We start from the raw sequence: 56,511 nt of genomic DNA, 5'->3' as shown, positions 1-56,511 counted from the left end.
CCGTGACGATAGGAGAATCCAGCGTTGCGGTCGCCAGCACGAGTCCATCGAGATAGCCGTCGACAAGCGGGCGCAGCCTTTGAAGGCAGTTCGACTCGCTCATTGAATCGATGATGAGAATCATGTGGTAGCCGGCTTCGTCGAACGCATCATGCAGATGAGCGATCAAGGATGTGATGAAAGGGTTGTGCAACGCTTCCACCACAACACCTATGACTTTCGTCGCGGCCTTGCGCAGTTTTCTGCCCTGCATGGGCAGGCGATATCCCAGGTGCGCGGCGGCCTCCTGAACGGCATCGCGGGTAGCGGCGCTGATTGCAGGGTGGCCGGATAGCGCCCGCGAGACGGTGGACACTGCGACGCCCGCTCGATCCGCGACGTCCTTCAACTTCTTCTTCTGGGGAGCCGATTCGTCGTCTTGCATGGCGGACCTTTTGTTGAGGGTTTTTACCAACTATTTGCACGGCATTTGCACGGAAAATTGCACCATAATTTGTGCAAATGTGGAATGCAAAATATAGCAATATTTGCATTCGATGCGCAATCGTGAATATGTTGGATAGCCAATTTTTCATCAACTTGGAGCAAGCGATGGTTCGGTTTCTGAAGCAAGGACGCACGGAAGAGCAATCGGAGTCCGATGCGGCGCAGGTGCAAAGCACGGTCAGCGGCATTCTTGCCGATATCGGGAAGCGAGGGGACGAGGCACTCCTCGAGTACTCCCGGAAGTTCGACCAATGGGGGCCCGAATCTTTCAGGCTCACGGATGTTCAGATCCAAGACTGCATGGCGCAGTTGAGCGCGGGGCAGCTCGACGACATCCGCTTTGCGCAAGCGCAGATACGCAATTTCGCCCAATTGCAGAAGGAATCCTTGCGCGATGTCGAAGTCGAGACCATCCCGGGAGTCATTCTCGGGCATAAGAACCTTCCGGTGGAAAGCGTGGCCTGCTATGTGCCGGGCGGAAAGTTCCCGCTGGTTGCGTCGGCGCATATGGGCGTCGTGACAGCAAAGGTTGCGGGCGTGCCCCGCGTGGTCGCTTCGTCGCCCGTGGTGAACGGCAAGCCATCGGCGGCCGTGGTCGCGGCAATGCATTTGGCCGGGGCGGACGAGATCTATACGCTGGGCGGCGTGCAGGCCATCGGCGCCTTCGCCGTCGGCACGGCAAGCATTCGTCCGACGACCATGGTCATCGGACCCGGCAACGCTTACGTGGCCGAGGCAAAACGACAGCTATTCGGCCGGATCGGGATCGATCTGCTGGCGGGACCGACGGAGACCCTGGTCATCGCTGATGATTCGGTCGATGCCGAGCTGTGCGCTACGGACCTGCTCGGGCAGGCTGAACACGGCTACAACACGCCCGCGATCCTGATCACCAACTCGGAAACGCTGGCTCGCGACACCATGCAGGAAATCGAGCGCTTGCTGAAGATCTTGCCCACCGCGAATACGGCTGGCGTGTCCTGGCGCGACTACGGCCAGGTAATCGTTTGCGACAGCTACGAAGAGATGGTGGAGCAGGCCGACCTCATCGCCAGCGAGCATGTCCAGGTCATGACGCGAGATCCCGATTACTTCTTGAACAATATGCGGAACTACGGCGCTCTTTTCCTTGGCGCGCGTACCAACGTCGCCTACGGCGACAAGGTCATAGGCACGAATCACACCTTGCCCACGGGCAAGGCTGCCCGTTACACCGGGGGCTTGTGGGTGGGGAAGTTCATCAAGACCTGCACCTATCAGAAGGTCTTGACGGATGAGGCTTCGGCCCTGGTCGGCCGCTATTGCTCCAGGCTGTGCGGCATCGAAGGCATGGTAGGCCACGGCGAACAGGCGAACATCCGCATCCGCCGTTATGGCAACACCGATGTGCCTTATGCCGGGGTTGCCGCCTGAACGGATGGCCGGTTCCCGCTGGCTTGAGTTCGCGCCGCGCGGACCTTTGCGGCTGGAAGGTGCCGGCCGCTTTTAATTGAATGTGATCGAGACGACTCGACGACTTAGCAAGGGATGGCAATGGAAAAATCCGAAGATGAATTCAAAGGCGAAATAGGCCGCACGTATCGAGACTCGACGCCATCGTGGCCGGAGCAGGTTCGCGTTCCGAAGGACGCCCCCAACATCGTATTTGTCGTGCTTGATGATGTGGGCTTTGCTGATTTGGGATGCTATGGGTCCGAGATTGCGACGCCGCGCATGGACCGTCTGGCGGCGAAGGGTGCCCACTATTCGAACTTTCACGTGACTTCCATGTGCTCGCCGACACGGGCCTGCCTGTTGACGGGCCGCAACTCGCATGCGGCAGGGGTGGGCATCATTGCGGAATGGTCGAGCGGCTATCCCGGGTACACGGGCCAGGTCGGAAAAAATGCCGCCACCGTTCCCGAAGTTCTGGGCTTGCATGGCTATTCCAGCTACGCCGTCGGGAAATGGCATTTGACCAATATCGCCGACTACGGCGCGGCCGGCCCGCACGACAACTGGCCCATAGGCAAAGGTTTCAACCGCTGGTACGGATTTCACGGCGCGCTGACGGATCAATGGAATCCTGAGCTATGCCAGGACAACCGTCCTATCCAGCTCGAGAAGACGGACGACTATCACCTGAGCACGGATCTGGTCGACCACGCAATCACCGACATCAAGGACCACATCAGTTCCGCCCAGGGGCGGCCGTTCTTCCTGTACTTGGCGTTTGGCGCCTGCCACTGGCCTCATCACGTCCCCCAGGAGTACATCGAGCGCCACAAGGGCAAGTACGACTGCGGCTGGGACGTCATTCGCGCCCAGCGGCACAAGAAGCAGCTGGAATTGGGCGTCGTGCCCCCCGGCACGGCGCTTGCGCCGCTCAATCCTGGGGTCCGTCCATGGGCGGAGTTTCCAGAGGACGAGCGCACGCTATTGGCGCGCCTTCAAGAAACCTATGCGGGTTTCCTGGAGCACACGGACGATCAGGTAGGCAGGCTCGTCGATCACCTGGAAGCCATCGGCCAACTGGACAATACGCTGATCGTATTGCTTTCCGACAACGGCGCAAGCCCCGAGGGCGGCCCCACGGGGGCGATCAACTTGCGCAAGCATATGGTCTACGAGACGGAATCGCCGCAGGTCGGCATTGCGCATCTGGACAAGATCGGCAGTGAGCTGGCGTACAACCATTACCCCACCGGCTGGGCGCAAGTCTCAAATACTCCCTTGAAGTGGTACAAAAAAAACGTGCACGGAGGCGGGGTCCGCGCACCGTTGATCATCCATTGGCCGGGACATATTGCCGATCCGGGGGTACTGAGGCATCAATATCACCACGTCATCGACATTGCGCCGACGCTATACGAAATCATGAACATCGAGGTGCCCGGGCAATACAAGGGCGTGTCGCAATTGCCGGTGCATGGCGTCGGCATGAATTACACGTTCGCCGATGTCCAGGCGCCGACGAAGAAGGACTCCCAGATTTTCGAGCTGCTGGGAGATCGCGCCATCTGGCATCAAGGTTGGAAGGCGGTTTCACGGCACCCGAAGGGGCGCGATTTCGACCTGGACCAATGGGAGCTTTACCACCTGTCCGAAGACTTCTCCGAGGCTTGCGATCTGGCCAAACAGCATCCGCAGAAGCTTGAAGAGCTCGTGGCCCTCTGGTGGGAGCAGGCGGGCCGGTATGGCGTCCTGCCGTTGGATGACAGGGATTGGGAGCGGGCGGCCGAGCGGCTCAAGATGAACCAGACCCTGTGCTATGAATTCCATAGCAATATGGCCCGGGTAGACAGAATGCAATCCCCCGACATCACGGATCGCAGCTATGCCGTTGAAGCGCGATTCACCGTCGGCGACGAGCCGCCGCGAGGCGTGCTGTTGGCCTGGGGTAGCCATTTCGGCGGCTTCGTGATCTACCTGAAGGACGGGCGGCTTTGTTATGAGTACGTGTACTCCGAGTCGCTGACGCATCGTATTGAGGGTCCCTACCAGCCCCCGCCCGGTGATGCCAAGGTCGAGCTGCATTTCATCCGGACGGGAAAGAACGCCGGGCGAGCGGTATTGCTGGCGGATGGCAATGAAATCGGCGAAGTCGAGATCCCCAAGACCTGGCCTACGCACGGCACGACCGCAGGGCTGAACTGCGGACAGGATGCCGGCGCTCCCGTGAGTTTTTCGTATCAGAAGCCGTTCCGGTTCAACGCCGGCGGATTGAAAGTGACGGTGAATCTTGCGACGGACAGTGAAAGCGAGGCGGGGGCGGCGTACGCCGCCGCCCTGAAAGAACAGTAAGGCGTCTGGCGTATGCCGTCGCAGGCCGTACGTCGGGTCAGTCCTTTTAAAAGAACAGGAAACGTTATGTGGAAAGCACTTTTACGCTCGTTCGGGCTTGCGTGCAGCTTTGCCGCTGTGCTGCAGTCTGCGCATGCCGAGGCCGTCTACCCGGCCAAACCCATCCGTTTGGTGGTGGCGTTTTCGCCGGGCGGTTCAGCGGATATCCTGGCTCGCCTGCTGGCAGAGAGAATGGCGGAGAACCTGGGAAAGCCAGTCATCGTCGAGAACAAGGCTGGGGCCAGCGGCAACATTGGCGGCGATTTTGTCGCACGTTCCGCGCCGGACGGGTACACGTTGTTGCTGGCTTCGGCCGGGCCGACGGTCATCAATCCCAGCCTGTATTCCAACATGCCCTACAAGCCGGCGACGGATCTCGCGCCCGTTTCGCTATTGGTCAAGGATTACAACCTGATGGTGATCAATGCTTCGATCCCGGCAAGAAACCTGAAGGAGTTCATTGCCTATGCGAAGTCCCATCCTGGAAAACTGAGTTTTGGCTCGCCAGGAACGGGTACGCCAGCGCATCTGGCAGGTGAACTCCTCAATCAGCGGGCGGGAACGGAAATGCTGCATGTGCCCTACAAGGGTACCGGCCCGGCCGTCACAGACTTGCTGGCGGGGCACATCACCATGATGATCGACAACATGCCGCCGTTGTTGCCGTATGTGCAATCGGGAAAACTGCGGGCCTTGGCTGTGGCTAGCGAAGCGCGAGCGGAGTCCATGCCGGATGTGCCCACCGCCAAGGAAGCCGGGCTGGATAACTATGTGGTAACCGCATGGAAGGGCTTGATGGTGCCCGCCGGCACGCCCGGACCCGTGATCGAGCGGCTGCATGTAGCGGTCACGCAGGCGTTGGCGAGTCCGGAAATGAAAAAGCGTCTGGTGGAACTGGGCGCGGAACCCGTCGGAGGCAGTCCTGCTCAATTCGCCGAGCAGATTCGCAACGATACGGCGTGGTGGGCGGCGCTGATCAAGTCGACGGGCACAAAGCTGGATTAGGGACCGGGCTCGCCAAGTCCGCAATCGCGGCGAGTGGACGGTGTTTGGGGATGGGCCGTACTTCCGGCCCATCCAGTCATTTTCCGGGTTTTCCCCAATTATTCTCAAAAAGTGGGAATAAAAACCTGGATAAGAACCAAAAATTGATAATCTGCGCTCCGTTAGCTTGGAGCCACATGTTGAAAGCGGATCTATCAGTCGGGGCAGGCGCGGATCGCGTGCTGTATGTGCTGGCCACCTTGGCCAGGCACGACGGCCCCCTTAGCATCGCCGCGTTGGCCGAGCAGACCGGCCTGGCGCAAAGCACCCTGTACCGCCAGGTGGCGCTGCTCAAGCGCTGGGGTTTTGTCGCCGAGCACGACGGCGAATACGGCCCCGGCCCGCTATGCGTGCAGCTGGCCTGGGGCTTTGACCAGTCCTCGTTCCTGATCCATGAAGCGCAGCCCGACATGGCCGCGCTGGCCGCCGCCTCCGGCGAGACCATAGGCCTGCTGGTGGCGGTCAAGGACCAGGCGGTCTGCCTGGACATGATCGAAAGCCAGCATCCGCTGCGCTGTTCCTTCACCAAGGGGCGCGGCCTGCCGCTGGCGCGCGGCGCCTCGGCCAAGTCGCTGCTGGCCTTCATGCCGCTGGCCCGGCAGCAGGCCGCGCTGGCTTATCTGGCGGCCGAGGCCGACGTGGACGCCGGCCGGTTGGGCCACGAGCTGGAAGCCATCCGCGCCCAGGGTTATGCCGTCACCGACAGCGAAGTCGATGCCGGCGTCTGGGGTGTCAGCGTCCCTATTTTTCAACGCGCCAATCAGGCCGTGGCCTCGATCACGCTGATGGCGCCATCGACCCGGGCCGCCCAGCGGCCCGAGGCATTGACCGAAATGACCGTGGCCGCGGCCCGGCGCATCTCGGCGAAGTTGCAGGTTCATTGAAACAGCCTTCTTCCATTCCACGCCGTACCCATACCCACCCGACCGCCGTATCCCCATTCCATAGAGGACCCACCATGACCACTCGCCGCACACTGCTGACCGCCGCCCTGACGCTGGGCCTCGCCTGGAGCGCCGGTCCGGCGTTCGCCCAGGAAACCATCCGCGCCGTCACCGACGCGACCTTCCCGCCGATGGAGTTCGTCAAGGACGGCAAGCGCACCGGGTTCGACATCGAACTGGTGGAAGCGCTGGCCGGCGCCATGGGCAAGAAGGTCGAGTGGATCGACATCGACTTCAAGGGCCTGATTCCCGCGCTGCAGGCCGGCCGCGCCGATATCGCCGTGTCCGCCATCTACATCACGCCCGAGCGCGCCAAGGTGGTGGACTTCACCGATCCCTACTACGCGGGCGGCCTGGTCGTGATGACCAAGAAGGACGGCCCGGTCAAGACGCTGAAGGACCTGGACGGCCGCAAGGTCTCGGTGCAGGTCGGCACCAAGTCGGTCAACTATCTGAAGGAACACTACCCGGCGGTGCAGCGCGTGGAAGTCGAGAAGAACCAGGAAATGTTCAACCTGGTGCAGATCGGCCGCGCCGAAGCCGCCGTGACCGGCAAGCCCGCCGCCAAGCTGTTCGCCCAGAGCACGCCGGACCTGACGGTGCTGAACGACCAGATCACCACCGAGGACTACGGCATCGCCGTACCCAAGAACAAGCCCGAGCTGACCCGTGAACTGAACGCCGCGCTGCAGAAGCTCAAGGCCGACGGCAGCTACCAGGCCATCGTCAACAAGTGGTTCGAGGCCCCCGCGAAATGAACCTGGATTTTTCTCCCGTCTTTGCCGACTTCGGCGCGCTGATCAATGGCGCCGTGGTCACCGTCGAGGTGACCGCGGGCGCCTTGCTGCTGGCCTGCGTCATCGGCCTGCTGGTGGGCGTGGGGCGCCTGAACCCCAAGCGCTACGTCATCTACAACCTGTGCAGCGTCTACCTGCTGCTGTTCCGCGGCACGCCGCTGCTGGTGCAGCTGTTCATCTGGTTCTTCGGCTTGCCGCATTTCGGCATCACCCTGCCGGCGTTCGCCTGCGGCGTGCTGGGGCTGGGCATGTATTCCGGCGCCTACGTGTCCGAAATCGTGCGCGGCGCGATCCAGTCGGTGGACCGCGGCCAGACCGAAGCGGCGCGCTCGCTGGGCATGTCGTCCGGCCAGGCCATGCGCATCATCGTGCTGCCGCAGGCGGTGGTGCGCATGATCCCGCCGCTGGGCAATGAATTCATCGCGCTGATCAAGAACTCGGCCCTGGTGTCGCTCTTGACGATCCACGACCTGATGCATGAAGGCCAGAAGATCATCAGCGTGTCCTATCGCTCGCTGGAAACCTATCTGGTGGTGGCGCTGATTTATCTGATCCTGACCACGGCCACCATGCTGGTGCTGCGCAAGGTTGAACACCGCCTGCGCGCGGGAGGGATGGTGCAATGAACTCCGCAATGAACTCCGCAATGAACTCCGCTACGACCCGGGCCGCGGACCCGCAAGAAATGATCCGCATCCGCGGCCTGCGCAAGTCCTACGGCGACCACGAAGTCCTGCGCGGCATCGACTTCGACGTGCTGCCGTCCCAGGTGGTGGTGGTGATCGGGCCCAGCGGTTCGGGCAAGAGCACCTTGCTGCGCTGCTGCAACGGGCTGGAAGTGGCGCAGACCGGCACCATCGACATCTGCGGCCAGACCTTGCTGGACCACGGCAAGCTGTTGCCCGAGGCCGAGCTCAACCAGCTGCGCATGCAGGTGGGCATGGTGTTCCAGGGCTTCAACCTGTTCCCGCACCTGTCGGTGCTGGACAACGTGACGGTCGGTCCGCGCAAGCTGCGCGGCATGGGCCGCGAAGAAGCCCACGCGCTGGCGGCGGACCTGCTGGACAAGGTCGGCCTGGGCCAGAAGATGTCGGCCATGCCGGCCAGCCTGTCCGGCGGGCAGAAGCAGCGCGTCGCCATCGCGCGCGCGCTGGCCATGCAGCCCAAGGTCATGCTGTTCGACGAGCCGACCTCGGCGCTGGACCCGGAGTTGGTGGGTGAAGTGCTGCAGGTCATGAAGCTGCTGGCCAAGGAAGGCATGACCATGATGGTGGTCACGCACGAAATGGGTTTCGCCCGCGACGTGGCCGACGTGGTGGCGGTGATGGACGGCGGCGTGATCCTGGAGTCCGGCTCGCCCGACGTGATCTTCACCCAACCGCGCGAACCGCGCACCCGCGAGTTCCTGCAGGCGGTGCTGAACGCGGGGCAGGGGGCGGCATGAGCGTGGCGCAATTCGACCGAAGCTTGTGGAAGGCCCGCGACGACAGCGCCGAACAAGGCGACACGCGCCGCCTGGCGCATATCGTCGAAGCGGCCGCCGGCCAAGCCCGCAAAGGCGAGGCGGTGCTGCTGGGCTTTGCCTGCGACGCCGGCGTGGCCCGCAACCAGGGCCGCATCGGCGCGGCCGAAGGGCCGTCGGCCATCCGCAAGTTCCTGGCGGGCCTGCCGGCTCACGGCCTCACGCGCCTGCTGGACGCGGGCGACGTGGCCTGCGAAGGCGACCGGCTCGAAGACGCCCAGGAACAGTTGGGCCTGCGCGTGGCGGAGCTGATGGAGCAGGGCGCCCGCCCGCTGGTGCTGGGCGGCGGCCACGAGATCGCCTGGGGCAGCTTCCAGGGGCTGGCGCGCTGGCTGGACGCCCGCGGTGACACGGAACCCGTGCTGGTGCTGAACCTGGACGCGCACTTCGACCTGCGCACCGGACGGCCCGGCAGCTCCGGCACGCCGTTCGACCAGATTTCGCGCTATTGCGAGGAACGCGGGCGGGCCCTGCAATATGCCTGCCTGGGCGTATCGCGGCTGGCCAACACGCCGGCGCTGTATGCGCGCGCCGCTGAAGTCGGCGCCGTCTGGGTCGAGGACCGCGACATGCAGGAGCGCCACCTGGCGGCGCGCCTGGCCAACGTCGACGCCTTGCTGGCCCGGGCGCGCCACGTCTACCTGACCATCGACCTGGACGTGCTGCCCGCGGCGGTCATGCCCGGGGTGTCGGCGCCGGCGCCCTATGGGGTGCCGCTGCCGGTGATCGAGGAAATCGTGCTGCGGGTCAAGGCCAGCGGCAAGCTGCGCCTGGCCGACATGGCGGAGTTCAACCCGCGTTTCGACCAGGACGGCCATGGCGCGCGGGCGGCCGCCCGCCTGGCCTGGCAGTTGTTGAACGATTGAGCGGACCGGCGCCTCATCCTTCGGATGGGAGCAGGATCGGGCGGGGCGGTTTCCTGGGAGGAAACCGCCCCGTTTTTCATCCCCCTTATGGCGGGCGGAAGGGCTTGCGGCTTATGGCTGGCAGGCTGGACGCTGCCGATTTGGCGGCTTAGGATAAGGGCAGCATCAGGCTTGGGTTTGCGGCCCGTTCAACCGCCGCAACAGTTATATGTCCCTAATTAAAATATTTTCGTTTTAAATGGGGACGCTATAACTTTCGTGGATAAAATGGCGCAACTTTGTCAGGAGAGCCAGCTCATGTCTCAAACTCCCACCCACGCATTGCCGTCTTATCTGAACGCCGAGGACCTCGGTCCCTGGGGCAACTACCTGCAACAAGTCGACCGGGTCACCCCGTATCTTGGTTCGCTGGCGCGTTGGGTCGAGACCCTGAAGCGCCCGAAGCGTTCCCTGATCGTCGACGTGCCGATCGAACTCGACAACGGCAGCATCGCCCACTTCGAGGGCTACCGCGTCCAGCACAACACCTCGCGCGGCCCCGGCAAGGGCGGCGTGCGTTTCCACCAGGACGTCACGCTCTCCGAAGTGATGGCGCTGGCGGCCTGGATGTCGATCAAGAACGCCGCGGTGAACCTGCCCTACGGCGGCGCCAAGGGCGGCGTGCGCGTCGATCCGCGCAAGCTGTCGGCCTCCGAACTCGAGCGCATGACGCGCCGCTACACCTCGGAAATCGGCGTCATCATCGGACCGTCCAAGGACATCCCGGCGCCCGACGTGAACACCAACGCCCAGACCATGGCCTGGATGATGGACACGTACTCCATGAACGAAGGCGCCACCGCCACGGGCGTGGTCACCGGCAAGCCGATCGCGCTGGGCGGCAGCCTGGGCCGCGTCGAGGCCACCGGCCGCGGCGTGTTCGTGGTGGGCTGCGAAGCCGCGCGCGACCTCAACATCGACGTGTCCAAGGCGCGCGTGGTGGTGCAGGGCTTCGGCAACGTGGGCGGCACCGCCGCCCGTCTGTTCCATGAAGCCGGCGCCAAGGTCATCGCCGCGCAGGACCACACCGGCACCGTCCACAATCCGGCGGGCCTGGACGTGCACAAGCTGCTGTCCTACGTGTCGCAGCATGGCGGCGTGGGCGGCTTCTCCGGCGGCCAGGCCATGGACAAGGCTGAATTCTGGACGCTGGAAACCGAATTCCTGATCCCGGCCGCCCTGGAAAGCCAGATCACCGCCGACAACGCCGCCAAGGTGCGCGCGAAGATCGTGGTGGAAGGCGCCAACGGCCCGACCACGCCGGAAGCGGACGACATCCTGGCCGAACACGGCGTGTACGTGGTGCCGGACGTGCTGGCCAACGCTGGCGGCGTGACGGTCAGCTACTTCGAATGGGTGCAGGACTTCTCCAGCTTCTTCTGGAGCGAGGACGAGATCAACCAGCGCCTGGAGCGCCTGATGCGCGAAGCCTACGCGTCGGTGTCGCAAGTGGCCAAGGAACACAAGGTCACGCTGCGCACGGCGGCGTTCATCGTCGCTTGCACGCGCATCCTGCAAGCGCGCCAGGTGCGCGGCCTGTACCCCTGATACCGGATACGGCGGGGCGTCCCCGGACGCCGCGCCGAGGAGGGCAGGGAGACAAAAACGGAAATCGCCCCGCAAGGGGCGATTTCCATTTGCGCGTCCGCAAGCGCAACGCGCACGAATAGCACACCGGTATTGCAGGCTTGCGGGCGCCGCGCGATGGCATGCGGGCTGTCGGCGGTGCGCCACATCCCGGGCGCTTTTTTGCAGCCTAGGGATTTTCCCAGCTTGCGTAACCAGAACTGACACATTGCGTCCCTAGAATTCGTTCCTGCCATGCGCCGAGCGCGCCGCACGCGATGCGTGCCAGCCCGGATGCGCATGTCTGTTCAATCAATGGGAATTTGCAATGAAAAAGACTTTGTTCGTCACCGCGATGCTGGCTGCCTTCGGCGCAACGGCGCAAGCGGAAACCTCGGTGACGCTCTACGGCCTGATCGATACGGGTATCGGCTACCAGCGCATCAAGGGCGACGGTTACCATGAGTCCAAGGTTGGCATGGTCAATGGCGTGTCCAGCGGTTCGCGCTGGGGCCTGCGCGGCGCCGAGGACCTGGGCGATGGCCTGAGCGCCGTGTTCACGCTGGAAAGCGGTTTCAACTCGGCCAACGGCACGTCGGGCCAAAACAGCCGCCTGTTCGGCCGCCAAGCCACCATCGGCCTGAAGAGCACCTCGTGGGGCCTTCTGGAACTGGGTCGTCAGACCAACATCGCCTCGAAGTACTTCGCCGCGATCGATCCGTTCGGCGGCAGCTACGGCCAGGCCAACGTCGGCGTGGCCTTCAGCGCCGCCAACACGGTCCGCTACGACAACATGGTGCAGTACTCGACGCCGTCGTTCAGCGGCCTGCAGTTCGGCATCGGCTATTCGTTCAATGCTTCCGACACGACCACCGCGCAGACCGGCTTCAAGACCGCCGACAACACCCGCGCCATCACCACCGGCCTGCGCTATGTCAGCGGCCCGGTGAACGTGGCGCTGACGTATGACCAGCTGAACCCGGCGAACCAGTTGAACGCCGACGCCACGCCCAAGTCGTGGATGATCGGCGGTTCGTACGATTTCGAAGTGCTGAAGCTGGCGCTGGCCTACGGCCAGACGCGTGACGGCTGGTTCACCGGCCAGGGCGCCAATGCCTTCGGCAGCGGCAGCCCCACGGCCAAGGGTTTTGGCACCAACGTCGCGGTGTCGGGCTTCAAGGCCAATTCCTACCTGGTGGGCCTGAGCGTGCCGATCGGCGGCGCCAGCAACCTCCTGGCGTCGTGGCAGCGCGCCGACACGGACAGCACCAAGCTGACCGGCGACGACGCCACCATGAACATCTACAGCCTGGGCTACACCTACAACCTGTCCAAGCGCACCAACCTGTACGCCTTGGGTTCGTATGCCACCAACTTCGCGTTCACCGACGGCGTGAAGAGCACGGTGGCCATGGTGGGCGTGCGTCACCGCTTCTAAGACGAGAGGCGCGCAAGGGCGGCGCGTGGGCGCCGTCCTGCCGCCGCGGTTGCACTGAGCGGACTGGGCGTCTTACCCGGCCACAGACGCGAAAAAAGCGGCCACCTCCCTAGCTCCATCCTCAGTCCGCTCAACCGAACCCCGGTTCGCTGCCGCAGGGAGCGCCCGCGCAGGCCGCGGGCGCTTCCGGGGGCGGCCTACGAAGCCGGCAGCAGTTCCGGCTTCAGGATCCCGCGCAGTTCCGCATAGGGAATGCTCAGCTCGGGTTCGCCGTGCGAATACGGCGCGATGGAATAGGCGTCGTACTTGACCACGATGCCGTCGCGCGTCAACGCGTAGTTGTCGCTTTCCTGGAACGGCCACATCTTGTTGTAGGCCGCCGGATCGCGGCGCGCGTCCGGATTGCCGGCCAGCCACTTGGCGTGCGCCTGGCGCAGCGCCGCCACGTATTGCGGATGGCGCCCCGGTATCAAGGCTTCTTCCAGGCTCATCACGCGGCCGCGGCTGCGTTCCCAGTTCAGGTACTGGGTGGCCGGAATGCCGTGCGCGGCGCCGGTGATGAATTGTTCGGTGTGCAGTTCCACGGCCACGACGTCACCCACCGTGTCCTTCACGCTGGCCTTGAAATAGGTGGCGTCGCGCGGACGCGCGACCGACCAGAAATACTGCGTGTATTCGGACAGCGTGTCGTAAGGGCCGCGGCGGTTGGCGTCGGTGCCGGTCATGTAGGCCAGCACGTGGTCCACCAGCGCGGTCAGCTTGGGTATGCCTGGAAACGCGACGCTGTCGATTTCGATGCGGGGGCAATCGCCCTCGCAGCCCGGTTTGCTGGATGCCCACTTGATGCGCTCGGTGGACAGGTCGCCGACTTTTTCCGGCGTGGACGCCGAGGCCGGCGCCTGCGCGGCCAGGGTGATGTCGGCGGGCGGCGTGCTGCCGCAGCCCGCCAGCGCCAGCAGGGCCGCGCCCAGGATGAGACCGCTTATCGCGCCTTGCGGCGTGAATGTGCGACGCATTGAAACTACCTCCAGAAAATCGGGGCGCGGCCGTTCAGGGCACCACGCCGGTCCATTCGGGCGTGGAGAACTTCTCGGCCGCCTGCGCTTGCGCGCGCGCCAGCGTGTCGCTGCCTATCTGCCCGGGGGTGAGACGGTGCAGGCCGGCAAAAGTTTCCACCATGCGGTCAATGATCACTTCCCGCGCCAGCCCGGTCTGGGTGCGCAAGGGATCGACGCGCTTCTTGGCGCTGGTGGTGCCTTTGTCGGACAGTTTTTCGCGGCCGATGCGCAGGACCTCGACCATTTTATCCGCGTCGATGTCGTAGGACATGGTGACGTGGTGCAGCACCGCGCCGCCGCGGCGGGCCTGCGCCGCGCCGCCGATCTTGCCGATGTCCGAGGCGATGTCGTTGAGCGGCTGGTACCAGGCCTTGATGCCCAGGCCCTGCAAGGCGGTCAGCACCCAGGCGTCCAGGAAGGCGTAGGACTCCTGGAAGCTCATGCCGTGCACCAGCGCCTGCGGGGCGCTGAGCGAATAGGTGATGGAGTTGCCGGGCTCCATGAACATCGCGCCGCCGCCGCTGACGCGGCGCACGACCTGGATGCCGTGGCGGCGCGCGCCGTCGGGGTCGACTTCGTTCTTGAGCGATTGGAAGCGGCCGATCACGACCGCGGGCGCCGCCCATTCCCAGATGCGCAGGGTGGGCGGGCGCAGGCCGGCGCCGACCTCGTCGGTGATGACGGCGTCCAGCGCCATGTGCAGCACCGGGTCTTGCGGCCCTTCATGGATCAGTTGCCAGTCGTAGTCGTTCCAGTCGGTGCGCGTCATGCCAGCGCCCTCCGCAGCACCACGGCGACGGCCTCGGCCGAGAAGCCGAACATTTCGGCATCGGCGGGCAGCGCCGACTGCACGGCCAGCGCCAGTTCCAGTTCGCCGGCATCGGCCGGCAGGCCGTTCAGGCCGCTGTTGATGGCGTCCAGGGCCTCGGGCGGTTCAAGAAAAAAGTCGCCGCTGATGCGCACGTCGGCCAGGCGGCCGTCGCGCACTTCCAGATCCGCGACGACCAGTTTGCCGCCGGGGACTTTGTATTCGCCATGCATGGGCGTTCCTTCCAAATCAGTACTGAAAAACTACAGGCTGAGCTTCATGCCGTCGTGGCTGGCCTTGAAGCCCAGGCTCTCATAGAACCTGCGCGCATCGGGGCGGGCGCGGTCGGTGGTCAGCTGCACCAGGCTGCAGCCCTGGGTGCGGCATTGCTCGATCGCCCACTCGAACATCCTGCGTCCGAGGCCGGCGCCGCGCGAGGACGAGGCGATGCGCACGCTCTCGATCTGCCCGCGCCACTGGCCCAGCCGCGACAGGCCGGGTATGAACGATAACTGCAAACAGCCGACCAGTTGCGAGTCCTGCTCGACCACGGCCAGGAATTGATTGGAATCCTGGCCGATTGCGGCAAAGGCGGCAGCATAGCGCGGGTCCAGCGGCAGCGCGGGATTCTCGCGCGTGGCGCCGAGCTCGTCATCGGCCAGCAGGGCGACGATGCCCGGCAGATCCCCCAGGCGCGCGCGGCGGAAAACCAGTTGCGGGTCGGGCATGGCGGCTCCTTCAGCGGGCGGTGTTCTGGGCGGTCTGGCCGAACAGGATGCGGCGCGATTCCTCGTCGCTGACGGAGGGCGCCGTATTGATGGTGTCGGCCAGGGCATAGGCGCGCTGCGTGGCGGGGCGGGCCGCAATGGCGTCGAACCAACGCTTGAGGTGCGGGAACTCGTTCAGGTCCTGGCCCTGCTTGGCGTGCGGCACGATCCAGGGGTAGGCCGCCATGTCGGCGATGGAATAGTCGCCGGCGACGAATTCGCGGTCCGCCAGGCGCTTGTTCAATACGCCGTAGAGACGGTTGGTTTCCTTGACGTAGCGGTCGATGGCGTAAGGAATGCGCTCTTGCGCGTAGCCGGAAAAGTGGTGGTTCTGGCCGGCCATGGGACCCAGGCCGCCCATCTGCCAGAAGAGCCATTGCGACACTTCGGCGCGGCCGCGCAGGTCGGCGGGCAGGAAGCGGCCGGTCTTCTCGGCCAGGTACAGCAGGATGGCGCCCGACTCGAACAGCGAGATCGGCGCGCCGCCGCCGGCCGGGGCCTGGTCGACGATCGCCGGAATGCGGTTGTTCGGCGCGATCGCCAGGAACTCGGGCTTGAACTGATCGCCGCGGCCGATGTTCACCGGATGGATCTTGTAGGGCAGGCCGGTTTCTTCGAGGAACAGCGTGATCTTGTGGCCGTTGGGGGTGGTCCAGTAGTAGAGATCGATCATGGGATGTCCTGTGCGTTGCGCCGGCGGCGGCCGGCGCAGGGAAAAGCCATGATAGCGGGGCCGGGTTGGCGCCGGCCCCAATAACCGGGGGGCGGGTACGGGTTTGCCCCGGTGGCGGCCCGGGGCTTGCCCATGCCGCGGCCCGCATTCAGGCCGTGCCCGCGCGCGGCCGCCCCGGCAGGCGCCAGCTCCAGTTCAGGCTCACGCCCGCCGCCGCCAGGAAGATCATGGCCACGCCCGCGATCTGCGTGGCGTCCATGCGGTGTCCGTAGACCACGAAGTCCAGCAGGATGGCGACGGCGGGATAGATGAAGCTCAACGCGGCGGTGGACGTGGTCGGCAGCTTCTGGATGGCCGAGTACATCAGGATGTACATCAGGCAGGTGTGGATCAGCCCCAGCGCCACCAGATAGCTCCATTGCAGGGGCGCGGCGGGCAGGGCGTTGAAGTCCGCCATGGGCAGCAGCATCACCGCGCCCAGCGTCACCTGCACCAGCGCCAGCACCTGCGGCGGAATGTGCTTGAGCCGCTTGACGATGATGGCGGTGACGCCATAGAGCGCCGCCGCGCCCAGCCCCAGCATCAGCCCCGACAGGTAGGCCCGGCCGTCCGCGCCGCCCGCGTCGGACAGGCGCAGCACCAGCATCAGGCCGGCGAAGGCCAGCACGGACCAGGCCAGCTTGCCGCGCGTGGGCCGTTCGCCCAGGAACAGCACGCCCAGGCCGATCAGGAAGAAGGGCTGCACGTTGTAGACCGCGGTGGCCAGCGAAATGGACGCCAGCCGGTAGGCGGAAAACAGCAGCACCCAGTTCAGCACCAGCGCGGCGCCCGCGGCCAGGGCCAGCGCCAGCGTGCGGGCGGTGAACAGGCCCGGCTTGAGCAGGCCGCGCGCCCAGCAATACAGGAACAGGGAGAGGGCGCCGAACACGCAGCGGAAGAAAACCACGTTCCAGGCGCTTTGCCCCGACTCCAGCACAAACACGCCCAGGGTACCGGACAGGGTCATCGCCGCGGCCATCTGGGCCAGGCCCACGCGTTCTGATGAGGGATTCATGAGGGTTCTCCAGGGCCGTGCGGCCGCGATGTTCGATGGAGAAATTATCCCAGGCGGATCAAGCTGGTTATATGATGTTGATGTGGTGAATCGATTCCGAAACCTTTGTTTAGGTGGAATTTATGCAAAACGACCTAAAAAGTGAAAGCCCGGTCCTGGACGGCATCGACCGCCGCCTGGTGGAGACGCTGACGGCCAATGCGCGCACCACCACGGCCGACCTGGCGCGCCAGGTCGGGATGTCCGCGCCCAGCGTCGCGGACCGCTTGCGGCGGCTGGAAGAGTCGGGCGTGATCCGCGCCTATACCCTGGACGTGGACCCGGTGGCGCTGGGCTACGCGCTGGAGGCCATCGTCCGCATCCGCCCCTTGCCCGGGCAGCTACGCCACGTGGAAGGCCTGATCCAGGAAATCCCGGAATTCGTGGAATGCGACAAGGTAACGGGCGACGATTGCTTCATCGCCCGCGTGGTGCTGCGCTCGATCTCGCATCTGGACGGCATCCTGGAGCGCGTGACCGAATACGCCGAAACCAACACCGCCATCGTCAAGTCGCACACGGTGCGCCGCCGGTTGCCGCCGCTGCGCTGACGCGCGGCTCAGACCGGCGCGGACAGCGCCTTTTCGATGTCGTCCTTGATGCCGGCCGGCGTGTCGGTGGGCGCGTAGCGCTTGATGACCTGGCCGTCGCGGCCCACCAGGAACTTGGTGAAGTTCCACTTGATGCCCTCAGTGCCGAAGACGCCGGGCTTCTCGCCCTTGAGCCAGCGGTACAGCGGATGGGCGTCCTCGCCGTTGACGTTGATCTTGGCGTAGAGCGGGAAGGTGATGTCGTACTGCGTGCTGCAGAAATTGCGGATTTCGGCTTCGTCGCCGGGTTCCTGGTGGCCGAACTGGTCGCAAGGAAAGCCCAGCACCGCGAAGCCGTCGTCGTGGAACGAGCGGTAGAGTTCTTCCAGGCCGGCGTACTGCGGCGTGAAGCCGCATTTGGAGGCCACGTTCACCACCAGCAGCACGCGGCCGCGGTAGGTGTCCAGGGACTGTTCCGTGCCGTCGATGGCGCGGGCGGAAAAATCGTAGAGGGTGCTCATGCGGGCTCCTTAGGCGTCCGAACGCGAGGGCGTCAGCGCGCCGGCTTGTTGTCCAGCGAGTGTAGCCCCGGCGTCGCGGCCGTAGTAGCGCGTACCCCACAAGGTCAGCAGCAGGACGGCGGCGGTGATGCCGGCCGACATCCAGGGCAGGTCCGTCAGCGGCAGGCCGTGGCCCAGCGCCACGCTGCCCAGCCAGGCGCCGCCCGCATTGCCCAGGTTGAATGCGCCTTGATTGAGGGTCGACGCCAGGTTGGGCGCGTCGGCCGCCTGGTCCACGATCAGCGTCTGCAGCAACGGCACGACGGCAAAGCCCAGCACGCCCCAGATGAAGGTCATGACCAGCATGGGGGCCAGCGCGTGGATGGCCTGGCTGAGCGCAAGGAACACCAGCAGCAGGCCAATGAAGATGCGGCGCAACGACACTTCCAGGTTGCGGTCGCCCAGTTTGCCGCCCAGGGTGCTGCCCACCGTCAGCGCCACGCCGAAGAGCAGCAGCACGCCGGTGACGCCGCGTTCGGACACGCCGGTCACTTCGCGCAAGAGCGGCGCGATGTAGGTCAGCACGCAGAACAGCGCTGCGGAGGCAAGCACGCTGGCGGCCAGCGGCCAGACCACGCGCGCGTCGCGCAGCACCTTGAATTCGCGCAGGATGTTGCCGGGCTGCATGGGGATGCGCGCCGGCAGCCACGCAGCCAGCGCGGCCACGGCCAGCAAACCGATGCCGCTGACCACCCAGAACGTCGAGCGCCAGCCGGCCACCTGACCCAGCGCCGTGCCCAGCGGTACGCCCAGCACATTGGCCAGCGTCAGGCCGGTGAACATCAGCGCGATGGCGCTGGCGCGCTGGTTGCGCGCCACCAGGTCCGCGGCCACCACCGCGCCCAGGCCGAAGAAGGCGCCATGGCAGAACGCGGTGAACACGCGCGCGGCCATCAGCAAGCCGTAATTCGGCGCCAGCGCGCACAGCAGATTGCCCACCACGAAGGTGCTGGCCAGGCCGATCAGCGTGGCCTTGCGCGGCAGCCTGGCGGTAATGATGGCCATGATGGGCGCGCCGATCACCACGCCCATGGCGTAGCCGGTGATCAGCAGGCCGGCGATGTCGATGCTGACTTGAAGGTCCTGGGCGACGTTGGGCAGGAGGCCCATGATGACGAACTCGCTGGTGCCGATGCCGAAAGCGGCGGCGGCCAGCGCGATGAGGTGCAGGGGCATGGGAGAAGGGCCGGGACGAAAGGGAGGGCCGCGGCGGCAATGACTGGGCAAGGACGGAATTCTAGCGCAGGCTAGACCAGCTTCAGGTCCACGGGCGCGACGCCCGGAAACACCTGCGCCAGCCGCGCGCGGTCCAACCCGTACAGCCGCGAGAACAGGCCGGCGAACACGGCGCGGTACTCATTCAGCACGGGATAGTCGCGGTCCTGGAACAGGGTCTCGCGCTTGACCTCCACCTGGCGGCCCGCGATGCGTCCGCCGCGCACATTGCCGCCCATGATCCAGTAGACCGTGCCGTGGCCGTGATCGGTGCCCTTGTTGCCGTTCTCGCGGAAAGTGCGGCCGAATTCGCTGATGACCACGACCGTGGTCTGCTTCCAGGCCGGGCCCATGGCGTCGGCATAGGCGGCCAGCGCCCGGCCCAACTGGCCCAGGCGGTTCGACAACAGGCCGCTGGCGGCGCCCTGGCCGACGTGGGTGTCCCAGCCGCCGACGTCGACGAAACCCAGGTTGTAGCGGTCGGTCATGAAGCGCGCGATGCGGCGCGCCTCCTGTTCCAGCCTGTCGGCCGACACGGCGTTGCCGCTGGCGGCCTGCATTTCCGCGTCGATCTCCTCGCGCGCCGCGTCCATGACGCGCTGTCCCTCGGCGACCGAGGCATGCAGATCGGTGTTCCGGTACATGGACTCGATGACGCGGTTGTCGTCCGCCGTCAGCCGCGACTTGCGCGCGGCGCCGATCAGGTCGACGTTGGGCACGGGTTCGTCGCCGCGGAATATCTGCGGCACCTCGCTGGTGAATGCGGCGGGTCGGGTCCGGCCCGTGTTCAGCGTCGCCGCGAGCCGGTTCAGGAAGCCCGAACGGTAGTCGCCGCCCTTGCTCGCGCCTTGCCCCAGTTCGATGCTGTTCTGGGTTTCGAAATGGCTGCGGCTGGTGTCGTCGGTGCCGGCGAACGGCAGGAACGCGAGTTGGCGCCTTTCGTAGTAGGGCAGCAGGCTTTCGGCCAGTGCCGGGTGCAGGGCCCAGCCGTCGCTCAGGGGCAGGGCGGCGCCGGGGCCGCCGCCCGGGCGGGCAATGGCGATGTTGGGCCGGGATTCGTAATAGAAGTCGCTCGTGGCCGGCACCAGCAGGCTGGCGGCGTCGTAGGCGCCGCGCATGAAGACAAGCAGCAGGCGGTTGCCGGAAGCGGCGGGGGCGGCGTACAAGCGGCTGCTGCCCAGCGCCAGCGGTGCGGAGGCCATCAGTTGCAACAGGCGGCGGCGGTCCATGATCCGTTCCCTTGTTCTTGTCCTGCGGGCGCTTCAGCGGCGCATGAATTCAGGCGAGGCCAGCAGATAGAGGTTGGCGTCCCGGAACGATCCTGCTTGCGCGATGGCCTCGCGCGTGGCGGGCGACAGTCCGGCGAACAGGCCGTTGCCCTCGTTTGCCTTCAGCAGGTTCGGCAGGCGCGGCGGATTGGCCGGCGCGGCGCCGTCCTCCTGATACAGGGCCTTGGCCGCGCCAACCACCGCGCCGGCGACCTCGAAGCGCACGGCCATCTGCCCGGACCCGGACCAGTCCGCCTTGCCCATCGGATAGCCGTCAGGCGTCAGGCGCTGGTTCAGCGGCTGGCCGAGCTGCTTCAGCATACCCAGGCCCGGCTGGGGATTCAGGATCGGCGGCATGTCGCCATAGGCCAGCCGCAGCGACGAATAGACGTAGTGCACGGGATCCTTGAACACGCCGGTCTTGAGCGAGGCCGCGAACTCCGGCGACGCGAACAGCGTGCGCAGGGTGGCGGCGATGTCGCCGTCGGCGGCGAGGAAGGTCTTGCTCATCTTGCCGACCAGCGTCGCGGGCGGATTGTCGCCCACGAAGTAGGCGGCGAGCTTGCCGCTGACATGCCTGGCGGTAGCCGGGCTGCGGGCCAGCAGATCGGCCGCCTCGTCCACTTCCCGAATCCCGGCCGCGGCGATGCGATGGCCCAGGAACGTCTTGTCGCCCTGGTCGTGGCGCGCGGGGTTGAAGAGAAACAGTCCTTCCTGCACGACCTGCGCACGCCATTGCGGCCGGACCTTGGGCGGTTCGGGCTTGGCGGCGACGCCCATGCCGGTCAGGATGCGGGCCAGTTCCTGCACGTCGGCCTGCGTGTATCCGCCGCCCACGCCCAGCGTATGCAGTTCCATCAGCTCGCGCGCGTAGTTCTCGTTGATCTTGCCGGCGACATTCTGCGCATTGTCCAGATAGATCAGCATGGCAGGCGCGCGCATGGTGGCCTTCAGCAGGTCGCCGAACTTGCCCAGCGCATGCGGGCGGATGGCTTGGTCTTCGTATTGCGAAAGAAAGATGCCCACGTCGCCTTTCTGCAGGTCGATATTGAAGTGGTTCATCCAGAACCAGGTCATCTGGTCCTGCAACTGCCTGTCCGAATACAACGCGCGCCACACGGCGCGCTGGTTGACCTCCGCGGCCCGCTGCAGCGAAAACTGGCGGGCTTCGCGCATGGCTTTCTGCTGTTCGTCCGGCGGCAGCTTTTTGGCCGCGGCGCGCATGTCCAGCTGGGTCGCGCGCGCGTCCTCGTCGGAGCGCTGCGAGATCGAGAGCGCGTCGATGCGCTCCTGCACCGCCGGCGGCAGCTTGCCTTCGGCGGCGGGGCGCAGTTGCGCCTGCAGGTAGCGTTCGGGTCCCATCTTCTGGATGCGGGCCAGCTCGGCAGGAGTTGCGCCCCAGGTCACGCGGTTGACCAGGGCGGCTTCGCCCGTCCGGTTGTCGGGTTCCGCTTGAGCCAGCGCGGTCGCCGCCAGCGGCGGCAGGAGCAGGGGCGTGGCGCGCAGCAGGCGCAGGCACAAGAGCTTCATGGGGCGGATACCTTGCGGAAGGCAACTTGAGGTAAGACAGGATAGTCCCCAATGAATTCACCCCGGCCCGGCATTGAAACGCGCCGAAATGGGTTTCTGCGTGGACACCTGCGCGGATGTCCGCGCCATCCCGCCCATCTCCGCGCGCGGCGCGGGGCCTTTGCGCGGATCGCGGCGCGGCCGTCCTATCATGTGCGCATCGCAGCAATGCACGAGCGCCCGCAGGAGGCCGACCATGGAAGGAATGACCCAACGCCTGGAGGCGATGCTGGCCAAGGGCACGGACAACATGCTGTTGCGCTTTTCGCTGGGCAAGGCCTATGCGGAGCAAGACTGCTTCCGCGAGGCCGAGACCCATCTGCGCGCGGCGCTGGCGTTCGATCCCGCCTATTCGGTGGCCTGGAAATGGCTGGGCAAGGCTTGCCTGGGACAAGGCGACAAGGCCGGCGCGCGCGCCGCCTGGGAGTCAGGCTTGCAGGCCGCGCAGGCGCGCGGCGATCAGCAGGTGGTGAAGGAGTTGCAGGTGTTCATCAAGCGGCTGGACAAGGAGGCCGCGGCCGGCGGTTGACGCGCGGGCGCGGCGCGGGCCCATGCCGGGCAACAGGCCTAGGCGGCCGGGTGCGCAGGCCGCGGCTGGGCGCGCGCGATCCGCAATACTTCGATGGCGTGGCGCAGATCCTCTGTTTCGACCCGCTGCGCAACCGTTCCAGGCGCGTCCGCGATGCCGGTGTGCACGTCGCGGGCCAGTCCGACCAGGTTCCTGCGCGTGGCCTCCAGCGAGAACCTGAGCGCGCCGGTTTCATCGTCCGGATTGCCTGGCGCCAGCGGCGTGCCCAGATTGCCGGCGGCGATCTGCCGAGTGAAGTCGGTGGCCGTGTTCAGCAAGCCGGAAAGCGTGCGGGCGTAGGCCCAGCCCGAAGCGAAGATCAGGCAGACGCCGGCGGCCAGTACCGCAGCAGCCAAGGCCAGTTGTTCGATATTCAGATTGGCCGCCATGCCGTGCAGCGCGATGCCGCCAGCGGCCAGGAACAGCGCGGACGAAAGTCCCGCCCAGGCCAGCATGCGCGCGCGTATGCCCGACGCCCGCCAGTCGCGCAGACGCGCCAGCAGGCCTCCCGGCACGATCCGTCCCGCGCGCAATCGCAAGCCGCCGGTAATGCCGGTGCGCAGGCGCCGGTAGGCGCTGTCTGCCGTCTCGATCTGGGCGCGCGTCGGCTTTACGCGCACGCAGGCATAGCAGACGGTGACGCCGCGCTCCACCACCGGGGTGATGCTGGCCAGCGACCAATAGTGGCCGCCGTGCTTGCGCCGGTTCTTGATCACGCCCGTCCAGGACTGGCCGCGCTGTATCGTGCGCCACAGGTCGTCGTAGGCGGCCAGCGGCATGTCGGGATGGCGCATGGTGTCATGGCCCTTGCCCATCAGGTCCGCTTGCGTGTAGCCGCTGACCTCCAGGAAGGCGGGATTGGCGTAGATGATGCGGCCGCGCGCGTCGGTGCGGGTGATGAGGCACTGCTCGTCGTGCAGCGTGTATTCCTGGTCGTGGACCTGCGGATGGTCGCGCATGGCTGTGTCGTCCTGCGATCGGCGTTGGCGGGATGTCGCAGACCGATCATCCGGGACGCGGACGGAAGCGGCGTTGACCTAGGTCAAGCGCGGCCGACGTCGTTCCCGCCCGCGGCCAGCGCTCAGGCCGGCGGCAGCCCGCTGAACGCCTCCAGCGCGCGCAGCCGGCTCTGGGCCAGGTCGACAATGGGCAGAGGATAGCCAGCGGCGGCGCGCTCCATGGGGCTGGGATCATGGATGGCGCGGCTGTCCAGATGCGCCAGTTCCGGCAGCCATTCGCGCAGGAACACGCCGTCCGGATCGAACTTGCGCGACTGCGACAGCGGATTGAAGATGCGGAAGTAGGGTACGGCGTCCGCGCCCGTGGAGGCGCTCCATTGCCAGCCGCCGTTGTTGGCGGCGAGATCGCCGTCCACCAGCTGCGCCATGAACCAGGCTTCGCCCAGCCGCCAGTCGATCAGCAGGTTCTTGGACAGGAACATGGCCGTCACCATGCGCAGGCGATTGTGCATCCAGCCCAGCGCCAGCAACTGCCGCATGGCCGCGTCGACGATGGGAATGCCGGTCTGGCCCTGCTGCCAGGCATACAGGTCCTCCGGCGCGTCGCGCCACGGCACCGCGGCAGTTTCCGGCTTCATGGGCTGGTGCATGGACAGCACGGGGTAGGCGGCCAATAGATGCTGGTAGAACTCGCGCCATAGCAATTCGTTGATCCAGGTGGCGGCGCCGCGCTTGCCGCCTTCCACCTCGCCATGGTTGGCGGTCAGCGCGGCGCGCAAGGCCTGGCCCGGCGACAGCACGCCTGCCGCCAGATAGGGCGACAGGCAGCTGGTGGCGGGCAGCGAGGGAAAATCGCGTTCTTCCTGGTAAGCGTCAATGACGCCGTCGGCAAAGGCGTCGAGCCGTTCGCTGGCCGCGTGCTCCCCGGCAGGCCAGAGCGCGCGTACGGGCTCGGCGGGCGCGTCGAACCCTTCGAAGGCCGCGGGCAGCGGATCCGCCGGCCAGGGCGGCGGGGTCTGCGCGCGCGGGGCCGGCAGGGCGCGCAGCGGCGCCGTGCGCAGCCGTTCGCGGCAGGCGCGCGCGTAAGGGGTATAGACGCGGTAGCACTCGCCCTTGCCGGTCAGCACCGTGCCGGGCCGCAGCAGCGAAGCGCCATGATGCAGCGTCCAGTCCACATCCAGGGTCCGCAGGCGGGCGGCGACCGCGGCATCGCGGCGGCGTTCATTGACGGCCCATTCGGCGTTGACGTGAACCTGGCCGATGGCGTGGTCGCGGCAGAAAGCGGCCAGCGCGTCCGGCGCCTCGCTCCAGTCATGCACCGTCAGCAGCCGCAGCGGAATGCCCTGGCGGCCAAGCTCGCGCGAAAGTTCGCGCAGATTGCGCAGCCAGAAATCGACCTTGGCCGGCGCGTCGCCATGCAGCCGCCATTGGCCGGGCGCGGCCAGGAACAGGGCGGTGACCGTGCCGGCTTCGGCGGCGGCGGCCAGGGCAGGGTTGTCATGCGCGCGCAGGTCTGTGCGCAGCCAAAGCAGCGTGTTCATGGGCGGTCCAGGGCAGGGGGCGGCGAGGCTGGCATTCTATATTGCGCCCGCCGCGCGGACGCGCCGGCAGACCGGTCTTGGAAGACGATGTAAAAACTACGAGTAGATGTGTCCTGGCCTGCCCAGGCCGGCGCCGCCGGCCTCGCGGGGGAAAGCGCTCGGCGCGGCCGGATCGCGGCGCTTTGCGGTCAAACCATGAAACACGCTGGCGCGCCACGGATATTGACGCGGCCTGGACCCCGCCATGTAATTCAAATAAACGACTAGAGCAAGATGAACGCTATGGGAAATCTGATGGACCTACGCCCGTCTTTTCTGAGGGGCCGCACACCCGCAGGCAACGCGTCCCGCGACGTCTTGCAAAAGCTCTGGCGCTCGGTGGATCTGCCCGACGAATCGCTGGAGCACGTGGTGTTGACTGGCGCCGATCCGGTAGTCCCATCGTCCTTCGCCGTCGGCGCCGCGGCGCAGACCAGCCTGGCCGCGGCCGCGCTGGCCGCGGCGGAAATCTGGAATTTGCGCGGCGGCGCCAGGCAGCAGGTCGCCGTCGACATGCTGCACGCGGCGCAGGAATGCCGCAGCCACTACACGATCAACGGCATCACGCCCAATCCCTGGGACCCCATCACCGGGCTGTATCGCTGCGGAGACGGGGGCTGGGTCCGCATCCACGCCAATTTCGCCCATCATCGCGATGGCGCGCTGGCGCTGCTGGGCTGTCCGGCTGGCGAAGACACCACCCGCGCCATGGTCGAGCGCGCCTTGAGCCGCTGGAAGGCCTTGGACTTCGAACAGGTGGCCGCCGACGCGGGGCTGCCCGTGGCCGCCATGCGCAGCTTCGACGAATGGGACCGCCATCCCCAAGCCCTGGCGGTGGCCGCCCAGCCTCTGCTGACCATCGAGCGCATCGGCGAAGCCGATCCACGGCCCTGGCCCAAGTACGGCAACGGCGCCCGGCCGCTCAAGGATATCCGCGTGCTGGACCTGACCCGCATCATCGCCGGACCGGTCTGCGGACGGGCGCTGGCGGCGTACGGCGCCGACGTGATGCTGCTCAACTCCCCGCATCTGCCCAACATCGACAACATCATCGACACCAGCCGCGGCAAGTTGTCGGTGCTGGCCGATCTGGATACGGCCGACGGCCGCATCGCGCTGGGCAACCTGTTGCGCAGCGCGCACGTGTTCGTGCAGGGCTACCGCCCTGGCGGCCTGGCCGCGCTGGGCTTCGGCCCGCAGGACGCGGCGCGCCTGCGTCCGGGCATTGTCTACGTGTCCTTGACCGCCTATGGCGACAAGGGCCCATGGGCTGGCCGCCGCGGCTTCGATTCCCTGGTGCAGACCGCCACGGGCTTCAACCACGCGGAGGCGCAGGCCGCGGGCCAGGACGCGCCCAAGCCCATGCCCATGCAGATCCTGGATCATGCCTCGGGCTACCTGATGGCGTTCGGCGCGCAAGCCGCGCTGGCGCGCCAAGCGACCGAAGGCGGCAGCTGGCATGTGCGCGTGTCGCTGGCGCAGACCGCGCATTGGCTGCGCGGCCTGGGCCGCGTCGAGGGCGGCTTGGCCTGTCCGATGCCAGGTTTCGAGGGCCTGCTGGAAACCGAGCCCTCTGGCTTTGGCGAGCTGGTGGCGCTGCGCCACGCCGCGCAGTTCTCCGATACGCCGGCCCGTTGGACGCGTCCGTCCAGCCCGCCCGGCACGCATCCGCCGGTCTGGCCGTTCAACTAGGAAGGCCGGCTCAGCCTGCGCACCCCGTGCTCAGCCTTGGCTGAGCCGTCCCCATCACTCTGCAACACGAGTCCGCCCGATGCTGCCATGCGCGCAGTCATCGGGTTTTCTGTTATGGAATAAAGAAATTACATATTGATATCAACAGTTATATAAATAGCATGTCGTCATATTTTGTCATTATTAAGTAACAAGAATCCCGGGGCGTGATTGCTTTGAGCGCTGGCAGGACTTCGTCCTGCATATGACTCAGAACGAATCCGCCAATGCCGCACTTCAGTAGTTTGGCGGCTCTGCCTGGTTGGCGCATTGCCCGCCCGCGGGATTCCTATCAGACAAGGTCATGACGATGCTGAAGCCATCCAAGGCACACGCTTGGTGCAGAGCGGCTGCGCGCCAAGTCAGAAAGGCGCTCTGCACGGCGCTTTCCGGTTTGCTGCTGTTCCAGGGGTGCACCGCGCCGCTGGCCGGCGAACAACGCCAGCCGTTCCCCGGCGCCGAAGGCCGCGCCGCATCCGCCAGCGTTGCAGTTCAGGACGGAGATCGGGCGAAGGATCCAGGCGCGGCCGCAGCGAACGCGCCGATCCCCGCAGGCATGGAGCCCGCGCCCGATCTGGAAGGGCGCCCCTTGCCCGCCAATCCCAATCAAATGGCAAGCGCGGACGCCAGGTCGACGGCCAGCGGCAAGGCCGTCGGCGTCGCCAAGCAGGCTGCGGAAAGCTGGCTGGGCCAGTTCGGCACCGCCAGGCTGGACCTGTTGGGCAACTTCCACGGCGCAGGCCTCGACATGCTGTTCCCGCTCCACGATTCTGGGACGGGTCTGATTTTTTCCCAGTTCGGCGCGCGGCGGACCAACCTGCTGCAAGAGTCCTACCGGACCACGGTCAACCTCGGGCTGGGCTACCGCCATTTCGGCGACGGCTACATGGTCGGCGGCAACGCCTTCCTGGACCAGGACGTGTCGCGCGGCCACCGGCGGCTGGGTCTGGGCGGCGAATGGTGGGCGGACTATCTGAAGCTCAGCATGAACGGCTACTTCCGGCTGAGCGACTGGAAGCGTTCGCCCGACGCGCGGGACTATCAGGAACGTCCGGCCAGCGGCTGGGATATCCGGACCGAAGGCTATCTGCCGCAGTATCCGCAGCTGGGCGGCAAGCTGATGTTCGAGAAGTACTACGGCGAAGAGGTCGGGCTGTTCGGCGCCAGCAACCGGCAACGCAACCCCAGCGCCTGGACCCTGGGCGTTTCCTATACGCCGGCGCCGCTGGTCACGCTGGGCCTGGACCATCGCATGGGGCAGGGCGGGCAGTCCGACACCAGCTTCAAGCTGGGCCTGAAGTACGCGCTCGGCGTGCCATTGGCCAAGCAGTTGCAGCCGGGCGAAGTCGCGCGCAGCCGCAAGCTCGCCGGCATGCGCATGGATCTGGTGGAACGCAACAACGAAATCGTCCTGGAATACAAGAAGAACGATCCCATGACGATACAGTTGCCGGCGGCCGCTTCCGGGTATCCGCAGACGGTCGTCAGTTTCCCGGTAACGCTGGCGGGCGCGGATGCCGCGCCCAGGATCGAATGGTCCGGTTCCGCGGCGCCGTTTGCGATGCCATACAGCGGCGGCGCATCCGCATCGCTGACGCTGCCGGACTACCGCAGCGGCGGCGTCAACAGCTATCAGCTGATGGCGTCCGCCACCGATGCGCATGGCCGCAGGATCCGTTCCAACATCATGAATGTCAGCGTCAATCCGCTCAGCGTCAGCGTGGTCCGCTCCAAGGCCGCCGCCATGGCGGACGGCGTCGACAGCGTCAGGTTCACGGCCCAGGTTCGCGGCATTCAGGCCGAACCCATGGCGGGGCGCATCGTCACATGGGCTGTGCAGGGACCAGGCACGATCCAGGAGTCCTCGGACCGCACCGACGCCGATGGCATGGCGTATGCCCTGGTCAGCAGCACTGCCGCGGGCATGATCGGGGTCGAGGCGATGGAAGAGCACGGGTTCAAGGGCAGGAGCGAGGCGGAGTTCCTTGAAGCGCCGAGCGCGGCCAGCGTGGCGCAGCTCGTTGCGGAGCCCGCGTCCATTCTTGCAAACGGCAGGGACAAGACGGTACTGAAGGCGACGGTCAAGGACGGCAAGGGCAATGCGGTAGGCGCGGGCGTGGCGGTGAGCTGGACTGCCACCGGCGGGCGGCTTTCCAGCAACAGCAGCAATACCGACGCGAACGGCATCGCCGTGGTGGAACTGCTGTCCGCCACCGTTCCAGGCGTTGCGGCCATCACCGCCAAGGCCGGCCCCCAGGATCCGGGAAAGACGGGGTCCGTTGCCTTCCTGCTCGATGCATCCGAGGCCCAGGTGCTGCGGCTCACGCCAAGCAAGACTACCGCCTTGGCCGACGGTCTGGACACGGTGACCTTTACCGCCACCGTGGCGGATGGCCGCGGCAATCCGGCAGGGGCGGGCATCGCCGTCAACTGGAGCGCCAGCCTGGGCATGTTGGGCGCCGCTTCCAGCAACACCGACGCGAGCAGCCAGGCCACAGTCGTGCTGACCGCGCCGACCGCGGCTGGCGCGGCGACGATCACTGCCCGCGCCGCAAGCGGCGACCCGGGCAAGACCGCCGCGGTTGCCTTCATCGCGGACGCCGCGACCGCGCGCGTTGTCCAGCTCACGCCCAGCCAGGCCAGAGGCACGGCCAATGGCGCGGATGCCGTGGTTTTCACCGCCATGGTCGAAGATGGCCGCGGCAATCCGGTGGGGGCGGGCGTCACCGTCAACTGGAGCGCCAGCCTGGGGACGCTCGCCGTTACCAGCGTCACCAATGCCAGCGGCCAGGCTTCGGCCTTGCTGATCGCGCCTATCGTTCCCGGCACGGCGACCGTCACTGCCCGGGCGGCGGCTGGCGATGCCGGCAAGACCGCCTCGGCCGTGTTCGCGGCGGACGAACTGAGGGCCCGCGTGGCCGCACTCAGCCCAAGCAAGATCACCGGCCTGGCCAATGGCACCGACACCGTCACGCTCACGGCCACGATCGATGATGGCCGCGGCAATCCGGTGGGGGCGGGCATCGTGGTCAATTGGAGCGCCGATCGGGGCACGATAGGCGCTTCCAGTATCACCAATGCCAGCAGTCAGGCCACTGTCGTCCTGACCGCGCCTACCGCGACCGGCGCGGCGACTGTCACCGCCAAGTGCGCGCCGGCCCGCCAGGCGAAGAGCGCCGGCGGAGATCCGGGCAAGACCGCCGCCATCGATTTCATCGCTGACGCCTCCAGCGCCCACGTCATCGAGCTGGCCGCGGGCAAGACCGACGCGGTGGCCAACGGCGCCGACACCGTGACCCTCCGGGCCGTCGTCGTCGACAGGCAAGGCAATCGGGTCGGCGCAGGTGTGACCGTCAACTGGAGTACAAGTCTGGGCCAGCTCCAGACGGCCACCACGACCGATAGCAAGAGCGAAACCACGGCCGTTCTGATTGCGCCGACTTCCACGGGCGTCGCGACGGTTACCGCCAAGGCCGCGGGCGGCGATGCGGGGCAGGTTGTGTCCGTCACCTTCATGGCCGACGCGTCGACCGCCCGCGTGGCGACAGTCGCGGCGAGCAAGACGAGCGGCTTGGCCGATGGCATGGATACCGTGACCTTCACGGCCACGGTTGCGGACGCCAAAGGCAATCCGGTGGGGGCGGGCGTCGCGGTCAACTGGGGGGCCAGCCTGGGCAAGCTGGCTGCGACGGTCAGCAAGACCGACGCCCATAGCCAAGCCTCGGTTGTATTGACCGCGCCGACCGCTGTGGGCACTGCGAGCGTCAACGCCCGGGCCGCGGGCGGCGACGCGGGCCAGACCGCCACGATAGCCTTTGTGGCCGATGCCTACAGCGCGCGCGTGGTGAGTTTGGCAATTAGTAGCGGTAGGACGACGGTACGGGCCAACGGTACAGACACTGTCTTCCTCTGGGCCTATGTGAAGGACGCCAGGGGCAATCGCGTGGCGGGGGCCACCGTCGACTGGGCCGCCAGCATAGGCAGCCTGGATAGTGCTACGAGCGTCACCGACGCCCAGGGCGAGGCCCAGGTCAAGCTGGTGTCGACGGTCGCCGCTCGGGTTTTGACGAGGGCCCGGGTAGGAACGGCGGATCCGGGCAGGACCTCGCTCGTCTTCTTCGAGGCCGACCCCACCAGCGCCCGCGTGGTCGCGCTCACCCAAAGCAAGACCAACGGCGTTGCCGACGGCGCCGATACGGTGAGCTTTACCGCCACGGTACAGGACGCATACGGCAATCCGATGATTGGGTGGAACAGCAACGGCTATGCAATGGGTGGCGACATGGTTGTCAACTGGACCGCGTCCGGCGGCACGCTGGCCGATGCTGTCAGCAGGCCCGACGCCAGCGGCAAGGCCACGATGGTACTGACCGCGCCGAAGGCTGCCGGCAACGTAAATGTCACCGCCGCGGCCTCGGGGCGGGACGCGGGCAGGGTAGCCAGCGTGACCTTTGCGCCCGCTACGCCCAGCACCCGCGTTGGCAGCGCCTCGGCCAGCAAGACCAGCATCGTAGCCAATGCTCGCGACACCGTGGTCTTCACGGCGGTGGTGCTGGACGGTAACGGCCGTTCAGGAGGCGCAGGTCATGTGGTCAACTGGAGCACCGATCTCGGCACGCTGGAAGCGTCATCCACCAGAACCAACGCGCAGGGCGAGGCCACTGTCGTGCTGACGGCGGGAAAGCTTGCGGGGTACGCCACGGTGACGGCCAAGACGGGTGCAGACGATTCGGGCCGGACCTTCCGCGTGGCCTTGACCGCGGATCCCATCACCGCCCGCGTCGCCTCCCTGGCCAGCAGCAAGACCTCCGCTCGGGCCGACGGCCAGGAGAAGCTGATCCTCAAGGCGACCGTCAAGGATGCCAACGGCAATCTGGAGGTCGCGGGCGTCACGGTCAACTGGCGGACCAACCTCGGGGCGCTGCTCTCGGCTACCAGCAGCACCGACGACTATGGCGTTGCCACGATGGAACTGCGCGCGCCAGTCTCTCCAGGTACCGCCGTGCTTACCGCGAGGGCCATTGCGGCGGATGCGGGCAAGACCATACGCGTCACGTTCAGTTCGGGTACGGCCCTGGTGCCGCCGCCGCAGCCATGAACACCTCAGCTCCATGCGGTCGGCGCTTGCGGCGCGTCCGTCCTGGATGGCGCCGAACCTGGACGGCAATGCCTACTGCTTGGCCTTCCAGTCGCGCAAGGCGCGCATGGTATTGGCCACGTGGGAATCGGGGTTCATGTCGGTGTATTCATACAGGATCTTGCCCTGCGGCGAGATCACGTAAGAGATGCGCTGCGCGTACTCGGGGCGCTTGTCGTGAACCGCGTCGTAGGCCTTCATGATCTTGCCATCGCCGTCGGCCGCCACCGCGAACTTGCCGCGGCATTCGCTGACCGAGAACTTGTTCAAGGTGTCGATATTGTCGGTCGACACGCCGATGACGGTGGCGCCCAGGGACTTGTACTCGTCGGTGGCTTCGGCGAAGTTGTGCGCCTCTATCGTGCAGCCCTGGGTGAACGCGGCGGGGAAGAAGTACAGCACCACCGGCCCTTTCTTGAGGGCCTCGCCGAGCGAGAACGTGTAGACCTTGCCGCCCAGCGAGGCCTGGGTGCTGAAATCCGGGGCGGGGGCGCCCACGTCCAGCGCGGCCTGGGCCGACGGGCCGGCCAGCAGGCCGCAGAGGAGTAACCAGGGGGCAATGCGCTTCATCGGAATCTCCAGGAGTCTCAGGGGCCGCGCGGCAACTGGTCTACTGTAGCCGCGCGGGAAGCGGGGGTCCAGCAAGCGGCGCGGCGTCGCCCATCCTAATCGCGTCCGGAGCCGCCGTGGCCATTCCCGTTGCCATTGCCGTCTCCGCGCGGTTGATCGCGCTGCTGTTGCTGACGCGCTTGCTGCTGGGCCTGCTGGTCGCGCTGTTGCTGCTGACGCGCTTGCTGCTGAGCCTGCTGGTCGCGCTGCTGTTGCTGACGCGCCTGCTGCTGAGCCTGCTGGTCGCGCTGTTGTTGCTGACGCGCCTGTTGCTGGGCCTGCTGGTCGCGCTGCTGTTGCTGACGCGCTTGCTGCTGCGCCTGCTGGTCACGCTGTTGCTGCTGACGCGCTTGCTGCTGCGCCTGCTGGTCACGCTGTTGCTGCTGACGCGCTTGCTGCTGAGCCTGTTGGTCGCGTTGCTGTTGCTGGCGCTCCTGCTGCTGGGCCTGCTGATCGCGTTGCTGTTGCTGGCGCGCTTGCTGCTGGGCCTGCTGGTCGCGTTGCTGTTGCTGGCGCTCCTGCTGCTGAGCCTGCTGGTCACGCTGCTGTTGCTGACGTGCCTGTTGCTGGGCTTGCTGATCGCGTTGCTGTTGCTCGCGCGCCTGTTGCCCCTGCGCTTGCTGAGGGCGGCCTGTCTGCCCGGCAGACATATCGCGTCCGCGCTGCATGTCGCCGCGGTCCGCGTTGTTCCGGTCAGCACCGCCGCGGTTATCGCGCCCGTCGTTGTCCGGGCCGCGGTCGCGTCCATCCCGTCCATTGCCTGGACGCTGGCCTTCGGGCGGCCGGCCATTGGATTGATGGTCGACGTAGGCCTGGGGCGGCCGGCCCTTGTTGTGATCGTAGAACTGGGCCCGGTTGTTACCGGCGTCGCGCGCATAGCCGCGCTGTATATCCGTCTGCGGAGAATGGCGTTCCTTGCGCGCGGCAAGTTCGCGCGGGTCCGCGTCGCGCCGGATGCCCGACGGGCCGCCGTGGTAGCTGACGCGGCGGTTGTCCACGTTGTTCACGACCACGGTGTGGTTATAGACATTGGTCACGCGCGTGACGTTCACGTTCGTGACGGAACGGTTGTAGTAGAAGCGGTCGCGCTTCCAGTAGCCGCCTACATAGCCCAGGCCGTTGTAGCCGAAGCCGTAGTTGATCCCGCCATAGAAGCCCACGTGGGGGCCCCAATAGCCGGGGGTCCACAGGTAGATGCCATTGCTGAAGCCCCAATAGCCGGGGGTCCAGAGCGCGCCGGCATAGGGCGCGAGCACCCATGCGCCGGGCACCCAGAAAAACCCGTAGCGGTTCAGGCTCCAGTAGCCCGGCACCCACATATAGCCGTCGGCGGGCGCCGGCGGCTGGACATAGACGGGCAGGGGCGGCGGCGGCTGGGGGCTGCGGTCCACCAGCGCCAGGTTGGCGTTGGCAGGATCGCCGTCGTCATAGACGGGCGCGGCGGGCGCCGGCGGCGGCTCATAGGTCTGCGCCGCCGCGCTGGCACAGGCGGCGATCAGGACAGCCGCGGCCAAAGGGCGCGGGCGCAGGATCCGGGAACAGGTATTCATGGTTTTTCCTTGGCGCAACGGGCGCGCGGATCAATAGCCACGATAGTAGTAATGGGGGGCGGGGTACGCCGGGTAGTAGTAATGCGGCGTGTAGTACACCGGCGCCGGGCGGTAATACGCCGGCCTGGCGGGCACGACCACGCAACCGGTCAAGGCGCTGGTCATGGCCAGCATAAGCAACAGACTCTTCTTCATTTTGCGACTCCTGCCGAGCGCCAGGCGTGGCTCACGCCTTTGTTGCGCTCGTCAGGATTAGGCCACAGGCCAGTCCTTACGGTTCTGGACTGTAATCGTTCCGAAACAGCTTTCCGGTGACGGATGTTTGCGCCTGCGTGACTGTCGATTTCGTTCGTATCAATGTCCGCGCATAAAAAAGGGGCCGCCTCGGCGACCCCCTGTCAGCGCGTAGCGCCGTGTTACGGCTGTTAGTTCCAGCGGCCGCCGTTGCCGGCCAGGCTGAAGCGGCCCGCGCCCATGAAGGCGATGGCCAGGCCGGTGAACAGGAACATGCCTTGCAGTTCCAGCGCCCAACCACCATTGTTGGTCATGCTGCTGATCTGGCCGGAGTGGGCCAGCAGGATGGCGACGACCATGTTGATCGCGATCAGCAAGCCGCCCAGGCGGGTGTAGATGCCGACGATGAGCAGGACGGGCGCCAGGATTTCGCCGACGTACGCGCCATAGGCGAGGAAGCCCGGCAGGCCGTGCGAGGACAGCATGCCGCTGATGCCGCCGACGCCGCCGCCGGTCAGTTTGAACAGGCCATGCAGCAGAATCAGAATGCCGAGGGTCAGGCGCAGGATCAGCTTGCCGGTATCGTCGGATTTGATCATGGTGAGTTTCTCATCTATTGGTTGAAAGGGGACCGCGGCCGTTGGAACAGGTTGCGAGCCTTTGGTTCCGCGCTCCGGCTATCGCGAGTAGGGCGGCGGCCGGGGCAGGCCGCGCCATTATTGCAAAACCCGAGCAAAATCATCAAGTTTTTGTCACCCGCAGACGCTCAGAACTCTTCCAGATAGCGCATGCGGAAGCGCCGGCCCTTGATATTGCTGTTGGACAGGCGCGAGAACGCCTGCTTGGCGATCTGCCGGTCCAGCGCCACGTAGGAGTTGAATTCGGTGATGTTGATCTTGCCGACCTGCTCGAACGTCAGGCCGCCGTCGCCGGTCAGCGCGCCCAGCAGGTCGCCCGGGCGCAGCTTGTCCTTCTTGCCGCCCTGGATGCACAAGGTGATCATGGGCGCGCGCAAGGGACGATCCGCCTTGGGCCGCAAGGCCTTGATGTCGCCCCATACCAGCGGTGCGCCCTGATACTGCTCGATCAGGTTGGCCCAGCGCATTTCCTCGGGCGAGCACAGGCTCAGCGCCAGGCCCTTCTGGTCGCCACGGCCGCTGCGGCCGATGCGGTGCACGTGGACCTCGGTGTCCTTGGTCACGTCGACGTTGATCACGGCGCTCAGGTTCTGGATGTCCAGGCCGCGCGCGGCCACGTCGGTGGCCACCAGCACGGCGCAGCTGCGATTGGCGAACTGGATCAGGATTTCGTCGCGTTCGCGCTGTTCCAGGTCGCCGTTCAGGGCCTGGGCGCTGATGCCCTCGGCCTGCAGCCGTTCGACCAGGTCGTGGCTGCGGATCTTGGTGTTGCAGAAGGCCAGCGTGGATTCAGGGCGGAAGTGCGCCAGCAGGCGCGTCACCGCGTCGAGCCGGTCCTTTTCGTCGATTTCGTAGAAGATCTGCTCGATGCGGCTGGCGTCATGCTGCGCCTCGACCTTGACCTCGGCGGGATTGCGCAGGAAACGGGCGCTGAGCTTGCGGATGTTGTCGGGATACGTGGCCGAGAACAGCAGCGTCTGGCGCTTGCTGGGGCAATGCGAGGCGATGGCCACGATATCGTCATAAAAGCCCATGTCGACCATGCGGTCGGCCTCGTCCAGCACCAGGGTGTTCAGGCCCGACAGGTCCAGGCTGCCGCGCTCCAGGTGGTCCTGGATGCGCCCGGGCGTGCCCACCACCAGGTGCGCGCCGCGCGCCAGCGATTCGGCCTGGGGGCGGGCAGCGGCGCCGCCGCACAGGGTCAGGATCTTGACGTTGGCGATCTGGCGCGCCAGCCGGCGCAGTTCCTGCGCGACCTGGTCCGCCAGTTCTCGCGTGGGGCAGACCAGCAGCGCCTGCGGCGTCAGTCGGGTGGGATCGAGCTTCTGCAGCACGCCCAGGCCGAAGGCCGCGGTCTTGCCGCTGCCGGTCTTGGCCTGCGCAATGAGGTCGCGGCCTTCCAGGATGAGCGGCAGGCTCTGGGCCTGGATGGGTGTCATCTGCTCGAAGCCCAGGCTCTTCAGATTGTCGAGCAGGGCGGGCAGCAGGGGCAGGGAGGTAAAGGAGGTGTCGGTCACGATAGAGAGAGTCGCTTTCTGCCCGGCATCGGCCTGGCGGCAAAAGGAAGGGGCGGCAGCGTAAAAGGCGGCATGCGCGCGTACGCCCAAGAGTGTAATGCCTGTGGCCGATGGGCCTCGCAACAAATGCCGGAACATTGCGTTCCAGACGCGCCCCTGGGAGGGCGGGAGCCGCCGGCCGCTAGGCGTCAGGCCCGTAGGTGCCGGCCAGCGCCCGGGCGGCCTCCTGCATGCGCGGCAGCCAGGCGCGCGCGCCTTCGATGGACAACCGGGCTACGGGCGCGTGCAGGGCGACCGCGGCGATGGCGCGCGTGCCATGCAGAATGGGCACCGCCATGCAGACGATACCCAGCAGGAATTCCTCGCGGTCGAAGCTCGCGCCTTCCTTCTTGATGGTGCGCAGTTCCTGCTCCAGCGCGGCCACGTCGCACAGCGTGTTGGGCGTGTAGCGCGGCAAGGGCGCTGCGGCCAGCAGCCGCTGACGCGCCTCGCGCCGCATGTGCGCCAGGAACAGCTTGCCGCTGGCCGAGCAATGCAGCGGCACGCGCGAGCCCGATTGCAGGTTCACCCGCAGCGGCCAGGCGGTTTCGACGCGGTCCAGGTAGATGACCTCGTCGCCGTCCAGCATGGTGCAGTTGCAGGTTTCGCCGATTTCGTCGACCAGGCTGTCCAGGATGCGGTGGCGCTCGCCGCGCAAGGGCGAATTCAACAGAGTGTCGCGCGCCAGCGCGCTCAGGCGCGGGCCGCTGACGTAACTTTTGCCGGCGGGCTCGCGCAGCAACATGCCGGCGTCGACCAGCCGTGACAGGATGCGCAGCACGGAGGGCTTGGGCAGGCCGGTGGCGTCCGTCAGCGCGGCCAGCGATACCGGCTGCCCGGAGCGGGCAACCTGTTCCAGCAGGGTCAGCGCGCGCAGCGCTGCGGAGGATTCGTCTTTCATCTTTCAATAATTGAAGATTCGGCGGCTTGCCGCGCATCGTCGCACGGATTTTGCAGAAAATGAAACGCCGTGGGCTGGGAACGGGCAGGTTTCTGCTGCAGTATCGGATCATGCCGGCCCAGATGCAATCCGACACCGCCGGCCTGCCAGGAGAGAGACCATGAGCAGCAAGCAACACATGACCCCCAGCGAAGCGTTTGTGGAAACGCTGGTCGCGCAGGGCGTCAAGGACGTATTCGGCATCGTCGGCTCGGCCTTCATGGACGCGCTGGACCTGTTTCCGGCGGCCGGCATCCGCTTCGTGCCGACGGTACACGAGCAGGGCGCCGCGCACATGGCCGACGGTTATTCGCGCGTCACCGGCCGCCACGGCGTCTGCATTGCGCAAAACGGCCCCGGCATCACCAATTTCGTGACCGGCGTGGCCGCGGCGTACTGGGCGCATAGCCCGGTCGTGGCCATCACGCCCGAGACCGGCACCGCGGGCATGGGGCTGGGCGGCTTCCAGGAAACCGAACAGCTGCCGATCTTCTCGCGCATCACCAAATACCAGGCCCACGTGAACCGGCCCGACCGCATGGCCGAATTCACGGCCAAGGCCTTCGACAATGCGCTGGCCGAACGCGGCCCCACGCAGCTGAACATCCCGCGCGATTATTTCTACGGCGAGATCGATGTGGCGATTCCGGAGCCGCGCCGCATCCGCCGCGGCCCGGGTTCGGAAGAGGACCTGGAGGCGGCGGCGCAAATGCTGGCGCAGGCCAAGTTCCCCGTCATCGTGGCGGGCGGAGGGGTGCTGTTCTCGGAAGGCCAGGCGGAATGCGTGGCCCTGGCCGAGCTGCTGGGCGCGCCAGTGGTCACCAGCTATCTGCACAACGACGCCTTCCCGGCCAGCCATCCGCTGTGGTGCGGCCCGCTGGGCTACCAGGGCGCCAAGGCCGGCATGAAACTGTTGTCGCAGGCCGACGTGGTGCTGGCGCTGGGCACGCGCCTGGGACCCTTCGGCACCTTGCCGCAGCACGGGCTGGATTACTGGCCGCAAGGCGCGCGCATCATTCAGGTGGACGCCGACCACCGCATGCTGGGCCTGGTGCGTCCGGTGTCGGTCGGCATCTGCGGCGATGCCAAGCCGGCGGCGGCGGCGTTGACCGCCAAGCTGCGGGGACGCGAGGTCGCCTGCGCCGCCACCAAGGGCGGCCGCGGCGAACAGATCGCGGCGCAGAAGGCCGAATGGGAAAAGGAACTGGACAGCTGGTCGCATGAGCGCGACGACTGGAGCCTGGACATCATCGAGCACGGCGGCGGCCGCATGCATCCGCGCCGCATGCTGCGCGAGCTGGAACGCGCCATGCCCAAGCACGTGATGGTCTCCACCGACATCGGCAACATCTGCTCGGTGTCCAACAGCTATCTGCGCTTTGACGAACCGAACTCCATGCTGGCCGCCATGAGCTTTGGCAATTGCGGCTACGCCTTGCCGGCGTTGATCGGCGCCAAGCTTGGCCGGCCCGACCGGCCCGCCGTGGCCTATGTCGGCGATGGGGCCTGGTGCATGAGCTTCCAGGAATTGCTGACCTGCGTGCGCGAGAAGATACCGGTGACGGCCGTGGTCTTCCATAACGGCCAATGGGGCGCGGAAAAGAAGAACCAGGTGGACTTCTATGGTCGCCGCTTCGTCGGCAGCAACCTGAAGAATCCAAACTTCTCGGAGCTGGCGCGGGCCATGGGCGCGGAAGGCATACGGGTGGAGCATGCCGATCAGGTGGGCGCGGCCCTGCAGGCCGCATGCAAGGCGCAGTCCGAAGGCAAGACCACCGTGCTGGAGATGATGGTCAGCCAGGAACTGGGCGACCCGTTCCGCCGCGATGCGCTCAAGCAGCCGGTGCGCTTCCTGGACAAGTACAAGCAGTACGTGAACCAGCCGTTCCATCCGGGCGAGGTGCCGCTGTCGATCGATCCCGCCAAGCGCTGATCGCATAGCGTGCGTCCGGCGCGGCGGCGGCCGCGCCGGAATTCTCTCGCCAGGCGCCGCGGATCTCCGCGGCAGGAGCAGACCAAAATGGAAAGCGATCGCTTGTTCGAGCCGCTGCGCAATGCCGCGCTGTCGGCCGGACGCTTGCGCACCGCGGTGGCGTATCCGCTGTGTCCGACCAGCCTGGGCGCGGCCGTGCAGGCGCGCGACGCGGGCTACATCGAACCCGTGCTGGTCGGCCCCGCCGGCAGGCTGCGCGTCCTGATGGCGGATCTGGGGCTGCGCGCAGACGAACTGGAAGTGGTCGACACGCCCGACGACGAGGTGCAGGCCGCGCGCGCCGCGGCCGCGCTGGCGCGCGACGGAGCCGTGCGCATGTTGATGAAGGGAAGCTTGCATACCGACCACTTCATGTCGGCCGTGGTGGCGCGAGACGCGGGCCTGCGCACGGACAGGCGCATCAGCCATGCCTTCGTGATGGCGGTAGCGGCCTATCCCAAGCTCTTCATCCTGACCGATGCCGCGGTCAACATCGCACCCAGCCTGCAGGAAAAGGCCGACATCGCGCAGAACGCCATCGATCTGGCGCGCGCGCTGGGCGTCGACCGGCCCAAGCTCGCGGTGCTGTGCGCCACCGAGTCGGTCAATCCTGCGATGCCCGCCACGCTGGATGCGGCCGCCCTGTCGAAGATGGCCGACCGCCAGCAAATCCGCGGCGGCGAGATCGACGGCCCGCTGGCCTTCGACAACGCCATCTCGCGGGAGGCGGCCGATCAGAAGGGCATCGTGTCGCGCGTGGCGGGCGATGCCGACATCCTGCTGGTGCCCGACATCGAGGCCGGCAACATGCTCTACAAGGAGCTGACCTGGCTGGCCGGCGCGGGTACGGCCGGACTGGTGCTGGGCACGCGCGTGCCGGTGCTGCTGACCAGCCGCTCCGATTCCATGCAGGCCCGCGTCAACAGCTGCGCGGTCGCTTCGCTGTACGCGCGGGCGCTGGCCGGTTGAATCCGGTCCGTCTGCGGGGCTGGCTCCAAAAAGTCCGGCGGTTTGGTACTAAGCCTGGACCAGCTGGCTGGATACGCTACCCCCAAGACCATCCGATGAATGGTTCGTGACACTGGACACAAAGGGGTAGAACATGCGCAGCGTAAAAAAATGCCTGACCACGATACTGACGACGCTGGCCCTGGCGGGCGGGGCCAGCGCCGCGGATGCGCCCAAGCCAGGCGGCACGCTGGTAATCGGTTCAACGCAGGTGCCGCGCCATCTGAACGGCGCGGTGCAATCGGGCATTGCAACCGCCTTGCCCAGCACGCAGCTGTTCGCCAGCCTGCTGCGCTACGACGCCGATTGGAAGCCGCAGCCCTATCTGGCGCAATCGTGGGAACTGGCGCCGGACGGCAAGTCCCTGACGCTGCATCTGCGTAGGGACGCCGTATTCCACGACGGCAAGCCGGTGACCTCGGCCGACGTGGCGTTCTCGGTCATGGCGGTCAAGAAGAACCATCCGTTCCAGACCATGTTCGCACCCGTGGAAGCGGTGGACACGCCGGATCCCTACACGGTGGTGCTGCGCATGAGCAAACCGCATCCAGCCATTCTGCTGGCGCTGTCGCCGGCCCTGATGCCGGTGCTGCCCAAGCACATCTACGACGATGGACAGGACCTCAAGAGCCATCCGCGCAACTCGGCCGACGTGGTTGGGTCGGGTCCGTTCAAGTTCAAGGAATTCAAGCCGGGCCAGGAGATCGTGCTGGAGAAGTTCGATAAGTTCTTCCTGCCCGGCAAGCCCTACCTGGACCGGATCGTGGTGAAGATCAATCCCGACGCCACCAATCTGCTGATCGGCTTGGAGCGCGGCGACATCGGCGTATTGCCCTTCATGACCGAGCCCACCATCCTGCGGCGCGCCAAGGACAATTCCGCCATCGTCATGACCAGCAAGGGCTATGAAGGCATAGGCGCCTTGAGCTGGCTGGCTTTCAACACGGCGCGCAAGCCCTTGAACGACGTGAGGGTGCGGCAGGCCATCGCCTATGCCACCGACAAGGGCTTCATCACCAAGGCCCTGAACGCCGGCTTCGCCAAGCCTGCCGACGGCCCCATTATCGGCACCAGTCCGTTTGCCACCCAGGATGTGGCGAAGTATCCGCTGGACCTGAAGAAGTCCGAGCAACTGCTGGAAGAAGCGGGCTACAAGAAGGATGCCAAGGGCGAACGCCTGTCGCTGACGGTGGACTACATGCCGGGCTCCGACGTGCAGGGCAAGAATGTGGCGGAGTACCTGCGCAGCCAGTTGAAGAAGGTCGGCATCGCGGTGCAGGTGCGCGCCTCGCCGGACTTCCCGACCTGGGCCAAGCGCATCGCCGGCAAGGATTTCGACATGACCACGGATATCGTCTTCAACTGGGGCGATCCGGTGATCGGCGTGCACCGCACCTACCTGTCCAGCAACATCCGCGACATCATCTGGACCAACACGCAATCCTATTCCAACCCCAAGGTGGACGAACTGCTGGAGCAGGCCGGCACCGAAACCGACGCCGACAAGCGCCGCGCGCTCTACGCGGAATTCCAGCGGCTGGTCACGGCCGATGTGCCCATCGACTTCCTCACGGTCATTCCGTACCACACCCTGTCGTTGAAGAAGGTGCACGGCCTGCCGGACGGCATCTGGGGCGTCATATCGCCCATGGACGACACCTACCTGCAGTAAGGCGGAACTGCCATGACGCGCTATCTCTTGCGCCGCCTGGCCTATGCGCTGGTGCTGCTGCTGGCCGTGGTGACGCTGAATTTCCTGCTGATCCACATTTCGCCGGGCGATCCGGTCGAGACCATCGCGGGCTCCATGGGCGGCATCAGCGAAGAACTGCGGGCGCAGCTGCGCGCGCAGTACGGGCTGGATAAGCCCTTCCTGACGCAGCTGGGCATCTATCTGATGCAGGTGCTGCGGGGCGACCTGGGCTATTCCTATTTCTTCAACGTGCCGGTGGCGCAGCTGATCTGGGACCGCGTGCCGGCCACTTTGCTGCTGGTGGTGACCTCGGTGCTGAGCGCGTTCCTGGCCGGCACGCTGCTGGGCACGCTGGCCGCGCGCAAGCCCAACGGGCCGCTGTCGCAAGGCATCACGTTGTTGTCGGTGGTGGGTTATTCCGCGCCAGTGTTCTGGACCGGCATCATCCTCATCATCCTGTTCGCCTCGGCGCTGCCGATCTTCCCGGTGTCCGACATGCGTTCTGCCGGCGGGCCGCAGGACGGCTGGGCGGGCGTGCTGGACGTGCTGCACCACCTGGTGCTGCCGGCCTTCACCCTGGCCTTCGTCTATCTGGCGCAGTACAGCCGGCTGGCGCGCGCCAGCGTCATGGAGGCGTTGTCGGCCGACTACATCCGCACCGCGCGCGCCAAGGGCCTGCCAGAGCGCTCCGTGCTCTACAAGCACGCGCTGCGCAACGGCGTGCTGCCGGTGGTGACCATGCTGGGCCTGCAGTTCGGCAACGTGCTTGCGGGCGCGATCCTGGTCGAGACGGTCTTCAACTGGCCCGGGCTGGGCCGGCTGGCGTTCGACTCCGTGCTCAGGCGCGACTATCCCACGCTGCTGGGCATCCTGCTGTTCGCCTCGCTGCTGGTGGTCGTGATGAATCAGCTTACCGATCTGGCCTACCGCCTGATCGATCCCAGGATCAAGACCTCATGAGCCAGACCCCTCCCGCCGTATCCATTGCCGCCTTGCCGGGCCAGGCGGCACGGCCGCCGGCCCGCCCGTCGTACGAGGCCTTGCGGGTATTCGCGCGCAATCCCTCGGCGCTGGCCGGCGTGCTGCTGCTGGCCGCCATCCTCGCCGTGACGCTCTTCGGACCCATGATCATGGAAGCGGATCCCTTCGAGATTGCGGGCGCGCCGATGACGCCGCCCGGTGCGGACGCGCTGCTGGGCACCGACTACCTGGGCCGCGACGTGCTGACTGGCATGGTCTATGGCGGCCGCGCCACGCTGCTGGTGGGCGTGGTGGCGGCGGTGCTGTCCATGGCCATCGGGCTGACGGTGGGCGCGCTTGCGGGCTACTACGGCGGCTGGATCGACGAAACCTTGATGCGCATCACCGAGTTCTTTCAGGTGTTGCCCACCTTGCTGTTCGCCATGGTGCTGGTGACGCTGTTCTCGCCGTCGCTGGCGACCATCGCCATCGCCATCGGCGTGGTTAGCTGGCCGGGCACGGCGCGGCTGGCGCGCGGCGAATTCCTGCGCCTCAAGCGCCGCGAGTACGTGCTGGCCGAGAGGGTGATAGGCGCGGGCGACGCGCGCATCATCTGGCGCGTGATCCTGCCCAACGCGCTGGCGCCGCTGATCGTGTCGGCCACGCTGGCGATAGGCACGGCGATCCTGTTCGAGGCCGGCCTGTCGTTCCTGGGGCTGGGCGATCCCAACATCATGAGCTGGGGCCTGATGATAGGCAGCAACCGCCCCTACATCCTGACCGCGTGGTGGGCGGTGACCCTGCCGGGCGCCGCCATCTTCCTGACCGTGCTGGCCGTCAGCCTGATCGGCGACGGGCTGAACGACGCCCTCAACCCGAACTCGAGGGGGCGGGCATGAACGCCGCGCAGCAGACGCCCGTGCTGGAGGTCGACAGCCTGAGCCTGGAGTTCCAGTCGCGCGGCCGCGTGGCCGAGGTGCTGAGCGCGGTGAGCTTCGACCTGAACCCCGGCGAGACCCTGTGCCTGGTGGGCGAGTCCGGCTGCGGCAAGAGCATGACGGCGCTGGCCATCATGCGGCTGATTCCCGCGCCGGGACGCATCGGCGGGGGCCGCGTGCGCCTGCGCGGCGACGACCTGGCCGGCCGCGACGAGGAGGCCATGCGCCAGGTGCGCGGCAACAAGATATCCATGATCTTCCAGGAGCCCATGACGGCGCTGAACCCTGTCTACACGGTCGGCGACCAGATCGCGGAGCCCCTGCGGCTGCACCAGGGCCTGAGCAAGGGCCAGGCGCGCGAGCGCGCCATCGAGATGCTGAAGTCGGTGGGCATCCCCTTGCCGGAGCGGCGCGTGGACGATTATCCGCACCAGATGTCCGGCGGCATGCGGCAGCGCGTAATGATCGCCATCGCGCTGGCCTGCGATCCAGACGTGCTGATCGCCGACGAGCCGACAACAGCGCTGGACGTGACGGTCCAGGCGCAGATCTTCGACCTGCTGCGCGAGCAGCAGGCGCGGCGCGGCACCGCGGTGCTGCTGATCACGCATGACATGGGCGCGGTGTCGGAGATGGCCGACCGCGTCGTGGTCATGTACGGCGGGCGGGTGGTGGAGCAGGGCGGCGTGCGCGAGATCCTGGCGCAGCCCCGCCATCCCTACACCCAGGGGCTGATCGCCTGTCTGCCCGAACTGGACCGCGAGCCCGACGACGTGCGCCCCGACTTGCCGGAGATTCCCGGCGTGGTGCCGTCGATCTGGGAGCGCGGCGCGGGCTGTCCCTTCATGGAACGTTGCGGGCAGGCCATGGCGCGCTGCCGCGACGCGTTTCCGCCCCTGACCCGTGTAGGCGAGGGCCAGGAAGTTGCCTGTTGGCTGTATCCGGAGGCCGCGCAATGACGTCACCGCAATCTCCCGCCTTGCTGTCCGTGCGCGATCTTGCCGTGCATTTTCCCATCGGCGGACGCGGCCGCGACGGCAAGCCGGTGGTCGTGAAGGCCGTGGACGGCGTGTCCTTCGAACTGCAGCGCGGCCGCACGCTGGCGATCGTGGGCGAGTCCGGCTCGGGCAAGACCACCACGGCCTTGTCCGTGCTGCGGTTGGCGGACCCGACCGCGGGCTCCATCCACTTCGACGGTACGGACATGACGGCGTTGAACGGCTCGGCCCTGCGTCGCATGCGCCGCCGCGTGCAGCTGGTGTTCCAGGATCCGTATTCCTCGCTCAATCCGCGCCAGCGGGCTGGCGACATCGTGCGCTCGCCCTTGGACCTGATGGGTATCGATCCGCCGGGCGGACGCGAGGCGCGCGTGGCCCGCATGTTCGAACTGGTGGGCCTGCGCCCGGAGCAGCGGCAACTGTTTCCGCACCAGTTTTCCGGCGGCCAGCGGCAGCGGCTGAACGTGGCCCGCGCGCTGGCCAGCGCGCCCGACCTGATCGTCTGCGACGAACCGGTGTCGGCCCTGGATATCGCGATCCGCGCGCAGATCCTGAACCTGCTGCGGCGCATCCAGCGCGAGCAGGGTCAGTCGTTCCTGTTCATCTCGCACGACATGGCGGTGGTGGAGCACATCTGCGACGACATCGCCGTCATGTACCTGGGCAAGATCATCGAGCAGGCCACGCGCAACGCCTTCTTCACGCGGCCGCTGCATCCCTACAGCGTCGCCCTGATGTCGGCGGTGCCGACCGTGAAGGGCGGGCGCGAGCTGGCCGCGCGCCGCGTGCGGCTGGCGGGCGATCCGCCCAGTCCGGTCGATCCGCCGCCGGGCTGCCGTTTCGCCGGCCGCTGCCCGGCCGCGCAGCCGCTCTGTACCACGCGCGAGCCCAGCTTGCGCGAAGTCGCGCCGGGCCACCGCGTGGCCTGCCATTTCGTCGAATCCCGCGACGGCGTCCTGGCGTCGCCGCTGCAGGGATGAGCCCACCCTCCGATAGAAGGACAGACCGATGACCCAGACCCGCGCCCGAACCACGATCTATGCCGCGCGCAGCATCCTGACCATGAACCCGATGCAGCCCCGCGCCACGCACGTGGCGGTGCGAGAGGGCCGTATCCTGGGCGTGGGCAGCCGCGAGGAGCTGGCGGGCTGGGGGCCTGCCGACCTCGACGAGCGTTATGCGGACAAGGTGCTCATGCCCGGCCTGGTCGAAGGGCATTGCCATCTGCCGGAAGGCGGCATGTGGAAGTTCGTGTACGTGGGCTTCTATGACCGGCGCGGACCCGATGGCAAGCTGTGGGAAGGCTTGAAGAGTTTCGAGGCTGTGGCCGCGCGGCTGCGCGAGGCCGAACGCGCCCTGGCGACCGGCGAGACGCTGATAGGGTGGGGATTCGACCCGATCTTCTTCGACGGCGCGCGCATGCGCGTGCAGGACCTGGACGCCGTGTCCGCCGAGCGGCCCGTGGTGGTCATGCACGCCAGCATGCACCTGATGAACGTGAACACGCCCATGTTGGCGCGCGCCGGCATAGACCGCGATACCGACATCGAAGGCGTGACGCGCATGGAAGACGGACGGCCCAGCGGCGAACTCTGCGAATTTGCCGCCATGTTCCCCGTCATGCGCCTGATCGGCAGCCCGTTCCGCACCGTGGGCGTATCGGAAGAGGGCCTGCGCATGTTTGGCAAGGTGGCGCAGTGGGCGGGCGTCACCACGGCCACGGACCTGGTCAACGAGCTGGGCGACGAGGGCCTGGCGACGCTGGCCCGCATCACCGCCGAGCCGGACTACCCGGTGCGCATTGTGCCGGCCGCGTCCGCGCTGACCTACGCGGGCGATCCGCAGCGCTGCCTGGCCAAGCTGGCCGAGGCCCGGCGCCTGAACAACGACAAGCTGCATCTGGGCATGGTCAAGCTGGTGGTGGACGGTTCGATCCAGGGCTTTACCGCCCGGCTGCGCTGGCCGGGCTACTACAACGGCGCGCCCAACGGCATCTGGGTGATCGCGCCGGCCGAGCTGGACGCGATGGTCCAGGCCTATCACGACGCCGGGGTGCAGCTGCACATCCACACCAATGGCGACGAAGCCACCGAGCTTGCGATCGACGCGGTGGACCGCGCCCTGCGCCGCAGCCCGCGGCGCGACCACCGCCATACCCTGCAGCATTGCCAGATGGCCGACGCGGCGCAGTTCCGGCGCATGGCCAGCCTGGGCATGTGCGCCAATCTCTTTGCCAACCACATCTTCTACTGGGGCGACGCGCATCACGCCCTGACCATGGGTCCGGACCGCGCCAACCGCATGGACGCCTGTGCCTCGGCCGCGCGCGCCGGCGTGCCGTTCTCCGTCCATTCGGACGCGCCCATCACGCCGCTGGGACCGCTGTTCACGGCCTGGTGCGCGGTGAACCGCCAGACGTCGTCGGGCAAGGTGTTGGGGGAGTCCGAGCGCATCGGCGTGGAGCAGGCCCTGCACGCCGTCACGCTGGGCGCGGCGTACACCCTGCACCTGGATCACCTGGTCGGCTCCATCGAGATCGGCAAGCATGCGGACTTCTGCGTGCTGCAGGACGACCCGCTGGAGGTCGCTCCCGAGAAACTGAAGGACGTGCGCGTGCTCGGCACCGTCATCGGCGGCAGGCCCTTGCCGCTGCGGGAAGCCTGAGATGGCGGCCCATGGCGCACCGCGCATCGCGCTGACCGTGGTGGGCGGATTCCTGGGCGCGGGCAAGACCAGTCTGCTCAATCACGTGTTGGCCCGCAGCCAGCGCCGCGCGGCGGTCCTGGTCAATGACTTCGGCCCTGTCGATATCGACGCCGGGCTGATCGCGCAGCGCAGCGATCAGGTGATCAGGCTGGCCAACGGCTGCGTCTGCTGTTCCATGGCGGGCGGCCTGGACGATGCCCTGGCGCGCGTGCTGGCGCTGGACCCCTTGCCCGAATGGATCGTGATCGAAGCCAGCGGCGTGTCCGATCCCGGCCGCATCGCGCAGGTCGGCATGGCCGATCCCATGCTGCAGCTGGAGGGCGTGGTGGTGCTGGCCGATGCCGCGAACGTGCGCGCGCTGGCGGCGGATCCCTTGCTGGCCGATACGCTGGACCGCCAGTTCAAGGCCGCCGATCTGCTGGTGTTGAACAAGACCGATCTGGCGCCTGCCGAGGAGCTGCCGTCGCTGCGCCTATGGCTGCACGCGGCGACGCGCGGGGCTGCGATGGTCGAGACGCGCGAAGGGCGCGTGGACCTGCGCCATCTGCTGGGCGAGGACGGGGCTTGCAGCCTTGCGCATGAATGCGCCAGCGGCGCTTGCGGCCATGCGGGACACGTCCACGCCGCAACCCCCGATGACCCCGATCATCCGTTCCAGAGCTGGCTGTGGCGCGCGCCCGCGCTGCTCGACGCCGACCGGCTCGCCAGCCGGCTGCGCGACGCACCCAGGCAGCTGCTGCGCGCCAAGGGCTGGGTGCGCACCGACCGGCACGGCCTGGTGCTGGTGCAACTGGCGGGCCGGCGCGTGCGCTACGACACGCAAGCCAGGCCGCCGGCGGATCTGGACGAACCGGCGCTGGTGCTGATCGGCATGCGCGGCGCCGTCGATCCCGCCGGCATGGACGCCTGGCTGGCGCCGGCCGCGGCGCGATGAGCGAGCAAGCGTCTGGTGCAAGCGATTTCCCGTGTCTGGTTCTAGACCCTGCCTGGGGGCTCACTTACCTTGGATCCTGAATGCTGGCGCGCGTCGCGCCAGCGTCTACCGGAGGTATGCAATGCAGAAGACCGTCACCGCGGACATGCTGGCCGAATTCGCGGCGGCCTGGAACCGCCACGATATCGACGCCCTGATGTCCTTCATGAGCGACGACTGCGTGTTCGAGACCGTGGCCGGCCCCGAGCGATGGGGCGCGCGGCACGAAGGCCGCGAGGCGGTGCGCGCCGCCTTCGCGGCGGCCTGGGCGAATTTTCCCGACGCGCAGTGGCAGAACGGCACGCATTGGGTGGCCGGCGACCGCGGCGTGTCCGAATCGACCTTTACCGGCACAGCCGCAGACGGCTCCCGCGTGGAGGCGGACATGGTGGACGTCTTCACCTTCCAGAACGGCAAGATCCGCGTCAAGAACGCCTACCGCAAGCAGCGCCCGGTATTGCCGGCCCGCGGCTGAGCACGCCCCGCACCCAGCTACCGGAACGCCGCATGGATACTCAAATGTCCTTCCAACCTGCAGGTCCGGCCCCCGCTGGCCGGACGGCGATCAGCGCCTACAACCCGGCCTACGATCCGCTGGTGTCCCCGCCCGGCCGCGGGCAGGACTACGCGCCCACCTACTGGGTCGCGACCGCGGGCGAGCCGCCCGAGGACGACGGTCCTGTCAACGGCGATATCGATGCCGACGTGGTGATCGTGGGCTCGGGCTTCACCGGGCTGTCGGCGGCGCTGACGCTGGCCCGCGACTTCGGCGTGAAGGCCGTGGTGCTGGAAGCCAACCGCGTGGTGTGGGGCTGCACCAGCCGCAACGGCGGACAGGGACAGAATGCGTCCGGACGCCTGTACCGTTCGCAATGGATAGCGCGCTGGGGATTGGCGACCGCCAAGCGCCTGGACGCCGAGATCCGCGAAGGCTTCGAATACTGGAAGAGCCTGGTGGCCCAGGTGGATTGCGACGCGCAGCCGGGCGGCCACCTGTACACCGCGCACCGCCAGAAGAAGATGGCATTCCTGGAGAACGAGGCCCGCGTGATGCGCGAGATGTTCGGCTATGACGCCAGGATGTTGAGCCGGGAGGAATTGCGCGAACGCTACGTGTACGACCGCGAGGCGGTGGGCGCGATGCACGAGCCGGACGGCGTGGGCGTGCATCCCTTGAAGCTCGCCTATGGCTACATGCGGCAGGCGCGGGCCCTGGGCGTGCGCATCCATCCGGGCAGCCCGGTGCTGGGCTGGCGCGCCGAGAACGGCGGCGTGCGGCTGCAGACGCCCAACGGCTACGTGCGCGCGCGCCGCGTGGCCTTCGCCACTGGCGGCTACACCGCGCAGGGCGTCAACCGCTTGCTGGACAATCGCATCATGCCGGTGCTTTCGAACTCGCTGGTGACGCGGGTGCTGACGCCGGCGGAACGCGACGCCGCGGGTCTGAAGAGCACGGTGTTCATTACCGATACACGGACGCTGCGCTTCTATTACCGTCTGCTGCCCGATGGCCGCATGCAGATCGGCAGCCGCAGCGCGCTGCGCGGCGCCGACGCGCAGCACCCGCGCCATCTGGCGCTGCTGCGCGAGGGGCTGGCGCGCAAGTTCCCCACGCTGGCGGGGGTGGACGTGGACTATTCCTGGTGGGGCTGGGTCGACGTGAGCCACGACATGATGCCGCGCGTCACGCAGCCCGACCCGGCGCAGCCGGTCTATTACGCCTTCGGCTACGGCGGCAATGGCGTGGCGTTCTCGGCCCACGCCGGCAAACGCCTGGCGCAGCGCATGATGGGCAAGGACGGCGTGTCCTGGGACCTGCCGATCTACGACTCGCCCTTGCCGGGGCATATGTTCGCGCCGTTCCGCAGGCTGGGCCAGGGCCTGCTGTACCGCTGGTACTACCTAAGAGACGAAGTGCTCTAGCGCGTGCAGGTCCGGGCCCTGCGGGGCCTGCTTGCCGTCCGCGGCGCGGCCGCGGTAGCGGTCGACCACCTTGGCCAGCCTGGCGATCCCCGGCTCGATGTGTTCCGGCCGGATCGAGGTGAAGCCGACCCGCAGGAAGTTGCGCGGCGCGTCGGCGCCGTTCATGAAGAAGACGTCGCCGGGCTCCACCACCACGCCTTCGGCCAGCGCGGCTTCGGATAGCTCGCAGGCGTTGAGCCAGGGCGGCCCTTGCAGCCAGCAGGACGAGGATCCGGTAATGGGGATGACCTTGAAATCGGGCAGGTGCCGCGCCAGCGCGCGGGCCAGCTCGGTGCCGCGTTCCTGGTAGGCCTGCGATTGCCTGCGCAGCAGCGAATGGTGGTGGCCCAGCGAAATGAATAGCGAAAACGCCCGCTGGATGTAGGCCGAAGGGTGGCGCAGCATCAGGCGGCGCAGGGCGCGCAGTTCGGCGGTGAGCTCGCGCGGCGCCACGATGTAGCCGATGCGCAGGCCCGGCGCGAAGGACTTGGCCAGGCTGCCCACGTAGATCACGCGGCCGTCGCGGTCCAGGCTCTTCAAGGCGGGAATCGCGCCTTCGCCCCAGCGGCTTTCGCTTTCGAAATCGTCCTCGATGATCAGGCTGTCGGCCTGGCGCGCCAGCGTCAGCAGGTTCTGGCGGCGCTCCGGCGATAGGGTGACCGTGGTGGGGCACTGGTGGCCCGGCGTGACGAAAATGTAGTCGCAGCCCAGCAGATGGGTGCCGGTGCACAGCCCTTGTTCGTCCACCGGCAGGGGCAGCAGATTGCGCGTGTGGCTGGCGAAGATGTTGCGGGCGTCGGGATAGCCGGGGTCTTCCATGCCGACCACGGTGTCCTCGTTGACCAGCAGGTCGGCCAGCAGGTAGAGCGCATGCTGCGCGCCCACCGTGATGACGATTTCCTCGGCGTCGGCCCAGACGCCGCGGCGTGGCAGCACCTGGGTACGGATCTGCTCGATGAGCGCCGGGTCGTCGTGGGTGATCAGGTCCGGCGCCCAACTGCGGATGTCCAGCACGGACAGCGCCTTGATGCAGCATTCGCGCCATTCCGCGGTGGGGAACAGGTCCTGGTCGAACTGGGCGTAGACGAAGGGATAGGGCTGCTTCTGCCAGTCGCGCGGCTTGGTGATGTTGCGCTGCCGGGACGGGCGAAAGCGCAGCCTTTCGTCCCAGCGCACGTCGGGCTCGCCGCCCTCGGCGGGCGGGGCGTCGGCCGCCGGCCCGGAATGGCCCCGCATGACCGTGTCGCTGACGAAGTGGCCGCTGCGTTCGCGCGACACCAGATAGCCCTCGCTGACCAGTTGCTGGTAGGCGAAAACCACGGTGTTGCGCGCGATGCGCAGCTGGTCGGCCAGATGCCGGCTGGACGGCACCGGCGTGCCTGGCGGCAGGTGGCCGCTGAGGATGGCGGACACCAGCATCTGGCGCACGCAGCCCTGCAGGCTGAGATTGGGCGCGCTTTCGCGTTCGAACAGGCGCTCCCACAACACAGGCTTGAGCATCGAGGCCTGGCTGGACATGACGGCTCCTTGTCTAGGCCGCGCAGCCGGTAGCCGCTGCGCAGGCGCCGCTCTTGAGGATAGAGGAGCCGGATGGGGGACGAAATGAGGGATTGCCCGGGCGCGTTTCAGACCCGTCCCTTCCAGGGTATGGCGAACTTCTCCAGATAACGGACCAGCAGGTCGAAGGCGAAGGCGAACACGCCGATCACGATGATGCCCATGATGACGGTGTCGCTGGCCAGGAACTGGGCGGCGTTCAGCACCATGAAGCCCAGGCCGCGGTCGGCGGCCACCATTTCGGCGGCCACCAGCGTGGTCCAGCCCACGCCGATGCCGATGCGCATGCCCGTGAAGATTTCCGGCATGGCGGCCTTCAGGATCACGTGCCAGACCACCTGCGCGGGCGTGCCGCCCATGGCGTAGGCCGCGTGGATCTGTTCGATCGACACCGAGCGCACGCCGGCGCGCGCGGCGATCGCCATGGGCGCGAAGATCGCCAGGTAGATCAGCAGGACCTTGGGGAACTCGCCGATGCCGAACCAGATGATGATGAGCGGCAGGTAAGCCAGCGGCGGCAGCGGGCGGTAGAACTCGATGGGCGGATCGAAGATGCCGCGCGCGTAGCGGTTCACGCCCATCAGGATGCCGACGGGAATGGCGGTCACGCAGGCCAGGAAGAAGGCGCCGAACACCCGCGACAGGCTGGCCAGCGCATGTTCGGTAAGCGTGGAGTTGGCCACGCCGTCGGTCATGGCCGAGACGAACTTGTCGTACACGGCCAGGGGCGAAGGCAGGAATAGCGGCCGCACCCAGCCGGCGCTGGTCACCAGGAACCACAGGCCGATGAGCGCCAGGCTGGTGATCAGGCTGATGTGGCCGCTGTAGCCCGCGCCCGGCGCGCCGTAGACCTTGCCCGGCGCGGCGGGCTTGTGTCCCGGGCGGTTGCTAGCCATGGAAGCCTTGGGGGGAGGAGGCTCGCTCGTCGCCATAGATGATGCCAAGGACTTGTTCGCGCATGGCGATGAAGTCGGGACTGGATTTGATGCTGCGGCCATCGCGGGTCTCCAGGTAGCGCCGGTTGAAGTCCGGGGTGAAGGTGTGCGTGATGCGGCCCGGGCGGGGCGACATGACGATCAGCCGCGAACCCAGAAACAGCGCTTCTTCGACGCTGTGCGTGATGAAGAAGAACATCTTGTTGGTCTGCCGCCAGATGTCCAGCAGCAGCTCCTGGATGGTCTCGCGGGTCAGCGCGTCGAGCGCCGCCATGGGCTCGTCCATCAACAGCATGGCGGGGTTGCAGGTCAGCGCGCGCGCAATGCCCACGCGCTGCTGCATGCCGCCCGACAGCTGGTAGATCATGTGGCGGTGGAAGTCCTGCAGGCCCACCAGCTCCAGATTGCGGCGGGCGCGGGCGCGGCGGGTTTCCTTGTCCACGCCTTGCAGCTTCAGGCCGAACTCGGTGTTCTCCAGCACGTTCAGCCAGGGCAGCAGGGCGTGCTTCTGGAACACCACGCCGCGGTCGGCGCCGGGACCCACGATGGGCCGGCCGCCCAGCGTGATCTCGCCCTCGGTGGGCGACAGGAACCCGGCCAGCAGGCTGAGCAAGGTGGTCTTGCCGCAACCCGAGGCGCCCAGCGCGACGACGAACTCGCCGGGCTGGATGGTCAGGTTGACGTTCTGCAGCGCAATGACCGGACCGCTTTCGTGCAGGCCGGGGTAGGTGACGCTGACTTTCTCCGCGCACAGGCTATGCGTGGCGGACGTGGACTGCATGGTCATGCCGGCTCCCCTAGTTGCGGCGGGCTGCGCGCAGCCCTGCGGGATGCTGGGCAGGCGGCGCCGGACGGGCCGCCTTGGCCGCAAGCGCTTCTTACTTCTCGGCCGCCCGGGCGTACTTGTCCGTGACGTGCGGGCTGTAGTCGGCCAGGGCGCGGTCGATCTGCTTCTGGTCTTTCAGGAACTGGGCGCTGGCCGCGAAGGCGCGGGCGGCGCCCGATTCCTTGCCGCCGCCCAGCCAGACATTGGAGGCCTGTTCCTGCACGGTCGGGAAGACCAGCAGCTGGAGCGCCTCGACCATGTCCTCGGGTTTGCCGCCGATCAGTTTGACGATGCTCTTGACCTGCGGCGAGTCGGCGGTCCATTTGGCGCTGTTGGCGCGGTAGTCCGCGTAGGATTTGGCCAATACGCTGGTGAAGGCGGCCATGAACTTGGGGTTCTTGGCGGCCCAGGCGCGATCCACCACGATGCCGTCGAAGGTTGGCACGCTGGCTTTGCCGATTTGTTCCGAGTCGGCGATGATCTTGCCGCTCTTGGCGATCTCGGTCAGCGCGGGCGGCCAGACGTAGGCCGCGTCGATGTCGCCGCGCTGCCACGCGGCCACGATCTGCGGCGGCTGCATGTTCAGGATGCGCACGTCGCGCGGATTGATCTTCCAGACCTGTTCCAGCCCGACCAGCAGATGGAAGTGCGAGGTGGACACGAAAGGCGTGGCGACCCGCTTGCCCTTCAGGTCGGCCGTGCTGTTGATGCCGGAACCGTTGCGCGCCACCAGCGCCTCGGACTTGCCGATGTTGTCCAGGATCCAGAACAGCTCCATGTCCACGCCGCGGGTCGCGGCCGCGGTGATGCCGGTGGAGCCCAGCACGCCGACCGGCACGTTGCCGGAGGCCAGCGCGGTGGAGATGTCGCCGCCGGAGGTGAACTGGCGCCAGTCCACCTGGTAGCCGGCGTCCTTCAAGGCCTTGTCGAAACTGCCGTCGGCGATCGCCGTCAGGAACGGCCCGACGATCAGCTGGTAGCCGACCACCAGCTTGGTCTGGGCATAGGCGGGAGCGGCCAACAGCGCGGCGGCCAGGCCGGCCAGGGTGCAGCGGCGGATGAGGCGGAATATCGCGTTCATGGAGATCTCCGGGAGGGAACGGCCGCGCTCCGGCGCGACCGGGATGCTGGAGCCAGTTTGCCCGGATGGGGCCAGAACGCTAGGGCCAGATGCCCGGATCAGTAGGAGCCAAAAGCGGGCCGGGCCCGCCTGCCGGCCGGCGGCGCCAGAGCTGGCGCGGCCGGCGCGGCGGGGTGCGGCCGGCGAGGCGGCCCGCGATATGCGCCAAAAGGGGGAGGGGAAATCCGGCTAGCGGATGAGGCTGAGGAATTCGGCCCGGGTCGACGGATTGTCGTGGAATTCACCCAGCATGACCGAGGTCACCATGGACGAGTTCTGCTTTTCCACGCCGCGCATCATCATGCACATGTGCTGGGCTTCGATGACCACGGCCACGCCGGCCGCGCCGGTCACGGACTGCACGGCTTCGGCCACCTGGCGGCTGAGGTTTTCCTGGATCTGCAGGCGGCGCGCGTACATCTCGACGATGCGCGCGACCTTGGACAGGCCCAGCACCTTGCCGTTGGGCAGGTAGGCCACGTGGGCCTTGCCGATGAAGGGCAGCATGTGGTGCTCGCAGAGCGAATACAGCTCGATGTTCTTGACCAGCACGATCTCGCGCGTGTCCGAGGTGAACAGCGCGCCGTTGACGATTTCGTCCAGGTTCTGGCCGTAGCCGCGGCACAGGTGGCGCATGGCCTTGGCCGCGCGGGCGGGCGTGTCCGCCAGTCCTTCGCGGGACGGATCTTCCCCTAGTTCTTCAAGAATGGCGGTGTAGTGCTTTTCCAATGACATCGGGGACTCCTGGGGGCGGCGCTGGTTGCGGCGCTTTACTGTGTGTAGCGTAGTGCTGCAAGTCTACCTCAGGCCACAAGAAGGGTTTCCCCGCCGGGCCGCCCCAAGGGGAAACAGCCCCCCTCGGGGGGGCAGCAAGCACGCGTAGCGTGCGCGGCGTGGGGGGCTACACCCCACGGTTTTCGACGGCGTACTTGATCAGCTCAGCCTGTCCATCTATGCCCAGCTTGCGCTTGATGTTCAGGCGATGGGTTTCCACCGTGCGCACCGACAGCCCCAGCGCCTGCGCGATCTGCTTGTTGGCCTCGCCGCTGGCGATGTGGCGCAGCACGTCGCGTTCGCGCTGCGTCAGCATGGTGGCCGGCGCCGTGGCCTGCGACAGGCGCACCGCGACCGCCGCGCTGAAATAGCTGCGGCCCGCCATGACCGCGCCGATGGCGGTGACGATTTCCTGCGCCGGCTCGTCCTTCAGCAGATAGCCGCGCGCGCCGGCCTTGACGGCTTGCAGCATGTATTCGGGGTTGTCGTGCATGGACAGCACCAGCACGGCGATCTGCGGGT

50 protein-coding genes (2 of these 50 cut by a window edge) are annotated in these 56,511 nt (G+C 66.9%); 25 read left to right on the top strand and 25 right to left on the bottom strand.

Annotation, left to right across the window (positions count from 1 at the left end; all coding sequences use genetic code 11):
• Positions 1 to 424 carry the 5' end (the start) of a LacI family DNA-binding transcriptional regulator gene (locus IAG39_RS17790; RefSeq protein WP_118934175.1) on the bottom strand. 656 nt of this gene lie to the left of the window's left edge, so 424 of the gene's 1,080 nt are visible here — the first part of the coding sequence; it begins with the start codon at positions 422 to 424; its stop codon lies off the left edge, out of view.
• A gap of 167 nt (positions 425 to 591) precedes the next feature.
• Here IAG39_RS17790 and hisD point away from each other — a divergent pair, with 167 nt between their 5' ends.
• The 10 genes from hisD to IAG39_RS17740 all read left to right on the top strand — a co-directional run bounded on the left by hisD (position 592) and on the right by IAG39_RS17740 (position 12,524).
• Positions 592 to 1,899 carry a histidinol dehydrogenase gene (gene hisD, locus IAG39_RS17785; RefSeq protein WP_118934200.1) on the top strand — a complete coding sequence of 436 codons (1,308 nt, stop codon included), beginning with the start codon at positions 592 to 594 and terminating at the stop codon, positions 1,897 to 1,899.
• A 120-nt stretch (positions 1,900 to 2,019) separates the two neighbouring features.
• The gene (locus IAG39_RS17780) at positions 2,020 to 4,269 is read left to right on the top strand and encodes an arylsulfatase (protein WP_165867945.1); all 2,250 of its coding nucleotides are present in this window, start codon (positions 2,020 to 2,022) and stop codon (positions 4,267 to 4,269) included.
• Positions 4,270 to 4,335: 66 nt separating this feature from the next.
• Entirely contained in the window at positions 4,336 to 5,313 is a 978-nt protein-coding gene (locus IAG39_RS17775) for a Bug family tripartite tricarboxylate transporter substrate binding protein (protein WP_118934179.1), read from the top strand.
• A 176-nt stretch (positions 5,314 to 5,489) separates the two neighbouring features.
• Positions 5,490 to 6,236 (top strand): IclR family transcriptional regulator, encoded by a 747-nt coding sequence (locus IAG39_RS17770; RefSeq protein WP_059380310.1) that lies wholly within the window; start codon positions 5,490 to 5,492, stop codon positions 6,234 to 6,236.
• 74 nt (positions 6,237 to 6,310) lie between these two features.
• A complete protein-coding gene (locus tag IAG39_RS17765; RefSeq protein ID WP_013393488.1) occupies positions 6,311 to 7,054 on the top strand; it encodes a transporter substrate-binding domain-containing protein in 744 nt (247 codons plus the stop codon).
• Positions 7,051 to 7,719: an amino acid ABC transporter permease gene (locus tag IAG39_RS17760; protein ID WP_013393489.1), complete on the top strand. Its 669-nt coding sequence runs from the start codon at positions 7,051 to 7,053 to the stop codon at positions 7,717 to 7,719. The genes IAG39_RS17765 and IAG39_RS17760 overlap by 4 nt, the downstream gene beginning before the upstream one ends.
• 59 nt (positions 7,720 to 7,778) lie before the next feature.
• Positions 7,779 to 8,537 (top strand): amino acid ABC transporter ATP-binding protein, encoded by a 759-nt coding sequence (locus IAG39_RS17755; RefSeq protein ID WP_165867946.1) that lies wholly within the window; start codon positions 7,779 to 7,781, stop codon positions 8,535 to 8,537.
• Positions 8,534 to 9,481 carry a formimidoylglutamase gene (gene hutG, locus IAG39_RS17750; RefSeq protein WP_059380308.1) on the top strand — a complete coding sequence of 316 codons (948 nt, stop codon included), beginning with the start codon at positions 8,534 to 8,536 and terminating at the stop codon, positions 9,479 to 9,481. The genes IAG39_RS17755 and hutG overlap by 4 nt, the downstream gene beginning before the upstream one ends.
• Before the next feature lie 297 nt (positions 9,482 to 9,778).
• Positions 9,779 to 11,068, top strand: a complete 1,290-nt coding sequence (locus tag IAG39_RS17745) for a Glu/Leu/Phe/Val family dehydrogenase (RefSeq protein WP_059380307.1) — start codon at positions 9,779 to 9,781, stop codon at positions 11,066 to 11,068.
• A 346-nt stretch (positions 11,069 to 11,414) separates the two neighbouring features.
• The gene (locus IAG39_RS17740) at positions 11,415 to 12,524 is read left to right on the top strand and encodes a porin (RefSeq protein ID WP_118934184.1); all 1,110 of its coding nucleotides are present in this window, start codon (positions 11,415 to 11,417) and stop codon (positions 12,522 to 12,524) included.
• Between the two features lie 197 nt (positions 12,525 to 12,721).
• On the opposite strand, the gene IAG39_RS17735 is transcribed toward IAG39_RS17740, so the two are convergent.
• From IAG39_RS17735 to IAG39_RS17710, 6 genes are all read right to left on the bottom strand, one after another.
• Entirely contained in the window at positions 12,722 to 13,540 is an 819-nt protein-coding gene (locus tag IAG39_RS17735; protein WP_118934186.1) for an RsiV family protein, read from the bottom strand.
• Between the two features lie 34 nt (positions 13,541 to 13,574).
• Positions 13,575 to 14,351, bottom strand: a complete 777-nt coding sequence (locus IAG39_RS17730) for a biotin/lipoate A/B protein ligase family protein (RefSeq protein ID WP_059380304.1) — start codon at positions 14,349 to 14,351, stop codon at positions 13,575 to 13,577.
• Positions 14,348 to 14,623 carry a lipoate protein ligase C-terminal domain-containing protein gene (locus tag IAG39_RS17725; protein WP_013393496.1) on the bottom strand — a complete coding sequence of 92 codons (276 nt, stop codon included), beginning with the start codon at positions 14,621 to 14,623 and terminating at the stop codon, positions 14,348 to 14,350. The genes IAG39_RS17730 and IAG39_RS17725 overlap by 4 nt, the downstream gene beginning before the upstream one ends.
• A gap of 30 nt (positions 14,624 to 14,653) precedes the next feature.
• Complete coding sequence (locus IAG39_RS17720; RefSeq protein ID WP_059380303.1) at positions 14,654 to 15,118, bottom strand: GNAT family N-acetyltransferase; 465 nt, start codon at positions 15,116 to 15,118, stop codon at positions 14,654 to 14,656.
• Positions 15,119 to 15,128: 10 nt separating this feature from the next.
• Positions 15,129 to 15,830: a glutathione binding-like protein gene (locus IAG39_RS17715; protein WP_059380302.1), complete on the bottom strand. Its 702-nt coding sequence runs from the start codon at positions 15,828 to 15,830 to the stop codon at positions 15,129 to 15,131.
• 148 nt (positions 15,831 to 15,978) lie between these two features.
• Positions 15,979 to 16,884, bottom strand: a complete 906-nt coding sequence (locus IAG39_RS17710; RefSeq protein ID WP_059380301.1) for a DMT family transporter — start codon at positions 16,882 to 16,884, stop codon at positions 15,979 to 15,981.
• A gap of 122 nt (positions 16,885 to 17,006) precedes the next feature.
• Between IAG39_RS17710 and IAG39_RS17705 the strand changes: the two genes are divergently transcribed.
• Positions 17,007 to 17,474, top strand: coding sequence for an Lrp/AsnC family transcriptional regulator (locus IAG39_RS17705; protein WP_059380300.1), 468 nt, complete (start codon positions 17,007 to 17,009; stop codon positions 17,472 to 17,474).
• A gap of 8 nt (positions 17,475 to 17,482) precedes the next feature.
• On the opposite strand, the gene IAG39_RS17700 is transcribed toward IAG39_RS17705, so the two are convergent.
• The 4 genes from IAG39_RS17700 to IAG39_RS17685 form a co-directional block, all read right to left on the bottom strand.
• Entirely contained in the window at positions 17,483 to 17,974 is a 492-nt protein-coding gene (locus IAG39_RS17700; RefSeq protein ID WP_059380299.1) for a glutathione peroxidase, read from the bottom strand.
• A 9-nt stretch (positions 17,975 to 17,983) separates the two neighbouring features.
• On the bottom strand, positions 17,984 to 19,189 hold the full coding sequence (locus tag IAG39_RS17695; RefSeq protein ID WP_059380298.1) for an MFS transporter: 1,206 nt from the start codon (positions 19,187 to 19,189) through the stop codon (positions 17,984 to 17,986).
• 71 nt (positions 19,190 to 19,260) lie between these two features.
• Positions 19,261 to 20,457 carry a DUF1501 domain-containing protein gene (locus tag IAG39_RS17690; protein ID WP_118934188.1) on the bottom strand — a complete coding sequence of 399 codons (1,197 nt, stop codon included), beginning with the start codon at positions 20,455 to 20,457 and terminating at the stop codon, positions 19,261 to 19,263.
• Between the two features lie 33 nt (positions 20,458 to 20,490).
• Positions 20,491 to 22,026: a DUF1800 domain-containing protein gene (locus tag IAG39_RS17685; protein ID WP_118934190.1), complete on the bottom strand. Its 1,536-nt coding sequence runs from the start codon at positions 22,024 to 22,026 to the stop codon at positions 20,491 to 20,493.
• Positions 22,027 to 22,261: 235 nt separating this feature from the next.
• Here IAG39_RS17685 and IAG39_RS17680 point away from each other — a divergent pair, with 235 nt between their 5' ends.
• Positions 22,262 to 22,594 (top strand): hypothetical protein, encoded by a 333-nt coding sequence (locus IAG39_RS17680; protein WP_118934194.1) that lies wholly within the window; start codon positions 22,262 to 22,264, stop codon positions 22,592 to 22,594.
• Between the two features lie 38 nt (positions 22,595 to 22,632).
• Here the strand turns inward: IAG39_RS17680 and IAG39_RS17675 are convergent, their stop codons facing one another.
• On the bottom strand, positions 22,633 to 23,592 hold the full coding sequence (locus IAG39_RS17675) for a PAS domain-containing protein (RefSeq protein WP_118934196.1): 960 nt from the start codon (positions 23,590 to 23,592) through the stop codon (positions 22,633 to 22,635).
• A 122-nt stretch (positions 23,593 to 23,714) separates the two neighbouring features.
• Positions 23,715 to 25,133, bottom strand: a complete 1,419-nt coding sequence (gene phrB, locus IAG39_RS17670; protein ID WP_187774044.1) for a deoxyribodipyrimidine photo-lyase — start codon at positions 25,131 to 25,133, stop codon at positions 23,715 to 23,717.
• A gap of 282 nt (positions 25,134 to 25,415) precedes the next feature.
• On the opposite strand from phrB, the gene IAG39_RS17665 reads away from it, so the two are divergent.
• Complete coding sequence (locus IAG39_RS17665; protein ID WP_118934372.1) at positions 25,416 to 26,864, top strand: CoA transferase; 1,449 nt, start codon at positions 25,416 to 25,418, stop codon at positions 26,862 to 26,864.
• A 433-nt stretch (positions 26,865 to 27,297) separates the two neighbouring features.
• The gene (locus IAG39_RS17660) at positions 27,298 to 32,001 is read left to right on the top strand and encodes an Ig-like domain-containing protein (RefSeq protein ID WP_165867955.1); all 4,704 of its coding nucleotides are present in this window, start codon (positions 27,298 to 27,300) and stop codon (positions 31,999 to 32,001) included.
• A 72-nt stretch (positions 32,002 to 32,073) separates the two neighbouring features.
• Here the strand turns inward: IAG39_RS17660 and IAG39_RS17655 are convergent, their stop codons facing one another.
• From IAG39_RS17655 to IAG39_RS17630, 6 genes are all read right to left on the bottom strand, one after another.
• Positions 32,074 to 32,610, bottom strand: coding sequence for a peroxiredoxin (locus IAG39_RS17655; protein WP_059379595.1), 537 nt, complete (start codon positions 32,608 to 32,610; stop codon positions 32,074 to 32,076).
• 95 nt (positions 32,611 to 32,705) lie between these two features.
• Positions 32,706 to 34,199, bottom strand: a complete 1,494-nt coding sequence (locus IAG39_RS17650; RefSeq protein WP_118934376.1) for a BcpO-related WXXGXW repeat protein — start codon at positions 34,197 to 34,199, stop codon at positions 32,706 to 32,708.
• 30 nt (positions 34,200 to 34,229) lie between these two features.
• Entirely contained in the window at positions 34,230 to 34,394 is a 165-nt protein-coding gene (locus IAG39_RS17645; protein WP_165867956.1) for a hypothetical protein, read from the bottom strand.
• 230 nt (positions 34,395 to 34,624) lie between these two features.
• Positions 34,625 to 35,032 carry a DoxX family protein gene (locus IAG39_RS17640; protein ID WP_054456781.1) on the bottom strand — a complete coding sequence of 136 codons (408 nt, stop codon included), beginning with the start codon at positions 35,030 to 35,032 and terminating at the stop codon, positions 34,625 to 34,627.
• A 167-nt stretch (positions 35,033 to 35,199) separates the two neighbouring features.
• Positions 35,200 to 36,588 carry an ATP-dependent RNA helicase DbpA gene (gene dbpA, locus IAG39_RS17635; protein ID WP_118934392.1) on the bottom strand — a complete coding sequence of 463 codons (1,389 nt, stop codon included), beginning with the start codon at positions 36,586 to 36,588 and terminating at the stop codon, positions 35,200 to 35,202.
• Between the two features lie 181 nt (positions 36,589 to 36,769).
• Positions 36,770 to 37,528 carry an IclR family transcriptional regulator gene (locus IAG39_RS17630; protein ID WP_059379597.1) on the bottom strand — a complete coding sequence of 253 codons (759 nt, stop codon included), beginning with the start codon at positions 37,526 to 37,528 and terminating at the stop codon, positions 36,770 to 36,772.
• Positions 37,529 to 37,688: 160 nt separating this feature from the next.
• Between IAG39_RS17630 and xsc the strand changes: the two genes are divergently transcribed.
• The 11 genes from xsc (at position 37,689) to IAG39_RS17575 (ending at position 50,738) form a co-directional block, all read left to right on the top strand.
• Positions 37,689 to 39,500: a sulfoacetaldehyde acetyltransferase gene (xsc, locus tag IAG39_RS17625; RefSeq protein ID WP_118934378.1), complete on the top strand. Its 1,812-nt coding sequence runs from the start codon at positions 37,689 to 37,691 to the stop codon at positions 39,498 to 39,500.
• Positions 39,501 to 39,587: 87 nt separating this feature from the next.
• Positions 39,588 to 40,508: a bifunctional enoyl-CoA hydratase/phosphate acetyltransferase gene (locus IAG39_RS17620; protein WP_059379599.1), complete on the top strand. Its 921-nt coding sequence runs from the start codon at positions 39,588 to 39,590 to the stop codon at positions 40,506 to 40,508.
• A 133-nt stretch (positions 40,509 to 40,641) separates the two neighbouring features.
• A complete protein-coding gene (locus tag IAG39_RS17615; protein WP_118934380.1) occupies positions 40,642 to 42,219 on the top strand; it encodes an ABC transporter substrate-binding protein in 1,578 nt (525 codons plus the stop codon).
• 12 nt (positions 42,220 to 42,231) lie between these two features.
• Entirely contained in the window at positions 42,232 to 43,200 is a 969-nt protein-coding gene (locus IAG39_RS17610) for an ABC transporter permease (RefSeq protein WP_054456787.1), read from the top strand.
• Complete coding sequence (locus IAG39_RS17605; RefSeq protein WP_059379602.1) at positions 43,197 to 44,099, top strand: ABC transporter permease; 903 nt, start codon at positions 43,197 to 43,199, stop codon at positions 44,097 to 44,099. Before IAG39_RS17610 ends, IAG39_RS17605 begins: the two co-directional genes overlap by 4 nt.
• Positions 44,096 to 45,097 carry an ABC transporter ATP-binding protein gene (locus IAG39_RS17600; RefSeq protein WP_059379603.1) on the top strand — a complete coding sequence of 334 codons (1,002 nt, stop codon included), beginning with the start codon at positions 44,096 to 44,098 and terminating at the stop codon, positions 45,095 to 45,097. Before IAG39_RS17605 ends, IAG39_RS17600 begins: the two co-directional genes overlap by 4 nt.
• Positions 45,094 to 46,116, top strand: coding sequence for an ABC transporter ATP-binding protein (locus tag IAG39_RS17595; RefSeq protein WP_059379604.1), 1,023 nt, complete (start codon positions 45,094 to 45,096; stop codon positions 46,114 to 46,116). The genes IAG39_RS17600 and IAG39_RS17595 overlap by 4 nt, the downstream gene beginning before the upstream one ends.
• Positions 46,117 to 46,144: 28 nt before the next feature.
• Positions 46,145 to 47,800, top strand: a complete 1,656-nt coding sequence (locus IAG39_RS17590; protein ID WP_118934382.1) for an amidohydrolase — start codon at positions 46,145 to 46,147, stop codon at positions 47,798 to 47,800.
• Position 47,801: 1 nt separating this feature from the next.
• Complete coding sequence (locus tag IAG39_RS17585) at positions 47,802 to 48,776, top strand: CobW family GTP-binding protein (protein ID WP_118934384.1); 975 nt, start codon at positions 47,802 to 47,804, stop codon at positions 48,774 to 48,776.
• Between the two features lie 121 nt (positions 48,777 to 48,897).
• A complete protein-coding gene (locus tag IAG39_RS17580; RefSeq protein ID WP_118934386.1) occupies positions 48,898 to 49,290 on the top strand; it encodes a nuclear transport factor 2 family protein in 393 nt (130 codons plus the stop codon).
• Positions 49,291 to 49,322: 32 nt separating this feature from the next.
• Positions 49,323 to 50,738, top strand: a complete 1,416-nt coding sequence (locus IAG39_RS17575) for an NAD(P)/FAD-dependent oxidoreductase (protein WP_118934387.1) — start codon at positions 49,323 to 49,325, stop codon at positions 50,736 to 50,738.
• Here the strand turns inward: IAG39_RS17575 and IAG39_RS17570 are convergent.
• From IAG39_RS17570 to IAG39_RS17545, 6 genes are all read right to left on the bottom strand, one after another.
• Positions 50,718 to 52,295 carry a PLP-dependent aminotransferase family protein gene (locus IAG39_RS17570; protein ID WP_118934389.1) on the bottom strand — a complete coding sequence of 526 codons (1,578 nt, stop codon included), beginning with the start codon at positions 52,293 to 52,295 and terminating at the stop codon, positions 50,718 to 50,720. The two genes, IAG39_RS17575 and IAG39_RS17570, sit on opposite strands and share 21 nt — an antisense overlap.
• A gap of 107 nt (positions 52,296 to 52,402) precedes the next feature.
• Positions 52,403 to 53,230: an ABC transporter permease subunit gene (locus IAG39_RS17565; RefSeq protein ID WP_059379610.1), complete on the bottom strand. Its 828-nt coding sequence runs from the start codon at positions 53,228 to 53,230 to the stop codon at positions 52,403 to 52,405.
• Positions 53,223 to 54,056, bottom strand: coding sequence for a taurine ABC transporter ATP-binding protein (locus tag IAG39_RS17560; protein ID WP_059379611.1), 834 nt, complete (start codon positions 54,054 to 54,056; stop codon positions 53,223 to 53,225). Before IAG39_RS17560 ends, IAG39_RS17565 begins: the two co-directional genes overlap by 8 nt.
• Before the next feature lie 91 nt (positions 54,057 to 54,147).
• Complete coding sequence (gene tauA, locus IAG39_RS17555) at positions 54,148 to 55,176, bottom strand: taurine ABC transporter substrate-binding protein (RefSeq protein ID WP_059379612.1); 1,029 nt, start codon at positions 55,174 to 55,176, stop codon at positions 54,148 to 54,150.
• Positions 55,177 to 55,404: 228 nt separating this feature from the next.
• A complete protein-coding gene (gene folE / locus IAG39_RS17550; protein ID WP_059379613.1) occupies positions 55,405 to 55,950 on the bottom strand; it encodes a GTP cyclohydrolase I FolE in 546 nt (181 codons plus the stop codon).
• 166 nt (positions 55,951 to 56,116) lie between these two features.
• Positions 56,117 to 56,511, bottom strand: the 3' portion of a protein-coding gene (locus IAG39_RS17545) for a response regulator (protein ID WP_118935062.1). 262 nt of this gene lie beyond the right edge of the window; the window shows 395 of its 657 coding nt (coding positions 263-657); its start codon lies beyond the right edge, outside the window; its stop codon occupies positions 56,117 to 56,119.

It is taken from the genome of Achromobacter xylosoxidans, assembly GCF_014490035.1.
GTDB classification, from domain to species: Bacteria; Pseudomonadota; Gammaproteobacteria; order Burkholderiales; family Burkholderiaceae_B; genus Achromobacter; species Achromobacter bronchisepticus_A.
This window is presented reverse-complemented; position numbering and strand designations above follow the sequence as displayed.

Bases quoted from the DNA above. Each gene is read 5' to 3' on its own strand.
- hisD (WP_118934200.1), top strand. From the start codon at position 592: ATGGTTCGGTTTCTGAAGCAAGGACGCACGGAAGAGCAATCGGAGTCC.
- IAG39_RS17780 (WP_165867945.1), top strand. From the start codon at position 2,020: ATGGAAAAATCCGAAGATGAATTCAAAGGCGAAATAGGCCGCACGTAT.
- IAG39_RS17775 (WP_118934179.1), top strand. From the start codon at position 4,336: ATGTGGAAAGCACTTTTACGCTCGTTCGGGCTTGCGTGCAGCTTTGCC.
- IAG39_RS17770 (WP_059380310.1), top strand. From the start codon at position 5,490: ATGTTGAAAGCGGATCTATCAGTCGGGGCAGGCGCGGATCGCGTGCTG.
- IAG39_RS17765 (WP_013393488.1), top strand. From the start codon at position 6,311: ATGACCACTCGCCGCACACTGCTGACCGCCGCCCTGACGCTGGGCCTC.
- IAG39_RS17760 (WP_013393489.1), top strand. From the start codon at position 7,051: ATGAACCTGGATTTTTCTCCCGTCTTTGCCGACTTCGGCGCGCTGATC.
- IAG39_RS17755 (WP_165867946.1), top strand. From the start codon at position 7,779: ATGATCCGCATCCGCGGCCTGCGCAAGTCCTACGGCGACCACGAAGTC.
- hutG (WP_059380308.1), top strand. From the start codon at position 8,534: ATGAGCGTGGCGCAATTCGACCGAAGCTTGTGGAAGGCCCGCGACGAC.
- IAG39_RS17745 (WP_059380307.1), top strand. From the start codon at position 9,779: ATGTCTCAAACTCCCACCCACGCATTGCCGTCTTATCTGAACGCCGAG.
- IAG39_RS17740 (WP_118934184.1), top strand. From the start codon at position 11,415: ATGAAAAAGACTTTGTTCGTCACCGCGATGCTGGCTGCCTTCGGCGCA.
- IAG39_RS17735 (WP_118934186.1), bottom strand. From the start codon at position 13,540: ATGCGTCGCACATTCACGCCGCAAGGCGCGATAAGCGGTCTCATCCTG.
- IAG39_RS17730 (WP_059380304.1), bottom strand. From the start codon at position 14,351: ATGACGCGCACCGACTGGAACGACTACGACTGGCAACTGATCCATGAA.
- IAG39_RS17725 (WP_013393496.1), bottom strand. From the start codon at position 14,623: ATGCATGGCGAATACAAAGTCCCCGGCGGCAAACTGGTCGTCGCGGAT.
- IAG39_RS17720 (WP_059380303.1), bottom strand. From the start codon at position 15,118: ATGCCCGACCCGCAACTGGTTTTCCGCCGCGCGCGCCTGGGGGATCTG.
- IAG39_RS17715 (WP_059380302.1), bottom strand. From the start codon at position 15,830: ATGATCGATCTCTACTACTGGACCACCCCCAACGGCCACAAGATCACG.
- IAG39_RS17710 (WP_059380301.1), bottom strand. From the start codon at position 16,884: ATGAATCCCTCATCAGAACGCGTGGGCCTGGCCCAGATGGCCGCGGCG.
- IAG39_RS17705 (WP_059380300.1), top strand. From the start codon at position 17,007: ATGCAAAACGACCTAAAAAGTGAAAGCCCGGTCCTGGACGGCATCGAC.
- IAG39_RS17700 (WP_059380299.1), bottom strand. From the start codon at position 17,974: ATGAGCACCCTCTACGATTTTTCCGCCCGCGCCATCGACGGCACGGAA.
- IAG39_RS17695 (WP_059380298.1), bottom strand. From the start codon at position 19,189: ATGCCCCTGCACCTCATCGCGCTGGCCGCCGCCGCTTTCGGCATCGGC.
- IAG39_RS17690 (WP_118934188.1), bottom strand. From the start codon at position 20,457: ATGGACCGCCGCCGCCTGTTGCAACTGATGGCCTCCGCACCGCTGGCG.
- IAG39_RS17685 (WP_118934190.1), bottom strand. From the start codon at position 22,026: ATGAAGCTCTTGTGCCTGCGCCTGCTGCGCGCCACGCCCCTGCTCCTG.
- IAG39_RS17680 (WP_118934194.1), top strand. From the start codon at position 22,262: ATGGAAGGAATGACCCAACGCCTGGAGGCGATGCTGGCCAAGGGCACG.
- IAG39_RS17675 (WP_118934196.1), bottom strand. From the start codon at position 23,592: ATGCGCGACCATCCGCAGGTCCACGACCAGGAATACACGCTGCACGAC.
- phrB (WP_187774044.1), bottom strand. From the start codon at position 25,133: ATGAACACGCTGCTTTGGCTGCGCACAGACCTGCGCGCGCATGACAAC.
- IAG39_RS17665 (WP_118934372.1), top strand. From the start codon at position 25,416: ATGGGAAATCTGATGGACCTACGCCCGTCTTTTCTGAGGGGCCGCACA.
- IAG39_RS17655 (WP_059379595.1), bottom strand. From the start codon at position 32,610: ATGAAGCGCATTGCCCCCTGGTTACTCCTCTGCGGCCTGCTGGCCGGC.
- IAG39_RS17650 (WP_118934376.1), bottom strand. From the start codon at position 34,199: ATGAATACCTGTTCCCGGATCCTGCGCCCGCGCCCTTTGGCCGCGGCT.
- IAG39_RS17645 (WP_165867956.1), bottom strand. From the start codon at position 34,394: ATGAAGAAGAGTCTGTTGCTTATGCTGGCCATGACCAGCGCCTTGACC.
- IAG39_RS17640 (WP_054456781.1), bottom strand. From the start codon at position 35,032: ATGATCAAATCCGACGATACCGGCAAGCTGATCCTGCGCCTGACCCTC.
- IAG39_RS17630 (WP_059379597.1), bottom strand. From the start codon at position 37,528: ATGAAAGACGAATCCTCCGCAGCGCTGCGCGCGCTGACCCTGCTGGAA.
- xsc (WP_118934378.1), top strand. From the start codon at position 37,689: ATGAGCAGCAAGCAACACATGACCCCCAGCGAAGCGTTTGTGGAAACG.
- IAG39_RS17620 (WP_059379599.1), top strand. From the start codon at position 39,588: ATGGAAAGCGATCGCTTGTTCGAGCCGCTGCGCAATGCCGCGCTGTCG.
- IAG39_RS17615 (WP_118934380.1), top strand. From the start codon at position 40,642: ATGCGCAGCGTAAAAAAATGCCTGACCACGATACTGACGACGCTGGCC.
- IAG39_RS17610 (WP_054456787.1), top strand. From the start codon at position 42,232: ATGACGCGCTATCTCTTGCGCCGCCTGGCCTATGCGCTGGTGCTGCTG.
- IAG39_RS17605 (WP_059379602.1), top strand. From the start codon at position 43,197: ATGAGCCAGACCCCTCCCGCCGTATCCATTGCCGCCTTGCCGGGCCAG.
- IAG39_RS17600 (WP_059379603.1), top strand. From the start codon at position 44,096: ATGAACGCCGCGCAGCAGACGCCCGTGCTGGAGGTCGACAGCCTGAGC.
- IAG39_RS17595 (WP_059379604.1), top strand. From the start codon at position 45,094: ATGACGTCACCGCAATCTCCCGCCTTGCTGTCCGTGCGCGATCTTGCC.
- IAG39_RS17590 (WP_118934382.1), top strand. From the start codon at position 46,145: ATGACCCAGACCCGCGCCCGAACCACGATCTATGCCGCGCGCAGCATC.
- IAG39_RS17585 (WP_118934384.1), top strand. From the start codon at position 47,802: ATGGCGGCCCATGGCGCACCGCGCATCGCGCTGACCGTGGTGGGCGGA.
- IAG39_RS17580 (WP_118934386.1), top strand. From the start codon at position 48,898: ATGCAGAAGACCGTCACCGCGGACATGCTGGCCGAATTCGCGGCGGCC.
- IAG39_RS17575 (WP_118934387.1), top strand. From the start codon at position 49,323: ATGGATACTCAAATGTCCTTCCAACCTGCAGGTCCGGCCCCCGCTGGC.
- IAG39_RS17570 (WP_118934389.1), bottom strand. From the start codon at position 52,295: ATGTCCAGCCAGGCCTCGATGCTCAAGCCTGTGTTGTGGGAGCGCCTG.
- IAG39_RS17565 (WP_059379610.1), bottom strand. From the start codon at position 53,230: ATGGCTAGCAACCGCCCGGGACACAAGCCCGCCGCGCCGGGCAAGGTC.
- IAG39_RS17560 (WP_059379611.1), bottom strand. From the start codon at position 54,056: ATGACCATGCAGTCCACGTCCGCCACGCATAGCCTGTGCGCGGAGAAA.
- tauA (WP_059379612.1), bottom strand. From the start codon at position 55,176: ATGAACGCGATATTCCGCCTCATCCGCCGCTGCACCCTGGCCGGCCTG.
- folE (WP_059379613.1), bottom strand. From the start codon at position 55,950: ATGTCATTGGAAAAGCACTACACCGCCATTCTTGAAGAACTAGGGGAA.